Origin of the sequence: Chitiniphilus eburneus, assembly GCF_005048205.1 — a bacterium.
In the GTDB taxonomy this organism is placed as follows: domain Bacteria; phylum Pseudomonadota; class Gammaproteobacteria; order Burkholderiales; family Chitinibacteraceae; genus Chitiniphilus; species Chitiniphilus eburneus.
Genome location: NZ_SUMF01000024.1, coordinates 1 through 47,624 on the forward strand (window position 1 = coordinate 1; position 47,624 = coordinate 47,624).

The 47,624-nt window shown below is 64.6% G+C and carries 41 protein-coding genes and 1 pseudogene; 25 read left to right on the top strand and 17 right to left on the bottom strand.

The window, feature by feature from the left end; all coding sequences use genetic code 11:
* From cpaB to ppa, 4 genes are all read right to left on the bottom strand, one after another.
* Positions 1-820: Flp pilus assembly protein CpaB (gene cpaB / locus FAZ21_RS15615; RefSeq protein WP_136774379.1), on the bottom strand; the 820-nt coding region annotated here is incomplete at its 3' end.
* Between the two features lie 21 nt (positions 821-841).
* A complete protein-coding gene (locus FAZ21_RS15620; protein WP_136774380.1) occupies positions 842-1,342 on the bottom strand; it encodes a TadE/TadG family type IV pilus assembly protein in 501 nt (166 codons plus the stop codon).
* Positions 1,343-1,624: 282 nt separating this feature from the next.
* Positions 1,625-1,792, bottom strand: a complete 168-nt coding sequence (locus FAZ21_RS15625; RefSeq protein WP_136774381.1) for a Flp family type IVb pilin — start codon at positions 1,790-1,792, stop codon at positions 1,625-1,627.
* A gap of 434 nt (positions 1,793-2,226) precedes the next feature.
* Positions 2,227-2,757 (bottom strand): inorganic diphosphatase, encoded by a 531-nt coding sequence (gene ppa / locus FAZ21_RS15630; RefSeq protein WP_136774382.1) that lies wholly within the window; start codon positions 2,755-2,757, stop codon positions 2,227-2,229.
* A gap of 236 nt (positions 2,758-2,993) precedes the next feature.
* Between ppa and FAZ21_RS15635 the strand changes: the two genes are divergently transcribed.
* From FAZ21_RS15635 to FAZ21_RS15660, 6 genes are all read left to right on the top strand, one after another.
* Positions 2,994-4,298, top strand: coding sequence for an amino acid deaminase (locus FAZ21_RS15635; protein WP_246038704.1), 1,305 nt, complete (start codon positions 2,994-2,996; stop codon positions 4,296-4,298).
* 158 nt (positions 4,299-4,456) lie between these two features.
* Complete coding sequence (locus FAZ21_RS15640; RefSeq protein WP_136774383.1) at positions 4,457-5,329, top strand: MurR/RpiR family transcriptional regulator; 873 nt, start codon at positions 4,457-4,459, stop codon at positions 5,327-5,329.
* 205 nt (positions 5,330-5,534) lie between these two features.
* Positions 5,535-6,989, top strand: a complete 1,455-nt coding sequence (locus tag FAZ21_RS15645) for an N-acyl-D-amino-acid deacylase family protein (protein WP_136774384.1) — start codon at positions 5,535-5,537, stop codon at positions 6,987-6,989.
* A 160-nt stretch (positions 6,990-7,149) separates the two neighbouring features.
* On the top strand, positions 7,150-7,554 hold the full coding sequence (locus tag FAZ21_RS15650) for a RidA family protein (protein WP_136774385.1): 405 nt from the start codon (positions 7,150-7,152) through the stop codon (positions 7,552-7,554).
* Between the two features lie 165 nt (positions 7,555-7,719).
* The gene (locus FAZ21_RS15655) at positions 7,720-8,610 is read left to right on the top strand and encodes a sugar kinase (protein WP_136774386.1); all 891 of its coding nucleotides are present in this window, start codon (positions 7,720-7,722) and stop codon (positions 8,608-8,610) included.
* A gap of 183 nt (positions 8,611-8,793) precedes the next feature.
* Positions 8,794-9,966 carry a hypothetical protein gene (locus tag FAZ21_RS15660; RefSeq protein ID WP_136774387.1) on the top strand — a complete coding sequence of 391 codons (1,173 nt, stop codon included), beginning with the start codon at positions 8,794-8,796 and terminating at the stop codon, positions 9,964-9,966.
* A gap of 616 nt (positions 9,967-10,582) precedes the next feature.
* Here FAZ21_RS15660 and FAZ21_RS15665 read toward each other — a convergent pair.
* On the bottom strand, positions 10,583-13,144 hold the full coding sequence (locus FAZ21_RS15665; protein ID WP_211243487.1) for a pectate lyase-like domain-containing protein: 2,562 nt from the start codon (positions 13,142-13,144) through the stop codon (positions 10,583-10,585).
* A 670-nt stretch (positions 13,145-13,814) separates the two neighbouring features.
* On the opposite strand from FAZ21_RS15665, the gene FAZ21_RS15675 reads away from it, so the two are divergent.
* The gene (locus FAZ21_RS15675) at positions 13,815-14,342 is read left to right on the top strand and encodes a hypothetical protein (protein ID WP_136774388.1); all 528 of its coding nucleotides are present in this window, start codon (positions 13,815-13,817) and stop codon (positions 14,340-14,342) included.
* A 58-nt stretch (positions 14,343-14,400) separates the two neighbouring features.
* Here the strand turns inward: FAZ21_RS15675 and FAZ21_RS15680 are convergent, their stop codons facing one another.
* Together FAZ21_RS15680 and uvrA are read right to left on the bottom strand one after the other, a co-directional pair.
* Positions 14,401-14,691, bottom strand: coding sequence for a hypothetical protein (locus tag FAZ21_RS15680; RefSeq protein WP_136774389.1), 291 nt, complete (start codon positions 14,689-14,691; stop codon positions 14,401-14,403).
* 573 nt (positions 14,692-15,264) lie between these two features.
* Positions 15,265-18,123, bottom strand: a complete 2,859-nt coding sequence (uvrA, locus tag FAZ21_RS15685; protein WP_136774390.1) for an excinuclease ABC subunit UvrA — start codon at positions 18,121-18,123, stop codon at positions 15,265-15,267.
* 391 nt (positions 18,124-18,514) lie between these two features.
* On the opposite strand from uvrA, the gene FAZ21_RS15690 reads away from it, so the two are divergent.
* Together FAZ21_RS15690 and ssb are read left to right on the top strand one after the other, a co-directional pair.
* Complete coding sequence (locus FAZ21_RS15690) at positions 18,515-19,894, top strand: MFS transporter (protein ID WP_211243488.1); 1,380 nt, start codon at positions 18,515-18,517, stop codon at positions 19,892-19,894.
* A gap of 2 nt (positions 19,895-19,896) precedes the next feature.
* Positions 19,897-20,418, top strand: coding sequence for a single-stranded DNA-binding protein (gene ssb, locus FAZ21_RS15695; RefSeq protein WP_136774391.1), 522 nt, complete (start codon positions 19,897-19,899; stop codon positions 20,416-20,418).
* A 153-nt stretch (positions 20,419-20,571) separates the two neighbouring features.
* Here the strand turns inward: ssb and arsB are convergent, their stop codons facing one another.
* The 8 genes from arsB to FAZ21_RS15735 form a co-directional block, all read right to left on the bottom strand.
* Positions 20,572-21,645: an ACR3 family arsenite efflux transporter gene (gene arsB / locus FAZ21_RS15700; RefSeq protein WP_211243489.1), complete on the bottom strand. Its 1,074-nt coding sequence runs from the start codon at positions 21,643-21,645 to the stop codon at positions 20,572-20,574.
* Positions 21,646-21,656: 11 nt separating this feature from the next.
* Complete coding sequence (locus FAZ21_RS15705; RefSeq protein WP_136774392.1) at positions 21,657-22,070, bottom strand: arsenate reductase ArsC; 414 nt, start codon at positions 22,068-22,070, stop codon at positions 21,657-21,659.
* 132 nt (positions 22,071-22,202) lie between these two features.
* Positions 22,203-22,679, bottom strand: a complete 477-nt coding sequence (locus FAZ21_RS15710; protein ID WP_136774393.1) for an ArsI/CadI family heavy metal resistance metalloenzyme — start codon at positions 22,677-22,679, stop codon at positions 22,203-22,205.
* 18 nt (positions 22,680-22,697) lie between these two features.
* Entirely contained in the window at positions 22,698-23,069 is a 372-nt protein-coding gene (locus tag FAZ21_RS15715) for an ArsR/SmtB family transcription factor (RefSeq protein ID WP_444542052.1), read from the bottom strand.
* A gap of 632 nt (positions 23,070-23,701) precedes the next feature.
* Positions 23,702-24,481, bottom strand: a complete 780-nt coding sequence (locus tag FAZ21_RS15720) for a hypothetical protein (RefSeq protein WP_136774394.1) — start codon at positions 24,479-24,481, stop codon at positions 23,702-23,704.
* Positions 24,482-24,580: 99 nt separating this feature from the next.
* Positions 24,581-25,000, bottom strand: coding sequence for a hypothetical protein (locus FAZ21_RS15725; RefSeq protein WP_136774395.1), 420 nt, complete (start codon positions 24,998-25,000; stop codon positions 24,581-24,583).
* Positions 25,001-25,072: 72 nt separating this feature from the next.
* Positions 25,073-25,399, bottom strand: a complete 327-nt coding sequence (locus FAZ21_RS15730; RefSeq protein ID WP_211243490.1) for a DUF6881 domain-containing protein — start codon at positions 25,397-25,399, stop codon at positions 25,073-25,075.
* A gap of 66 nt (positions 25,400-25,465) precedes the next feature.
* On the bottom strand, positions 25,466-25,672 hold the full coding sequence (locus FAZ21_RS15735; RefSeq protein WP_136774396.1) for a YodC family protein: 207 nt from the start codon (positions 25,670-25,672) through the stop codon (positions 25,466-25,468).
* A 240-nt stretch (positions 25,673-25,912) separates the two neighbouring features.
* Here FAZ21_RS15735 and FAZ21_RS15740 point away from each other — a divergent pair.
* Positions 25,913-26,071: pseudogene (locus tag FAZ21_RS15740) on the top strand (site-specific integrase); the annotation flags it as partial.
* A 59-nt stretch (positions 26,072-26,130) separates the two neighbouring features.
* Here the strand turns inward: FAZ21_RS15740 and FAZ21_RS15745 are convergent.
* Complete coding sequence (locus FAZ21_RS15745) at positions 26,131-26,934, bottom strand: undecaprenyl-diphosphate phosphatase (RefSeq protein ID WP_211243493.1); 804 nt, start codon at positions 26,932-26,934, stop codon at positions 26,131-26,133.
* Entirely contained in the window at positions 26,934-28,517 is a 1,584-nt protein-coding gene (locus FAZ21_RS15750) for a TerC family protein (protein WP_506256257.1), read from the bottom strand. Before FAZ21_RS15750 ends, FAZ21_RS15745 begins: the two co-directional genes overlap by 1 nt.
* An 846-nt stretch (positions 28,518-29,363) precedes the next feature.
* Between FAZ21_RS15750 and FAZ21_RS15755 the strand changes: the two genes are divergently transcribed.
* The 15 genes from FAZ21_RS15755 to FAZ21_RS15820 all read left to right on the top strand — a co-directional run bounded on the left by FAZ21_RS15755 (position 29,364) and on the right by FAZ21_RS15820 (position 47,492).
* Positions 29,364-31,616, top strand: a complete 2,253-nt coding sequence (locus FAZ21_RS15755; RefSeq protein ID WP_136774399.1) for a type VI secretion system Vgr family protein — start codon at positions 29,364-29,366, stop codon at positions 31,614-31,616.
* Positions 31,617-31,790: 174 nt separating this feature from the next.
* Positions 31,791-32,357 carry a DUF6484 domain-containing protein gene (locus FAZ21_RS15760; protein ID WP_136774400.1) on the top strand — a complete coding sequence of 189 codons (567 nt, stop codon included), beginning with the start codon at positions 31,791-31,793 and terminating at the stop codon, positions 32,355-32,357.
* Positions 32,358-32,411: 54 nt separating this feature from the next.
* Positions 32,412-33,557: a DUF2169 family type VI secretion system accessory protein gene (locus FAZ21_RS15765; RefSeq protein ID WP_136774401.1), complete on the top strand. Its 1,146-nt coding sequence runs from the start codon at positions 32,412-32,414 to the stop codon at positions 33,555-33,557.
* Positions 33,554-34,657, top strand: coding sequence for a hypothetical protein (locus tag FAZ21_RS15770; protein WP_136774402.1), 1,104 nt, complete (start codon positions 33,554-33,556; stop codon positions 34,655-34,657). Before FAZ21_RS15765 ends, FAZ21_RS15770 begins: the two co-directional genes overlap by 4 nt.
* Positions 34,654-36,279, top strand: coding sequence for a PAAR-like domain-containing protein (locus FAZ21_RS20615; RefSeq protein ID WP_211243491.1), 1,626 nt, complete (start codon positions 34,654-34,656; stop codon positions 36,277-36,279). The genes FAZ21_RS15770 and FAZ21_RS20615 overlap by 4 nt, the downstream gene beginning before the upstream one ends.
* A gap of 22 nt (positions 36,280-36,301) precedes the next feature.
* A complete protein-coding gene (locus FAZ21_RS20620) occupies positions 36,302-37,648 on the top strand; it encodes a hypothetical protein (RefSeq protein ID WP_211243492.1) in 1,347 nt (448 codons plus the stop codon).
* A 40-nt stretch (positions 37,649-37,688) separates the two neighbouring features.
* A complete protein-coding gene (locus FAZ21_RS20375) occupies positions 37,689-39,203 on the top strand; it encodes a hypothetical protein (RefSeq protein ID WP_169307442.1) in 1,515 nt (504 codons plus the stop codon).
* Positions 39,204-39,479: 276 nt separating this feature from the next.
* Complete coding sequence (locus FAZ21_RS20380) at positions 39,480-39,899, top strand: thioredoxin domain-containing protein (RefSeq protein WP_169307443.1); 420 nt, start codon at positions 39,480-39,482, stop codon at positions 39,897-39,899.
* Positions 39,900-40,132: 233 nt separating this feature from the next.
* Positions 40,133-41,023, top strand: coding sequence for a DUF4124 domain-containing protein (locus FAZ21_RS20385; protein WP_169307444.1), 891 nt, complete (start codon positions 40,133-40,135; stop codon positions 41,021-41,023).
* Between the two features lie 20 nt (positions 41,024-41,043).
* On the top strand, positions 41,044-41,766 hold the full coding sequence (locus tag FAZ21_RS15795; RefSeq protein ID WP_169307445.1) for an ankyrin repeat domain-containing protein: 723 nt from the start codon (positions 41,044-41,046) through the stop codon (positions 41,764-41,766).
* Positions 41,767-41,869: 103 nt separating this feature from the next.
* Positions 41,870-42,607, top strand: coding sequence for an ankyrin repeat domain-containing protein (locus FAZ21_RS15800; RefSeq protein WP_169307446.1), 738 nt, complete (start codon positions 41,870-41,872; stop codon positions 42,605-42,607).
* A 54-nt stretch (positions 42,608-42,661) separates the two neighbouring features.
* Positions 42,662-43,381 (top strand): ankyrin repeat domain-containing protein, encoded by a 720-nt coding sequence (locus tag FAZ21_RS15805; RefSeq protein ID WP_136774406.1) that lies wholly within the window; start codon positions 42,662-42,664, stop codon positions 43,379-43,381.
* Positions 43,382-43,556: 175 nt separating this feature from the next.
* On the top strand, positions 43,557-45,455 hold the full coding sequence (locus FAZ21_RS15810; RefSeq protein WP_169307447.1) for a UvrD-helicase domain-containing protein: 1,899 nt from the start codon (positions 43,557-43,559) through the stop codon (positions 45,453-45,455).
* 145 nt (positions 45,456-45,600) lie between these two features.
* Entirely contained in the window at positions 45,601-46,674 is a 1,074-nt protein-coding gene (locus FAZ21_RS15815) for a phospholipase A (RefSeq protein ID WP_136774408.1), read from the top strand.
* Positions 46,671-47,492, top strand: a complete 822-nt coding sequence (locus FAZ21_RS15820; RefSeq protein WP_136774409.1) for an alpha/beta hydrolase — start codon at positions 46,671-46,673, stop codon at positions 47,490-47,492. The genes FAZ21_RS15815 and FAZ21_RS15820 overlap by 4 nt, the downstream gene beginning before the upstream one ends.
* Positions 47,493-47,624: the final 132 nt, after the last annotated feature.

Genomic DNA, 47,624 nt, shown 5'->3' on the forward strand with positions numbered 1-47,624 from the left:
GCATGTGGGCGATTTGTTCGACCAGCTCGGCATGAACCGGCATCCCGGGCCCCAGGGACAACGCAAGCAGCACGACGTCCGGCGTGGCGACGGGCACGGATTGCGCCGCCAGCGGCTGGGGCGGCGTACCGAGCAGCCCGGCCACTGTCTGTGGCGACGGTGCATCGTGCCCGGCATGGCGACCGCGCAGCCCCAGGGTCAGTTGTCCCGCCTGTTGCGCCAGCGTCAGTGTCGCCACGGTGTCCAGCGGCACCGCCAGCACCGCCGAGCGGGCACGTTCCTGTGCGGCGCCGCCGCGCGCTTCGGTCTGATCACGGTTGCCGAAGGCCAGCACGCGCAGGCCACTGGCGATGCGCAGGCTTTCGCTGCGCGCCACCTCGCGGTCGTTGCGTTCCACGGTGAGGAATACATCCACCATGTCGCCGCGTTGCAGGCGGTTGCCCACCGCCTTGATCTCGTCCACCGAGATGGCCAGCGCGCGCTCGCCCGGCGCCAGTTCATCGGCCAGTGCGCTGGCGGAGAAATCGGCCTCGGCGGGCAGGGCCCCGGCGGCGATGGCGCGGGTGGGCGTGCGGCCGATCAGCGGCTCCAGCGTATCGAAACCGTGTTCGTCGGGCCGTGCCGGGCGCCGGCGTAACTGGTCGGCGGCGATGGGCTGGCCGGCGGGCAATTCGCGTGCGGCCAGCACGATCTGGCGCACGGCGACGGGCTGCGCCGGAGGCTGGACCAGGTATCCCAGCCGCGTGCCGGCGACGAAGGTCACCAGCGCCAGCCCGACGGTGGCCAGTGCCCAGGCCGTGCGATGCAGTTTGTTGGACATGCGGGTGCTCTCCTCGCCGGTTCACAGCACGATGTCGTCCACCTGCACCGTCGCCGCGCTGCCCACGGTGGTGGGGTAGGGCAGCATCAGCGCCGGCACGAGGGGGTTGGCGGCATAGGGATAGCGCAGCGTCACACGCAGGCATTCGGCCTGGGTGGGGCAGTTGGCGGTGACCTGTTCCACCTCCACTTCCAGCACCGCCGCCTGGGCATCGGACAGCCAGCCCAGCGCCTGGCGGGCGGTGGTTTCGGCGGCGCTGGCGCGGGTGACGCTGGCGGGGTAACGCAATGCGGCGCGAGCGCCTTCGGTGGCGGCGTGGGTCAGTTGTTGCTGTAACGCGAACAACAGGCTGTAAGCAATGATGGCGTAGGTGGCGGTCAATAAAATAGGCAGCACCAATGCGAATTCCACCGCCATGGCGCCTTGCTGCCGATATACGGCAGTGGTTGGCGTGCCGACGATGGCACGGGCCCAGTCGCGGCAGATATACGGTTCATTTTCCAATGGCGATGCGGTACGCATTGTCATCCTCGCAATCGGCCCCATTGCGGGCCGCAATTGATGAGGTTGAATTGACCTGGCTTCCCGATTGAAAGCACTTTCAGCCCGGTCCTGCCCCATTTGCCGTGTTTAGCGCGCGCCAGTCCACCTGCCCGCGCCGTCTGCCGGTTCGCAGGGACGGCGCCGCAGCAGCGGGGAAATTCACGCAAAATACGGGTAATGGCTGGGCTTTGGCGCGATCTGTGGCGAACCGGGCCGGGGGCGTGCGCGATGTGACGCGTGGCCTCCCTGCCGGGCCCGCAATCAGGCGGAAAGCTCGGTCACGATATTGGTGAATATGGTGGCAATACCTTCGCGTAATTCGCCGAAGGAGGCAATCAATGCCACGGCAATCAGTGCCGCAATCAGTACGTATTCGATCACGCCGGCCCCGTTTTGCCTGGCGCGCGAAGGGAAGGATTTTGCAAACATTTCAATTCCTCCATTCAAGGTGGAATAAAGACGGTGGGTTACCGTTACTACTGCGTAGCATATGAAAAACCAAAGCAAACAACCCGGTCTGGACCTGGGTGGGGCTTTCCGATGGATGGACGATTTTTGTCAGTGAATAGGTAGGGATAGAGAAAGAAAAGATCAAATGATACGTGGATGGCGGTTTTTGCCGGGATAACCATGGATGAGCGGGGGCGCGGGTTACTGCCGTTCATCGCCATTGGCGGGGCAAGTTGGGGGGTGCAAGAAAAGTTGCCAACAGGGTGGGATAACGCGGGTGGGGGAGGCCCCAAATCGTCAGGCGCTGGTCGCGACAGTGGTTCAAGGAATATGAACGAGTTGTCGCGCCAAAAAACAACGCCCCATCCAGGGGATGGGGCGTGACCGGATCAGGTGGGCGTGCGCCCGGCCGATCAGGCTTTCTGGGCGCGCTCGTAGCTGCTGACGATCTCGGCCTCGGCGGCGGCCTTGTCGCCCCAGCCGGTGACCTTCACCCACTTGCCTTTTTCCAGATCCTTGTAGTGCTCGAAATAGTGCCGGACCTGGGCCAGCAGCAGTTCCGGCAGGTCTTCCAGCTTCTGGATGTGCGCGTACATGGCGCAGACCTTTTCCACCGGCAGCGCAATCACCTTGGCGTCCTGGCCGGCTTCGTCTTCCATGCCCAGCACGCCGATGGCGCGGCACTTGATGACCATGCCCGGGGCCAGCGGGAACGGGGTGTACACCAGCACGTCCACCGGATCGCCATCCAGCGACAGCGTGTGCGGCACGAAGCCGTAGTTCATCGGATAGGACATGGAGGTGCCGACGAAACGGTCGACCACGATGGCGCCGGATTCCTTGTCGAACTCGTACTTGATCGGCGGCGCATTGGCCGGGATTTCGATGATGACGTTGAAATCGCTGGGCAGGTTCTTGCCGGCGGGGATCTTGCTGATGTCCATGGGGCGTCCTCGGATTGACGTTCGTGAGTGGTTAGGCGGGCGCAATTATAAGCGCGAAGCGCGATGCGTAGAAAACGGGGGAAACCGGAGGTCGGGGCGGCCCGGAAACCCGATGCCCAGCGGGGCGAATCGGTGCGGGGCAGGGGGGCAATGGCGGCGGGTTCGTTGTATTCGCGGCTTGCATCCGCCGCCTTTGGGAAAATAATTTTCACAAAATGGTTTAGTGGAGATACGATTTGACGAATTTCTTCCATCGCCCGTTATCGCCAATGACCAGCCAGCATCTATTCCAGCAACCCCTCATCCCTCCTTGTGGCAAGGGCCTGGGCGGGTTCGCCGATGGCGCCACGCTGGGCGAGGTGCCAGCGCTGGGCTGGCGGGTGCTGGACGAAGACCTGAGCCTGCCGGTGGCGGTACTGGACGCGGCGCGCATCGCGCACAACCTGCGCTGGATGCAGGACTTCATCGACCGCTACGGCGTGAAGCTGGCGCCGCACGGCAAGACCACCATGAGCCCGGCGCTGTTCCAGCGCCAACTGGATGCCGGCGCCTGGGGCATCACCCTCGCCACCGCGCCGCAGGTACAGGCCGCTTATCGCCACGGCGTGCGCCGAATATTGATGGCGAACCAACTGGTGGGGCGCGGCAACATGGCCATCGTGTCGCGGTTGCTGCGCGACGCCGATTTCACTTTTTATTGCGTGGTCGATTCGGCCGCCAACGTGGAACAACTGGGCGCGTTCTTCGCCGCGCAGGGCCAGCGGCTGAATGTGCTGATCGAGCTGGGCGTGACCGGCGGGCGCACCGGCGTGCGCGACCTGCCGCAGGAAGAAGCCGTGTTGCAGGCGCTGCATCGCTGGCCGCAGTCGCTGGCGCTGTGCGGTATCGAAGTCTACGAAGGCGTGCTCAAGGAGGCCGATGCCATCCGCGCCTTCCTGCGCCGCGCGGTGGAGCGGCTGAAGGCGCTGGCGCGGGGGGATGCATTCGCGCCCGGCCCGCTGCTGCTGTCCGGCGCCGGCTCGGCCTGGTTCGACGTAGTGGCCGAGGAGTTTTCCGGCATCGACCTCGGCCGGCCGCTGGAGGTGGTACTGCGTCCCGGCTGCTATCTCAGCCATGACGTAGGCATCTACCGCGCCGCCGAAACGCGCATCCATGCCGGCAACCCGGTGGCGCGCGCGATGCAGACCAGCCTGCTGCCGGCCTTGCAGGTGTGGGCCTACGTGCAGTCGCTGCCCGAACCGGGGCTGGCCATCGTCGGCCTGGGCAAGCGCGACGCCGCATTCGACGCTGGCCTGCCGATGCCCGCCCTGCATTACCGCCCCGGGCGCGATACCGCCCCCCGCGCCGTGGTCGATTGGGCGCTGAGCGCAATGATGGACCAGCATGCCTTCATGCGGATCGACCCGGCCGACGACGTAGCGGTGGGCGACATGATCGCCTTCGATATCTCCCACCCTTGCCTGACCTTCGACAAATGGCGGCAACTGGCGGTGATCGACGCCGACTACCGGGTGGTGGAACTGGTGGAGACGTTTTTCTGAACGACAACCTGATGAACCTACCCCTGTAGACACGGCGCCCACGGAGAACACAGAGAAAGACCGAAGGAAGGATCGGGTTGAGGTTTTCTCTGTGCCCTCTGTGCCCTCTGTGTGCTCAGTGCGCTTTGTGTCTACAGATTTGTTTTTGCAGCCATCCCATGCCCCATCACATCGACATCGTTTATCACATCCGCGCCAGCCGGGAACGGTTGTCGGCCACCGAGCGCAAGGTGGCCGATGCCATCCTGGACGACCTTGCCTTCGCCGCGTCCGCATCGATCGACCAGCTTGCCGGCAAGGCCGGGGTGAGCATCGCGACCATTTCGCGCTTTGCCCGCGCGGTGCAGTGCGCCGACGTGCGCGATCTGAAACTGAAGCTGGCGCAGGCCAGCGCGGTGGGCACGCGCTTTCTTGCCGATGCGGCGCCGCCCGACGAAAGCTCGTTCTACGCACGCATCTGCGGCGAGATCGAAACCACGCTGCGGCGCAACCTGGCGCTGCTGCGCGAGGCGCAGTTCCAGCAGGCGGCCGCGCTGCTGGCGGATGCGCGGATGACCTACGTGTTCGGCATGGGCGGGGCATCCACCATGCTGGCGCAGGAACTGCAATTTCGCGTGGTGCGGCTGGGCTATCCGGTCAGCGCCTATCACGACGCCGTACTGATGAAGCTGGTGGCCGCCACGCTGGACGAGCGCGATGTGGTGGTGATGCTGTCGCTGTCCGGCGCCACGCCGGAAATGCTCGCCGTCGCCGCGCTGGTACGGCAATACGGCGTGCGGCTGGTGGCGTTGACCGACCCCGAATCGCCGCTGGCGGCGCAGGCCGACGTGGTGCTGCCGCTGAAGACCGACGAGACCGAGTTCATCTACAAACCATCCGCCGCGCGCTACGCGATGCTGATGGCGATGGATATCCTGGCCACGGAGCTGGCGCTGATCGACAAGGATCGCAGCAAGGAACTGCTGCGCCGCGCCAAGTTCGCCCTCGACGCACACCGCGACGGGCACGACCGCCTGCCGCTGGGGGATTGAGATGGGCAGACACCGGGCGGGAGGAGAACGCGGACGGGGGCTGAAAAGCAAATCTGTAGACACAGAGCGCGGGGAGAACACAGAGCACACAGAGAAAACCGCTTTTCCCCTCGTGGTTTCTCCGTGTTCTCTGTGCCCTCTATGAACTCTGTGTCTACAGGTTTTGTTTTCTAACCATGGTCTGAGCCACTAACCGGAGCACGCTTTGGATTACGACCTGTTGATTCGCGACGCGCGGTTGATCGATGGCGGTGGTGGGCCGTCGCGCAATGGCACGCTGGGCGTGCGCGGTGGGTTGATCGCCACGCTGGATGCACCGCCCGCCGCGCGCGCCGTCTGTGAGGTGGATGGGCGTGGTCTGGCGCTGGCGCCGGGGTTCATCGATGTGCATACCCACGACGACACGCAGGTGATCCGCGCGCCGCAGATGCTGCCCAAGCTGTCGCAGGGCGTGACCACGGTGATCGTCGGCAACTGCGGCATCAGCGCCAGCCCGGTGCGGCTGAAGGGCGATCCGCCCGACCCGATGAACCTGCTGGGCGACGCCGAGGCGTTTCGCTACCCGCGTTTCGCCGACTATCGCGCGGCGGTGGATGCGGCGCAGCCAGCGGTGAACGTGGCCGCGCTGGTAGGGCATACCGCCTTGCGCAACAACCATCTGGACCGGCTGGACCGGACGGCGGACGGCGCGGAGATCGCCGCCATGCGCGCCGAACTGCGCGATGCGCTGGAACATGGCGCGCTGGGGCTGTCGAGTGGGCTGGCCTATGCCTCGGCGCTGGCGGCCGGGACCGACGAGGTGAAGGCGCTGGCGCTGGAACTGCACGCGCACGGCGCGCTGTACGCCACGCACCTGCGCACCGAATTCGATGGCATCGTCGGCGCGCTGGACGAAGCGTTTGCCATTGGCCGCCACGCGCGTGCGCCGGTGGTGGTGTCGCACCTGAAATGCGCGGGCGCCGGCAACTGGGGGCGCAGCGGCGAAGTGCTGGCGCATCTGGAGCGCGCGGCGGCCCGGCAGCATGTGGGCTGCGACTGCTACCCCTACGCCGCCAGCTCCTCGACGCTGGACCTGAAGCAGGTGACGGCCGACTTCACCATCGTCGTCACCTGGTCCACCCCGCATCCCGAAATGGCGGGGCGCACGCTGGCCGAGATCGCCGGCCTGTGGAGCATGGACCTGCTGAGCACCGCGCGCCGCCTGCAACCGGCTGGCGCGGTCTACCACGGCATGGATGAAAAGGACGTGCGGCGCATCCTGGCGCACCCGCTGACCATGGTCGGCTCCGACGGCCTGCCGGAAGACCCGCTGCCACATCCCCGGCTGTGGGGCGCGTTCCCGCGCGTGCTGGGCCATTACAGCCGCGACGCCGGCCTGTTCCCGCTGGAAACCGCCGTGCACAAGATGACCGGCCTGTCGGCGCAACGCTTCGGCCTGCGTGGACGCGGCCTGCTGCGCGAAGGGCATCGGGCCGACCTGACCCTGTTCGACCCGGCCACCGTGCGCGACGTTGCCAGCTTCGAACGCCCGGCACAGCCCGCCGCGGGCATCCTCGGCGTGTGGGTGAACGGCGTGGCGAGCTATCGCAACGGCGCGGCGACCGGCGAGCGGGCGGGGCGCTTTCTGCCGCGCGAGGCACTGAGTTGGGAAAACGCATGACGAGGGAAGGGGAACGGCTGGGAAGAGAGAAGGAAGGAAGAGGGAAGGGTAAAGTCAAAAGCAACCTCGCCCCGCTGGCAGGTTCTGGGTTTCACCCTTCTTCCTTCCCCTTCTCAGCCGTTCCCCTTTCCTCATCTCATTAATTTAAAAGGAGAAAAACATGAGCAGTAGCAATCCAGACATCCAGCGTTACGGCGTTGCCGGCGGCACCGGTACCGGCGGGCAGCACCTGCCATTCGCCCGCGCGGTGCAGGCCGACGGCTGGCTGTTCGTCTCCGGCCAGGTGCCGATGGTGAACGGCGAAGTGATCGAAGGCGGTATCGTCGCGCAGTCGCACCAGGCCATCCGCAACCTGCTGGCGATCCTGACCGAAGCCGGCTACGGCCCGGAGCACGTGGTGCGCTGCGGCGTATGGCTGGACGATGCGCGCGACTTCATGTCGTTCAACCGCGTGTTCCAGGAATACTTCGGCGCCAATCCCCCGGCGCGTGCCTGCGTGGTATCGAGCATGGTGGTCGATTGCAAGGTGGAGATCGACTGCGTGGCGTATCGGAAGGGGGTTTGAAAGTCTGTAGACACAGAGAAGACATTGAGCACACAGAGCACAGCGGATATCACTTCGTGAAAAGCGGGGTGTTTTTCTCTGCCTTCTCTGCCTTCTCTGCGTGCTCTGTGTTCTCCCCGTTCTGTGTCTACAGGTTTCTTTTTTTTACCAATCGGATCAACAACCATGAATATCGGCTGCCTGGGCGAAGGCATGATCGAGATCGGCGGCACGCCGCTGCGGCGGGCGTGGGGTGGCGATACGCTCAACACCGCCGTTTACCTGGCCCGGCAGGCGGGCGCGGCGCATCGGGTGCATTACCTGAGCGCGCTGGGCGGCGACAGCCTGTCCGACGCGCTGCTCGCCGATTGGGCGGATGAGGGCATCGATACCACGCGCGTGGCGCGGCTGGCCGGGCGCATGCCCGGGCTGTACCTGGTCGAGACCGACCGCCACGGCGAGCGGCGTTTTCATTACTGGCGCAGCGACAGCGCGGCGCGGCATTACTTCGCCAGCGGGCTGGATTTCGCCGCCATCTTCGCCGGGCTGGATGCGATCTATCTCAGCGGCATTACCTTGGCGCTGTTTCCACCCGCCGAACGCACGCGGCTGATCGAAGCGCTGCGGCGGGCGCACGAAGCGGGCACGCGCATCTGGTTCGACAACAACTTCCGCCCGGCGCTGTGGTCGGCAGCCGAGGCCGCCGACGCCTATCGTGCGCTGCTGCCGCATACCGACATCGCGCTGCTGACCGAGGATGACGAGCACGCGGTGTTCGGTGACGCCACGCCCGAGCAGATCATCGCGCGCACGCTGGCTGCCGGCTGTGGCGAAGTGGTGCTCAAGCGTGGCGCGCAACCGGCACTGGCCGCCACCGCCGGTGAAACGGCCGACGTGGCGCCGGCGCCGGTCAAGCCCGTGGTCGATACCTGCGCCGCTGGCGATTCGTTCGCCGCCGCCTACCTGAACGCACGGCTGGCCGGGCACGACCTTGCCGCCGCGCTGGCTGCCGGGCACGCCCTGGCGGGCATGGTGATCGGTTATCCCGGCGCCATCGCGCCGAGCACGCGTCGATGAGTTCGCCGTGTGCCCGGCACTTGCCGCGCGCATGTCCGCGCGGCCGGTTCGATACTGTTTTTCATGCGCTCGCCCCCTTGCGAGTGCCCCCATGACGCGTCGGGCGCCGACGCCGGGCAGCCCGATCCCCTGCCCGGACGCCGCCAAGACCCGTGTATTCCCACTATCCACAAGAGATTGAACATGACCGCCAACCGCTCGCTGTATGTCTACCCCTGGGACCTCGCCGCTCGTGATATCGGCGCCTTCGTCGATGAAGTGCAGGCGCTGGGGCTGGACAGCCTGAAGCTGGCCGCCGCCTACCACGCCGGCAAGTTCCTGGTGCCGCCGCGCCCCGGCGTTGCCGGCCCGCGCGTCGTGTTTCCCGAGGACGGCGCGCTGTATTTCGAACCGCGCCCCGAACGCTACCCAACGCTGCCGGCCCTGGCGCACAGCGACCCGGCGCTGCGCCGCGTGCCATACCGGCTGGCCGAGGACGGCCGGCTGGCGCTGTCGGCCTGGACCGTGCTGTTCCATAACTCGCGCCTGGGGGCCGCGCACCCGGAACTCCAGGCGCGCAACGCCTGGGGCGACGGTTACGTCTACAGCCTGTGCCCGATGCAACCGGCCGTGTTCGACTACGGCGTGGCGCTGTGCGGCGACCTGGCCGGCACGCTGCCATGGCACAGCCTGACGCTGGAAAGCCCCGGCTGGGCGCCGTACGGCCACGGCTACCACCACGAGTTCGCGCAACTGCGCGGCAACGTGTGGCTGGAAACGATGCTGGGCCTGTGCTTCTGCGACGCCTGTACCGCCGCCGCCCGCGCCGAAGGGCTGGATGCCGTGGCGCTGGCCGGCCGCGTCCGCAGCCGGGTGGATGGCTACCTGGCCGCGCCGGTGGATGCCGCGCCGGACCAGGCCGGCGCGTGGCTGGCGGCCGACCTGTTCGAGGACGCCGACCTCGCGGCCTTCCTGCGCCTGCGCCAGCGCCGCGTCACGCAATTCGTCGCCACGGTGCGCGGCGAGCTGCCGGCCGGAATGAAGCTCTACGTGATCCCCACGGTGCAACGCCCGACAGCGCAGACCTGGCTGGAAGGCAGCGACCTCGCCGCGCTGGCGCAGGTGGCCGACGGCATCGAAGTGCCGTTCTACGAACCGGGTGCCGGCCGGGTACTGGCCGACGCGGTGGACACCCTGCGCCGCGTGGGCGACCCCAGCCGCATCCGCGCCATCCTGCGCCCCGGCCCGCCCGACCTGGGCGACGGCGCCGAACTCCACGCCGCATGGCGCGGGCTGGAAGCGCTGGGGATCAGCGAATTCTCGTTTTACAACTACGGCCTGCTGCGGCCGGCAGTGCTGGCGGGGTTGCGGCGCTAGGCGGCGTCAAGCCCCACATCTTGAAACATAGAGGGCACAGAGAACACAGAGGATCACAGAGAAATTCAAATACAAGGCAGAGGAAGGCGCTGCGAGTGCTTCACCCTCTGAATACCTTGGTTTTCTCGGCGTAATTCCGACGTCTCCCCAAATTTGGGGAGACGTCGGCAGGACAGATTCAAGCTTTACAGCCCGAGCCTGGAACATTCCGGCAACCGATTGCTGGCGCGGGTGTCTACTGAGCACCGTGCCGGTCGTGGCTGACTTCTTCCGCTGGTCTTGACCGTCACAGAGCGACCCTCTTCGGTCGCCTACCGTCCCGCCCAGCCTGTGGCAACTGTCGAAGTAGAGCTGGCACTGGACGCACGATCTGAGCGGTAACATGTCGGCCAACGCAGCCGTTGATGCGCCCGCCAGCTCAAGTTTGCTCTGCCCCGGAAAGCGGCCATTGACTGGCCATGAAAACCAGGGGGTTTCAGGATGATTGCGTCGGGCGAGTTGGGTAAAACAAAACCCCGCATCTTGCGATGCGGGGTTCATCATCAGCCTCAGTCCCATATGGCTATGGGCCAGAAGGGCCTGACTGTTACCCGGCCCTGGCTGATCCAATGCCAGATCAGGGGTAGTTCAGCACGTTCTGCGGTTGGGTCGACACGCCCTGCGCCACGTCGCCTACGTTGTTGACCACATGCGTAATGGTACCCACGCCGCCCAGCGACACCGTAAATACATCATGCAGCGATACACCGGGCACATTGGGCACATCAAAGGCGTGGTGTGCATTCACGTCAGGGTTCACGTTGAAGTAGCAGTAGCTACCCATGCCGTAACCCGTGTGTGACGTCACGTTGCTGGCCACATAATAGGCGGGGTAGCCATTATTGGTGGGTGTGCTCATCCATGCGGCCTGGTTGGGTACGTCATAGGGCAGTTCGTTCTGGAAGAAGATGGTCTTGCCGCCCTGACCGTTCCACACGACGTTGTACTTCTGGTAATGCTCAACAAACAGACCGGTCGCCAACACGTTATTCCCGTTCACGATCACGCCCGTATCGGCCGTGTTCACGGTCCACCCGGTTGGCGATATGCCATGATCGGCACGCCATGCCCAGATATGATCGAGGATCACATCGTTGCTGTTCACCGTCAGGCTGTTGGTGGCCTTTCCTGCCACTGCGCCACCAATACGGAAGTACACGTCCTGAATCGAGGTCGGATTAGAAACATGGTTTGCCGATGAGCCGGCCGGGCCCACGGTCAGCAACGATGCGCTGTTCACCGTGCCGGCATCAAACAACAGGCCGGCAATGCGCACGCCGTTGACGTCATCCACCTGCATGGCGGTCACACCGTTGCTGGGCACCAGGGTCGGGAAGCCAATACCCAGCACCACGGTGTCTGCCCGGGTGATGTGGAGTGGCGCCGACAACTGATACGTACCTGGCGTAAAGAACAGGTTCAGGCCTTGCGCCAGTGCCGCGTTGATTGTGGCCGATGTGTCCGTGGGCTTCGCAACGTAGAACTTGCTCATCGGAATGGCTGTACCCGCCGTTGAACCACTCACCCAACTTGCGCCGGACGCGTTGGTGCGCAATGACGGTACGAACACCAGGTATTTGCCCGATGCCGTGTCGAAATACAGATAGGGCTTGTCGCGAGATACCGGCGTCGTAGCCAGCGTCGTGTACGGACTGGCGGTACCATAAACCGCGGGGAACGATTGTGCAGGTGCGCCGGCTACGCCAGAGAACACCATATTCCACACGCCGTCATACCAACGGCCAATATTGCTGTCACGGGTGTACCACTGTTGTTGCGAACCCGAGGTGATATGGCCATCCACTTTGCTGTCCGCAAGATAGCCGCCACTGGCATAGCCCTGGCCATCGCCCTGGTTGGAAGGCCCGAGGTGCAGGTTACCCATGACATGAATACGCCGCATCGGTGCCGCTTGCGAGACGGCCCAACGATTCGTACCGCCGTCCGGAACAATGGCCATGTTTTCTGCCGACCGCCAGAAATTCTGCGTGGCATTGGACATGTCGCCGTAGTTCCAGCCGCTGTCGACATTCACGTTGCCGGTCAGGGTCACATCGTCAGGATGCTGGCCAAGACCCACCACCGACATGTAAAAGCCCAGATTGGCATAGACGCCGCGATAGGTGCCCGGCTTGAACATGAAGGCATAACGTTGCGGGCCAAACTGTGCATTGGGGTTATTCAGCTGCGGGTTGAACGCGTTGTTCAGTGCAGTCTGGATGGTTCCGATGGGCGTGCTGCTGTCAAAAATCTGCACATTGGGGCCAAAGTTTGGCGTGTCAGAAGTGGGGGACGACGGTACGTTGGTTGGTGTAGGAGCCGGGGTTGGTGCAGGCGTCGGCGCGGGTGTAGGGCCGGGAGTAGGAGCGGGTGTAGGGGCTGGTGTCGGCACCCGAGTTGGCGTCGGCGTTACGGCAGGTCCGGTGTAGGTGATGGTCTGTCGCGGTGTATCTACGGCGGAGCCGTTGGCCTGGCCGATGGTGTACCAATAGACGATGGTGGCGTTAGCCGGCACGCCAGTGATCTGGTATGCATTGTTGGTGCCGCTATTGATCATGCGCACATTGATCTGTCCGCCGCCATTCACCGTGTAATGAATATCCGCCCAGTTCCCGCCATTGGCATAGAAGGCGACAACACCACCACTCAACTGCGTTGCACCATAAGACGCTGATGGCGTCGGCGCGGGCGTTGGTGCCGGGGTCGGGGCTGGTGTGGGTGCAGGCGTTGGAGCCGGCGTTGGCGTCGTGGCGGCGCCGGTATAGGTAAAGCTGGACCATGCGGTATCGGTAGCGGAACCGTCGCTGGCGCCAATCGTGAAGGAATATGTGACCTTTGCGTTAGCGGGGATACCGCTCACGGTATAGGTGTTGTTGGTGCCGCTATTGGTCATGCGCACATTCAGCTGGCCACCACCTGCGACGGTGTAGTGGATATCCACCCATGCAGCACCATTCACATAAAACTGGACCTTGCCGCCCGCAAGCTGCGTGTAACCAGTGGTAGCCGCCGCGTGGGCTGCAGGAGCAATCGCCGCCAAACCCACTGCAACCAGCGGCGCCGGCATCGCGGTGATGGTCGCCAGTGTCAATGCCAGCAAGCGTTGCCGGCTAATTACATACTTATTATCGCCTTGCATTTAATTGTCTCTCCGGTTCTGGTCACACTTCCTGAAATCGCTTTCATGGTTATTTGAACCGCAAACTGACACAAGTAAATGCATTACCCTACAACATACCTTCGCCAAGACGAGTATTGGCTGGCGACGCGGGATACAGCCGTAGTCCGCTAAATTCAACTACACGTGCGCAACCGACGGACGTTAAATTTCAGTACATAAGCGGTGGAGAGATGTACCGCGCCAAAAAAATACAAACAATTATTCAGCAGCTTATGCATGACTTTACGCAAGCTGATCGTCCAGCAGGACAAGTTCATCGGCGCCGAGACGGAATAGCGCCCATCCAGACAGCCTGCTATTCAACGACGGCAAAGCTTTAACGAAATGGCTCGCTTGAACTGCACCCCAAAGGGTGGACAGTCAGAAGCTAAAGCCCGAAGGCCTGGGTCCGGTGTTGAGCTGGGCGCCACGTCAGATCGCGCGCCGCGCTACATGTGGCTGAAACACCCCTGGCAACCGCCCAGGTTGGCAGCGTAATGCCTTTGAAGCTTTACGGCCCGAGCCTGAAACGCCCCGCCACCGATTGCCATCCATCCATCCCTCATCAAGCTGCCACCATGGTCGAATAGCGCCGACCCAAGGTCGGCGCCATTAGAATGCAAGCCTTCGATAGCTATTCCCCGAGATCATGGATCGTTGGCGCCAGTATCTTTTCGAGAATCACCCGGAAGCCCAGTTGCAGGCATGGGCGCGCCGTTTGCAGATGTTTCGGTTCTGTCGGGCCTACGGCGGCCATGCCAATGATGGCGACTCACTGAAAGTGGTCTTTCCATACCGTGGCGCGGAGGATCTTGTTCGTTTCTGTGCCGAGCTTGGAGTCGAGCTGGTCCAGTACCACGAGCAGCCTCCCCAGCCGCAATCTGGCGTGCCCTATCCCGGGGACGAATACGCCCGGTTCCCGTCACTGGTTCCAGGCACACAGTGGTTTCGACAACCGGGGCACTGCCAAATTGCCGGTCAACCAGTCTTTGTCTGGTGCGATCGTGACGCGATTCGAATTTCAATCGGATCGGACTACATCGTCACCGAGGAAGACGTGCTGTCGGCGCTGCGCGTTGAGAAGGCGCTGGCACAGGCGCCGCTCCAGCATCGCGATCCGCCGGCTGACAACGAGCACTGTATCTGTCCAAAGTATTACCCCGCCTACTTTGGCTGACCACACCGTCACGTGAGGCCAGCGCACAGGGGCCGCCTGCGGCGCCCCGGCGCCTGTACTAGGTCGATTCGCCCTGGGTGCGCCGTTGCAGCTCCGCGCAGCACAGTTCGAGTTCTTCGCGCTCCACGTCGCACAGATTGGCCCATTCTCCGGCCAGTGCGTGGCCCAGGGTGGCCAGTTCGCTGGAGGGGGAATGCGCTTCGGACAAGCGTTCGATGGCGCGGAACAGTGCGCCCAGGTTGGCGAAGCATTGCTGGCTTTGCGTCGCCTGGTCGATGGCCTGGTTCAGTGATGCGATGCAGACAGGCAGGGGCGCCTGGGTGGCGGTGCCGGGAATGGGTAGGATCATGGAATGCCTCATTGGACGGTGGGTTCCGCGCACCCGCTGTCAAACGGGTGGGCGACCGAAACGAAGGTTGACAGACCGATGAGGCACCGGCGAGCCTTGCGGCTCCCCCCGCCCGGCCGCCCATTGCAGGCGTACCAGAGCGACGAAAAGCCGCAGAGCGGATCGCTGGTTGCGGCTTTTTGCCGCCTCATCAGGCTGTCAAACCCGGTCACGCTATTGAACGTGACGACACGAGCTTAGGTGGGGCCGTGCGTAGCGTCAAGCCGGCCGGCAACGGAACCGCCCCGCTGTCGGGAAGGGGCGGGCAGAGGCCCGGAATCGTGTCGCGCGGGCTGCGTCATGTCTTCGGCGAGTGCCACGGCGGGCGGTGCCGGCCGGTTTGCGGGGGGTGCGGGCAGGGCTGAGCCCCGCACCTGGAAACACAAAGGGCACAGAGCGCGCAGCGTTACACGGAGAAAACCAAGGGCTGCCGGATCAAACCGATCCATGCCTGCCGTTGAATTTCTCTGTGAGCCTCTGCGCGCTCTGTGCCCTCTGTGGTGCGGGATTCAGGGTTTCTCCAACCCCGCCAATCTACTCCGCCCGCGTTACCCCCAGCATCCGCGCCAGGTAGTGGCCGGTGTGGCTGGCCAGGTTGGCCGCTACCTGTTCGGGGGTGCCGGTGGCGATGATCTGGCCGCCACCGGCGCCGCCTTCGGGGCCCAGGTCGACGATCCAGTCGGCGGTCTTGATCACGTCCAGGTTGTGCTCGATCACCACCACGGTGTTGCCGTGGTCGGACAGGCGCTTGAGCACGCTGAGCAGCAGGTCGATGTCATGGAAGTGCAGGCCAGTGGTCGGTTCATCCAGGATGTACAGCGTGCGGCCGGTGTCGCGCTTGGATAGCTCCAGCGCCAGCTTCACCCGCTGCGCTTCGCCGCCGGACAATGTGGTGGCGCTCTGGCCCAGGCGGATGTAGCCCAGGCCGACATCCATCAGCGTTTGCAGCTTGCGCGCCACGGTGGGCACGGCGCTGAAGAATTCCAGCGCGGTTTCCACCGTCATTTCCAGCACTTCGGTGATGTTCTTGCCTTTGTACTGCACTTCCAGCGTTTCGCGGTTGTAGCGCAGGCCATGGCACACGTCGCACGGCACGTAGACATCCGGCAGGAAGTGCATTTCCACCTTGATCACGCCATCGCCCTGGCAGGCTTCGCAGCGGCCGCCCTTGACGTTGAACGAGAAGCGGCCGGGGCCGTAGCCGCGTTCGCGCGCGGCGGGCACGCCGGCGAACAGTTCGCGGATCGGGGTGAACAGGCCGGTATAGGTGGCGGGATTGGAGCGCGGCGTGCGGCCGATGGGGCTCTGATCGACGTTGATCACTTTGTCGAAGTGATCGAGGCCGTGCATTTCGTGGTACGGCGCCGGTTCGCTGGAGGCACCGTTCAGGTCGCGCGCGGCGACGGCGTACAGGGTGTCGTTGATCAGCGTGGATTTGCCCGAGCCCGATACGCCGGTGACGCAGACGAACAGGCCGGCCGGCAGCGCCAGATCGACGAATTTCAGGTTGTTGCCGTGCGCGCCTTTCAGCGAGAACCACTTTTCCGGATCGGGGCGGCGGCGCTGGGCGGGGATTTCGATGCGGCGCGTGCCGGACATGAATTGGCCGGTGACCGAGCGCGGGTCGTTGAACACATCTTCCGGCAGGCCGCAGGCGATGATTTCGCCGCCGTGCTCGCCGGCGCCGGGGCCCATGTCCACCAGCCAGTCGGCGGCGCGGATGGCGTCTTCGTCGTGCTCGACCACGATCACGGTGTTGTCCAGATCGCGCAGGCGCATCAGCGTGCCGATCAGGCGATCGTTGTCGCGCTGGTGCAGGCCGATGCTGGGCTCATCCAGTACGTACATCACGCCGGTCAGGCCGGAGCCGATCTGGCTGGCCAGGCGGATGCGCTGCGCTTCGCCGCCGGACAGGGTGTCGGCGCTGCGTTCCAGGCTGAGGTAATCCAGCCCGACGTTGACCAGGAAGCCCAGCCGCTCGCGGATTTCCTTGACGATCTTTTCGGCGATCTGCGCGCGGTTGCCTTCCAGTTGCAGGGTGTCGAAGTACGTGGCGCTGTCGCGCAGCGCCATTTGGCTGATGTGGTGCAGCGATTGCGTGCCCACTTTCACGTGGCGCGCCTCGCGGCGCAGGCGCGAGCCTTCACAGGTGGGGCAGGCGCGGTTGTTCTGGTACTTGGCGAGCTCTTCGCGCACCGTGGCGGAATCGGTTTCGCGGTAGCGGCGCTCCAGGTTGGGGATGATGCCTTCGAAGGCATGCGAGCGCTCGAAGCGGGTACCGCGCTCGTTCATGTAGTTGAAGCGCACTTCCTCGCGGCCGGAGCCGTACAGCACCACTTTCTGCACCGCTTCGGGCAGGTCTTCCCACGCGGTGTTGACGTCGAAGTCGTAATGGTCGGCCAGGCTGACCAGCATCTGGAAGTAGAACTGGTTGCGCTTGTCCCAGCCCTTGATCGCGCCGGCGGCCAGGCTCAGTTCCGGGTGCGCAACCACGCGCTTGGGGTCGAAGAAGGTGATCTGGCCCAGCCCGTCGCAACTGGGGCAGGCGCCCATCGGGTTGTTGAACGAGAACAGGCGCGGTTCCAGCTCGGGCAGGCTGTAGCTGCACACCGGGCAGGCGAACTTGGCGGAGAACCAGTGTTCCTTGCCGCTATCCATTTCCACCGCGATGGCGCGGCCGTCGGCGTGGCGCAGCGCGGTCTCGAACGATTCGGCCAGCCGCTGCTTCAGGTCGGGCCGGGTCTTCAGGCGGTCGATCACCACTTCGATGGTGTGCTTCTTGTTCTTGTCGAGCTTGGGCAGGGCATCCATCTCGAACACATCGCCATCCACCCGTACCCGCACGAAACCCTGAGCGCGCAGTTCGTCGAACAGATCCAGGTTCTCGCCCTTCTTGCCGACGATGACCGGCGCCAGCACCATCAGCCGGGTTTCCTCGGGCAGCGCCAGTACGTGATCGACCATCTGGCTGACGGTCTGCGTTTCCAGCGGCAGGTTGTGGTCGGGGCAGTAGGGCTGGCCCACGCGGGCGAACAGCAGCCGCAGGTAGTCGTGAATCTCGGTGACGGTGCCCACGGTGGAGCGCGGGTTGTGGCTGGTGGCCTTCTGCTCGATGGAAATCGCCGGCGACAGGCCCTCGATCAGGTCTACGTCGGGCTTTTCCATCAGTTGCAGGAACTGCCGCGCGTAGGCGGACAGGCTTTCCACGTAGCGGCGCTGGCCCTCGGCGTACAGGGTATCGAAGGCGAGCGACGATTTGCCGGAGCCAGATAGCCCGGTGATCACCACCAGTTTGCCGCGCGGCAAGTCGAGGCTGACGTTCTTCAGGTTGTGGGTACGGGCGCCACGGATGCGGATCAGCGGCTGTTCGGGCGAAAGGGGGCGATAGCTCATGGCGGGCTAGATGGTGCCGATCCGGCTGAAGTAAACCCCTGAATATACCGTAGTTCGCTTGCCCGGCGCCCCGGTGGAGCCGGGCTCCTGACAGCCTGCGGGGTGAATCGGGGCGCCAGCCCTTGCGCGGCGCGGGCTGGCACTACTGACATCCCGCCCATCCGCGTGCCGCTGCGGCGGCCTGGCGCGCGGCCGGTCGCCGGCCAGTATCCACGCGGGCCGGGGAGGGCTGGCGCGGCGGGTGGCAAGCCGGTTTCGCCGGGGGCGGGCGGCACCGTGCCCAAGGCGCGGGGGCGTGCCGTGCATGGCGGTGCGGGGTTCATCCTTTGCTTCCGTTCGCGGGGCGATTCGCCCTAACATCTCGTCTTTCCCCCAAGCCTGCGTCCCTCAGATGTCCTCCACCATCCGCCTGAGCGCGGTCGAATTGCGCGCTTCGCTGAGCCTGGCGGGGCTGTACGCCCTGCGCATGCTGGGCATGTTCCTGATCCTGCCCGTATTTGCCGTGTATGCCGGCCGCCTGCCCGGCGGTGATAACCATGTGTTGGTCGGCCTGGCCTTCGGCGCCTACGGCCTGACCCAGGCGTTGCTGCAACTGCCGTTCGGCATGTGGAGCGACCGTGTCGGGCGCAAGCGGGTGATCTACATCGGCCTGGCGCTGTTCGCCGTCGGCAGCGTGATCTGCGCCATGGCCGACCATATCGCGTGGATGATCGTCGGCCGCGCGGTGCAGGGCGCCGGGGCGATCTCGGCGGCGGTGACCGCGCTGCTGGCCGATCTGACCCGCGAAGAACACCGCACCAAGGCGATGGCGATGATCGGCGCCAGTATCGCCAGTACCTTTGCCGTATCGCTGGTGGCGGCGCCCAAGCTGGCGGAGTGGGTGGGCCTGACCGGCATCTTTGTGCTGACCGCCGTGCTGGCGCTGGCGGCCATCGTCGGCGTGGCGCGGGTGATTCCGAACCCGGCGCTGTCGCGCCATCATTCCGATGCCGAGGCCGATACCAGCCGGCTGCCGCAGGTGCTGCGGCACGGGCAGTTGCTGCGGCTGAACTACGGCGTGTTCGCGCTGCACGCGGGCCAGATGGCCATGTTCACGGTGATGCCGCTGCTGCTGTCGCGCGTCGGCGGGCTGGACGTGGCGCACCACTGGTGGGTCTATCTACCGGTGGTGCTGGTGAGTTTCGTGCTGATGGTGCCGGCGGTGATCGTCGGCGAAAAGCGGCACAAGCTGAAGCAGGTGTTCCTGTTTGCCATCGCGCTGATGTTCGTCGCGCAACTGGGCATGGCGCTGTGGCTGCCCAGCCTGGGCGCCATCGTGCTGTGGCTGGGCGTGTATTTCGTGGCGTTCAACATCCTGGAGGCCACCCAGCCCAGCCTGATCTCCAAGGTGGCGCCGGTCGAGGCGCGCGGCACGGCGATGGGCGTGTACAACACCTGCCAGTCGGCCGCGATGTTCATTGGCTCCGCCATGGCGGGCTGGCTGTACCAGCATGCGGGCGCGGAGCCGGTGTTCCTGGCGGGCGCGGTGCTGATGGCAATCTGGCTGGTGGTGGCCGCCGGCATGCGCGCGCCGCTGCCGGTCAGCACCCGCATGTTTCACATTGGCGAGCACTGGGGGGGCGATGCGGTGGGCCTCTCTGATAAACTCGGGCGGATTGACGGCGTGAAAGAAGCCGTCGTACTGATGGATGAACGTGTGGCGCTGCTGAAAGTCCTGCAAACCGGCTGGGACGAGGCCGCCGCGCAACAACTGATCGCGGAGACGAAATAAAGATGGCATCGCTGAACAAGGTCCTACTCATCGGCAACCTGGGGCGCGACCCCGAGGTGCGCTACCTGCCCAGCGGCGGTGCGGTCTGCAATTTCAGCATCGCCACCACCGAGCGCTTCAAGGACAAGCAGGGCCAGCAGCAGGAAAAGACCGAGTGGCACAACATCGTCATGTATAACCGCCTGGCCGAAATTGCCGGCGAATACCTGAAGAAGGGCAGCTCGGTGTATATCGAAGGCCGTATCCAGACCCGCAAGTGGCAGGACAAGCAGACCGGCGCCGACCGCTATACCACCGAAATCGTTGCCGACCAGATGCAGATGCTGTCCGGCCGTGGCGGCGCGGGCGGTGGTGCGGGTGGCGGCTTCCAGCAAGGTGGCGACGACTTCAACCAGGAATACAGCCAGGCCCCGGCGCCGGCCGCCCGCCCGCAGCAGCAGGCCCGCCCGCAACAGGCCGCCCCGGCCCCGCGCCCGGCCGCGCCGAAGAACTTCGACGATTTCGAGGACGATATCCCGTTCTGAACCAGACCTGATGCAGAGTTGTAACTAATTGGAGGGAGGCCATTGATTTGGCTTCCCTTTTTCTTTTGGGGGTTTGTTTCGACGGGGCTGCATCAACAAGGATCATTCAGATGCGCCTACGCAGCATGGCAATCACCCGTGCCGGGTTCGCCCTCATGCAGTGCGCTCGTACCAGCCCTTGCTTGCATTCACCACTTTCACCACCAGCAGCATGACCGGCACTTCGATCAGCACGCCCACAACGGTTGCCAGTGCCGCGCCCGACTCGAAGCCGAACAGGCTGATGGCCGCAGCCACGGCCAGTTCAAAGAAGTTCGAAGCGCCGATGAGCGCCGACGGGCAGGCGATGTTGTGTTTCTCGCCAACTACTTTGTTCAGCCAGTAGGCCAGCGCCGAATTGAAGAAGACCTGGATGAGGATGGGTACCGCCAGCAAGGCGATGATCAGCGGCTGCTTGAGGATGGCTTCACCCTGGAAGGCGAACAGCAGCACCAGGGTTGCCAACAGTGCCGAGATGGACCAGGGACCGATCCGGGCCATCGTGGCATCGAAGGCGGCTTGCCCTTTGGCCAGCAACGCCCGGCGCCAGAGCTGGGCCAGGATGACCGGAATCACGATGTAGAGGACAACCGAGGTCAGCAGCGTATCCCACGGCACCGTGATGGACGAGATGCCCAGCAGGAAGGCCACGATCGGCGCAAAGGCAAACACCATGATGCTGTCGTTCATGGCGACCTGGGAAAGCGTGAACAACGGGTCGCCAGTCGACAGCCGGCTCCAGACGAAGACCATGGCAGTGCAGGGCGCCGCAGCCAGGAGGATGAGCCCGGCGATATAGCTGTCCAATTGCTCGGCGGGTAGAAACGGTGCAAACAGGTTGCGCACGAAGAGCCAGCCCAGAAAGGCCATGGAGAACGGCTTGACCAGCCAGTTCACGAACAGCGTGACGCCAATGCCCCGGGCATGCTGTTTGACTTCATGAAGGGCACCGAAATCGACCTTGATCAGCATCGGGATGATCATCACCCAGATGAGCAGACCCACCGGCAGATTGACCTGGGCAACCTCCATGCGGCCGATGGCCTGGAATACGCCAGGTACGATCTGACCCACCACGATGCCAGCGACGATGCACAGAAACACCCACACCGTGAGGTAGCGTTCAAAGACACTCATCGGCACGCTGGCGGCGCGCTTGGCGGTTGCCTCGCATTGAGTAACGGACATGATGGCTCCTTTTACAGCCCCAGCGCTTCGCGGACGGCCGGCACCAGGCGGGCACGGATGTCGTCGCGCACCGCCAGGAAGCGCTCCAGCGGCTCGCCATGGGGGTCGTGGAAGCCAACATGGATACGCTTGGTCGGCCGCGGGAAGATGGGGCAGGTTTCCTTGGCGTTGTCGCAGACGCTGACGACCAGGTCGATGTGCTGATCCATGACCGCTTCGACCGTCTTGGGATGCAGCCCTTCGGTCGGCAGGCCGGCAAGCTTCAATGCCTCGATTGCACCATCCGCAACCTTGGGCTGCGGGCTGGTGCCGGCGGAGATGCCGCGTACGAGCCCCGCGAGGTCGTGGTTGAGAATGGCTTCGCCCATCTGGGAACGGCAGGAGTTGCCGGTGCAAAGGACAAGAACGGTTTGGGGGTGGCTCATCGTCGGTTCTACTGAGATTTGGTTGGAGGAAAAGAGGCCGTGGTTCAGCCCTGCGCGCAGCCGAGCCCTGCGGGTTGGGGGGCTCGCTGCGGCACGCGGGGTGGGGGGCGATACGTAAAGCGTCTCCGGGTACTAGCAGCAGCCGCTGCCTAGTGCGCAGCAGTTGGTTGCGTCCGTGGGAAGGGTTTGCAACTTCGGCGAGGGCGGAGCGCAGCAGGTGGCTTGGGCACCAGCCCGGTTATAGGTAGGCGCCGACCCCAAGGTCCGATAGCTCTCCCAGGCGATGCCGCTGGGATCGGTGGTCCAGTGTTTGTCCGATTCGGCATAGCAACAGGTGGTCTGGGGCTCGCTCACCACACTGAGATTGGCTGCTTCGAGCTGGGCCTGGAGCGCGGCGAGTTCGTTGTCGCTGTCCACTTGAATGCCCAGGTGATTGACGCCGGCGGAGGCGCCACGCTGAGAGATCGCAAAGTTGATGCGCGGGTCTTCCAGCATCCACTTGGCGTAGTCCGGTTTCTGGACGGTGGGCGCCGTATTGAACATGGCCGAGTAGAACCGGATGCTGTCTTCGATATCTTCAACGGAGACATGGACGTGGAAACGCTTCATGACAGACTCCTCACAAGGTCAATTGCACTGGCCATCGCAGTTGGTGAGTGCGGTGTCGACGCCGCAGGGCATGCCGCTACAGCAGTTTTCGGTCAGAAAACCCAACAGCTCATTCATCGCGGCATAGTTGGCCGAATAGAAAACGAAGCGGCTTTCCTGCCGGGCCGTGATGAGCTGGGCATGGGCCAGCTCCTTCAGGTGAAAGGAGAGCGTGGCCGGCGGAACCCCGAGGGCGTCACCGATCCGTCCCACCGCCATGCCTTCCGGGCCTGCGGTGACCAGCAGGCGGAAGATGGCGAGACGAGTGTCTTGGGCAAGCGCGGCGAGGCGCGTCACGGCGGCTTTGTTTTCCATAATTCCATTTTCATGGAAATATAGAATAAAGGTCAAGCGCGATACCGATGGCTGTTCGCTCGCCGTCGTGCCAACCCTCGTGCAGACATGAGTACTGATGTGAGCCTGCCGCAAGCGATGGTCAGATCAAAGCGGCTCTTGGTCGGGGGCTGGCATGGCGCAGACTGGCGGCTTGTATGTGTGGTTGTTGACCCAGAGCCTGGCGCATTGTCGATGGTGGCCAATTGTTTACGCCATGGATGGAAGTTGAGGGGGGGCAATTCAAAGTGGTGCACATTGTCTACATATTGTTTGGTATGCAGAACCATTCTGAACCAGACCTGATGCAGCGTTGTAACTAATTGGAGGGAGGCCATTGATTTGGCTTCCCTTTTTCTTTTGGGGGTTGATTCCGAGGCTGCATTGGCGACGACGGGTTTGGTTCGCGACGCCAAACATCGATCCGGGTCATCCATGCCTGCCCGGGGTGGCCTCAATCCACCCAAGTTAAGCGCGGAGTATGGTTGTTCTTGCCCCCCATTCTGGTGCTCGTGACCACTTCGCTGATTGAATGTGATTATCGCCATGCTTTCAAAGACAGCTCCTCGGCCAAAGCAGAAGTTCATATTCATTTGATTAATGTCGACTTATCGTTGCAATGCGGACTCCAACGTTGGAGTTAGAAGGCTTCACGAAAGGCAAAACCACTCTCGATTCAAACCATCTGCCAGAAGTGATTTGTCATCAATGATGGGCTTAAAAGGCAAGACTCCCTGCTTCGACAATAGCCCATACAGTTCGGACGCATAGCGATGCGCGTAGTCTTCCTTCACGGGCTTCGTCTTGGCATCCCATTCCTCGCTAGAGGACTGGCTATAGTCAATGTGGTGGCCAATCTCATGGAGAAAAGTTCGGTACAGAACCGTATTGCGCAACGAATTTGGAGTCGTATGAATTTGAATACCGCGTCGGACGTTGCGAATTTCATGCCCATCCTTACGCAAGCGTTCAAGCTCTCGGGTATACTCGGGAGTTATCGACTTATCCCAATCAATTGGCGCAAGGTCTTGCGCTTCTATGACAATCGCAGCGCCCCTATGCTTATCAATATCGAATGAAAATATGGCCCGTCCCCAGACCGGACACAAAATACGTTGTTTTCTCGTTGGCTGACGCATAACAACAAAGTCGAACGAGTTAAGAACATTGACGCTGCAATGAGAGAGGACAGCACAAATGTCGTCTACCGTACACGGATAAAACCAGTCTGATCGCGTTGGCTCAACGAAGAACTTGAGTTCACGTTCGCCAATCGATTTTGTGACGACAACGTAAGAGCTCAGCTTTTCGAAATAGCACTTAAGCTCATGCCACGACTCAGGGATGGTTAGCCTGTTGTTGGCGCCATGGCCATGGGCCTTGGTGCCAACATGCCTGTTTCGACGAGCGGGGTTCCAGCCGGGGCGCATATAGCCTTCTAACGTTTGACGTGAGGGGCCGCCGCAGCGGCGAAGCCGTGAAGGGAACCCACAGGCGTAGCTTGTGAGCGGTCCCTCTCGACGGAATTGTTAGCGAGAGGCGCGTGCAGCAATATCTTGGACATAAACAAAGTACTTCTCGTGCGACGTAGGAACATTGAGCCAGTTGTAGCGCGAGATGGTTAGCTCTGAACTGCCGCCATCAGAATGGATCAAGTAGCTTTCTTGCTCTTTGAACTCGTTCGGACAAATTGCATGCGCTTCTTCGTTTGGCCGATATCGAAGGGAAACTATACTCCCAACAGGTAATTGGCCGCCGAAAGATTGCTTGATTTCACTTTCGTACCCACTGGGTAGCTTTTTCAAAATACGGACCACGTAATACTTCGGAAGATCAGTCGATGAAATTTCAAGGTGATCAGGATATTTTACGAGTATCTTGCACGCTATTGCTTGAGTCGTCCCCAGAAGCATTGCCGAAACCGAAAGTATCTTAACAATGGCGCGCATATTCGATCTCGCTAACGTTTGACATGAGAGGCGCTGACCGGCTCGCCGGGCAGCGTTCTCTCGATGGAAAGGTTAGGCGTCTGGGCGTACATGCTGCTGCCAGAGTGCCTGAAAAGCTTCAGCTGTGATCGAGCAACCTTTGAACTGAGGATCTTCATTGATCTCTTCGAGCGTAGGTATTGGCTCGATGCTGAGACCAATATCCCCGCTTGATTGGTGCTCCGAAGCGTACAGCGCCTTTCCGTCGCGGAATATCTCTAGTTTGCGCAGCTCATTCCGTGCTTCGTTAAGCTCAGACACTAGGCGCACTGGTTCCTGCGGCTCGTTGTGCAGCCACGCCACATCGATGTATTGCCTCTGGGGACATGATTGCACTTCTGTGGCCTGAATGATTTGCACTGTGGACTTGAGACGCCTAACGTTGGAAATCAGCCGCCCCGGTACGGGGTCGGCTGCATTGACTTGTTAGAGGCGCAGAGGGCCAATGGCAGCAACACCCTGCTTATATGGCTCGAGAGTAGATGCTAAGTAGACCTCTCGATATGGCTTTTTCCCCTCATGCCATACGCAAGTTACGTATTGCCTGTCTTCTTCGTTAATGCTTTCGACTGTCATAGATGAGCCGCCAGATTTAAGTTTAACAACGTCACCAGATTTAAATTGATGTTCCATCAGCTATCTCCTTGCCTCTAACAGTTAATAGACTGACCGCTCTATCAGTACATTAATAATCATACGGACGCCAAAACTCCCGTCCAAGCAACTGATCTTCAAGACTTTTCTCCCTGCGCCGTCCGTATATGCACATCAATCATACGGACATGACGCACCTTACGCAGCATGTGCACACTGTCCGCTTTTTCATGTTGCTAAGGACTAACGTTATGGGGAGCACTTCCCGCCAAGCCACGCCTGCTTGATCAGGTCTCCACTGTGTGCCGGCGCAGGCATTTCAGTCCCAAAACTGAGCAGGCCTATCGGTACTGGATTCGGCAGTTCATCTTCTTCCATGGCAAGCAGCACCCCGCCACGCTCGGCACCAGCGAAGTCGAAGCGTTCTTGAACCACTTGGCGGTGACTCGGCCGGCCCCGCGCCCGGCCGCGCCGCGGTGCGCGCGGCCCATGCCCGATCACGCGCCGATGCCCAGTGCGATCAGCGAGCCCAGCGCAATGCGATACCAGGCGAACACGCGTAGCGAATGCCGGGCCACGAAGCGGACCATGGCGTTGACGACGAACAGCGCCGCGATGAACGCCGCGACAAAACCTGCGGCGATGGCGCCGAGGTCGTCCAGGTCGAGCAGGTGGTAATGGCGGGAGGCGTCGTAGACGGCCGCGCCCAGCATGGTCGGGATGGCCAGGAAGAAGGAAAACTCCGTGGCCGCCTGCCGGGAGACGCCGGAAAGCATGCCGCCGACGATGGTGGCCCCCGAGCGGGAGGTGCCGGGAATCATTGCCACGCACTGCGCCAGCCCGATGCCGGCGGCTTGTTTCCAGCCGATGTGCTCGCTGGCGTGTATCCGGGGAACGGTGTCGCGCCTCTCTACCCACAGGATGATGAGGCCGCCGACGATCAAGGCGGTGGCGACGACTGCCGGATTGAAGAACAGGTGCTTGATGGGGCCGATGAACAGCGCCCCGATCATTGCGGCCGGCAGGAAAGCCAGCAGGATCACGGCGGCAAAGCGCCGTGCGGCGGGGTCCCCGCGTAATGCCCCCTGGCCCAGACGCGCGATCTTGGGCCGGAAGAGCCAGCAGACGGCCAGAATGGCGCCCAACTGGATCACCACCTCGAACACGCGGGCCTGGTGGGAGGCGAAGCTGATCCAGTCGCCCACCAGAATCAGGTGGCCGGTGCTCGATACGGGCAGAAACTCTGTCAGGCCTTCGATGATGCCCAGGAAAAAGGCTTTGGCGAGGTGCATCCAGTCGATCATGCGGGGGGCTCGACGGCGGTGGAGGAAGGGGGCGCGATCGTGACTCTGGCAAGCTCCACACGTTGCCTGTCGAGCTTCACCACGGTGAAGGTGCAATCGCCCACCTGAATGGCTTCGCCGACCACGGGCAGGTGGCCCAGCTTTTCCATGAACAGCCCGCCGACGCTGACGAAATCCACCGCTTCAGGGGTGATCGACAGCCCTTCGATGGCTTGCTCCAGTTGATACAGATCGGTGGTTCCCTTCACCAGCCAGCCTTCCGCATCCTTGAGGATGTCCGGGGTTTCATCGGCATCGGGAAAGTCGCCTGCAATGGCTTCCAGCAGGTCATGCGGGGTGACCAGCCCCTGCACCGATCCGTATTCGTCGATCAGCAGGATCAGGCTGCCTTTCGCCTCGCGCAGCCGTGGCAGCAACTGCATGTTGTCGATCTGGTCGGGGACCAGCAGCGGCGGGTGCCGGCGCGCGAACGCTTCGACATCCGCGCCCTGGTCGATCACCACCAGCAGCTCTTTCGCTCGTACCACGCCGATCACCATGTCCAGCGAGCCATGGCAGAGGGGAAACAGGCTGTGGGGTGTTGCCAGCAGTTGTTTCTTGAGCATGGCGGAATCGGTCGTGCTGTCCAGCCACGAGATATCGCTGCGGGGCGTCATGATGCGCCGGACGGAGCGTTCCGCCAGCGTCAGCACCCCCGTGATCATCTGTCGCTCATCCCTGGCGAAAACATCGCGGGGCTCGGTGGCCGATACCGCTCCGTGGGCATTGTCCGCGTCGCTTTCTTCCGCTCTGCGCGCGCTGCCCATCAAGCGCAGGATGGCTTCGGCTGTCCGCTCTCTCAAGGGTTGCCGGGCTTCGTTCAGCCGCAGGTTCCGCTGCGAGACCTGGTTGAATGCTTCGATGAGGACGGAGAAGCCGATCGCCGCGTAGAGATATCCCTTGGGGATGTGGAAGCCAAAGCCGTCCGCGATCAGGCTGAAGCCGATCATGAGCAGGAAGCTCAGGCACAGGATGACCACCGTCGGGTGGGCGTTCACGAACAGGGTCAACGGCCTGGACGATACCATCATCACGATCATGGCGATGACCACCGCCGCCACCATCACCCCCAGGTAGTCGGCCATGCCTACGGCCGTGATCACCGAATCGATCGAGAACACGGCATCGAGCACCACGATCTGCGCGATGACGAGCCAGAAGTTCGCCTGGGCCTTGCCACCGGTGCCGGTGTGGACCGTGCCCTCGAGCCTTTCGTGCAGTTCGATCGTGGCCTTGAACGTGAGGAAGAGCCCCCCGGCAAGCAGCAGCAGATCCTTGCCGGAAAACTCGGCCGTTCCAATCGCAAAAAGCGGCCTGGTCAGTGTGATGAGCCACGACATGGTGCCGAGCATGGCTATCCGCATCAGCAGGGCCAGGGACAGGCCGATATAGCGTGCTTTGTCCCGCTGATGGTTGGGCAGCCGGTCCGCCAGGATGGCAATGAAGACCAGGTTGTCGATGCCGAGGACGATCTCCAGCAGCACCAGCGTCACCAGCGATATCCAGATGCCTGGATCGGACAGGATTTCCATGAGGGGCATCTTCAGGCACCACGGCCGCTAGCGGGTAGCGGCCTCCGGGTGGGTGAAAACGGGCAATGTCGACAATGAGGGCTGTCCATAATGCGCCGGGCGCAACCCGGCCGTTCCTTGCGTTACGGGGTCAGATGGCGGCCGGTGCGCGCCCGGTCCACCTGCATGGGCGACCCGGGGTGAATGCGTGTTTTGAAAAGCCTGCATCGGCCTTGGGGCGTGCCATCAAATGTATCGCGACAGCGTTCGGCGCAGTTCGGGATGCGGCGCAAGGCGCTGGACGCGTCGCGGTATGAATACCGCAAGCGGCCGGCGACACCGGGCCGCGCCCGAAATGCGCCGAACCCGTAGGACTGGGCCGAAAAAACACCCTCCACTGCGTTGCGCTCCTTGCCAATAACCGGTTATTGGCTGCGTCGCGCGCCTGATGGCTGGTGCTTTTTCGACCCAGCGCTGCCGCGATACATTTGATGACACGCCCCAGGCGGGGCAGTTTCGGCGAGAATCCGGCGCGGCGGTTTGAGCAAGCTCAGGTCGATCGGGCTTTGCACCGGGGGCGCCGCCCCCGGGCCGGCTGTCGCGACCCGGCCGTGTTGGCGGTTGCGCGGATGGGCGATTGCAGGGGCTCGATGCCCGGCACACCGGGCGATATGCGCCGCCATGCGCCGCATTGCGCGAGGTCGTTCCACTGGTCGGCTAAAACCTCCCGAACATGCCGTCAGTCTCATTACCGATGTGCTAGCAGTGCATGTTGCTGTTAGCATGCGTTCCGCTGACTATTCGTGTCATTTGCGCGCGTCTGCCCGCTTGTCTCCATGACCGCCGTTTTCCCATCGCCCACTTGCAGGTCGCCTCATGTTCGACGCCCTCAATGCCTCGCAACTGCTGCAAGGGCTGCTTGAAGCCCAGCACAATCGTCTGCTTGCGCTCAATTTCCCCAAGGATGACGGGCCGGCCGCCACGCTGATTCCCAACCGCCTCGACGCTTACGAAGGGCTCTCCCGCGATTTCCGCTATACGGTGGAAGTGCTGTCGGACGATCCCGGCATTCCGCTCAAGGACGTGATGGGCAAGATGGTCACGCTGGAGCTGGTGCGCGAAAACGGCTCCACGCGCTATTTCAACGGCTACGTGTTCGAATTCCGCTATGTGCGTAACGAAGGCGGCTATGCCTGTTACGACATGGTGCTGCTGCCGTGGCTGGCCTTCCTGCGGCTGCGTCACGACAACTACCTGTTCCACGGCAAGACGCTGCGCGAGCAGGCGGAGCAGATCTTCGGCGATTATCCGGCCCACGCGGATTGGGAAAGCCGGGTCAACGGCCCCGACGTGGCAATGACCGATGCCTACCAGTTCGACGAATCCGACTACAACTACCTGCACCGGCGCTGGGAAGTGCAGGGCTGGCATTACTGGTATGAGCACGCGGCGGACGGCCACCGGCTGATCCTGGCCGATGATTCCACGCTGGCGCCGCCCGTGGAGGGCGGCGACGGCATCCTGCGCTGGAGCGACGAGGCCCACGGGCTGGATCGCGACGGGATCGACCAGTTGGCGCAGGTGCGCCAGATCGTTTCCGGCAAGGTCGCCACCGTCAGCTTCGATTTCAAGAACCCCAAGCCGCAGCAGGCGCTCGACACCACGCTCAATCGCCAGGGCGAGGTGCCGGAGATCGAAGTCTACGAATATGCCGGCGGCTACGGCTTCAAGGACCCCGGCGATGGCGAGACGCTGGCGCGCCGCCGCATGGAAGAGATCGAATCCACCGGCAAGCATTTCGAAGGCGGCGGCAACCATCGCGACGTGACGGTGGCGCGCACCTTCCTGCTGGGCGGCAGCTACGATCCGACAGTGCTCGGCGGCGACCAGCAGGATCGCGAGTTCCTGGTCACCGAACTGCGCCATACCGTCGAAAACAACTACCTCATGGCCGGGGAGCACCCCGCGCTCTACCGCAACCGCTTTTCCTGCCAGCGCAAGGTGGTGCCGTGGCTGCCGGGGCGCGGTTTCAACAGCACCACGCCGCGCATCTACGGCTTGCAGACCGCCATCGTGGTCGGCCCGCCCGGCGAGGAAATCCATTGCGACGAATATGGCCGGGTGCGCGTGCAGTTCCACTGGGACCGCGAAGGCGCCTACGACGAAAAGTCGTCCGCCTGGGTGCGCGTGGCCACCAGTTGGAGCGGCCCCAACTTCGGCAGCGTGTCGGTGCCGCGCATCGGCAGCGAAGTGATCGTGCAGTTCCTGGATGGCAACCCGGATCGGCCGCTGATCACTGGCATGGTGCCCAATGCGGCGACCATGCCGCCGTGGGATCTGCCGGCCAACAAGACACAGAGCGGGCTGCTCAGCCGTTCCAGCCCCGGGGGCGCGTACGAGAACGCCAACGCCATCCGCTTCGAGGACAAAAAGGGCCAGGAAGAGGTCTGGCTGCATGCCGAGAAAGACCAGCGCATCGAAGTGGAGAACGACGAAAGCCACTGGGTCGGCCATAACCGCAGCAAGACGGTGGATAACGACGAAACGGTGCAGGTGAAGCACGACCGTACCGAAACGGTGGACAACAACGAAACCATCACCGTGCACAACTGCCGCAGCGAGCGGGTGGATGTGAACGAAACCATCAGCGTCGGCCAGAACCGCACCGAGGACGTCGGGCAGAACGAAACCATCACCATCGGGGTGAACCGCACCGAAACGGTGGGCGCCAATGAAACCGTCCAGATCGGCAGCAACCGTTCGGTGACCGTCGGCGGCAACAAGGTGGAGACGGTGGCCATGGCCAAGGCCGAGACCATCGGTCTCGCCAAGGCACTGACCATCGGCGGCGCCTACCAGACCTCGGTGGGCGCGGCGATGAACACCACCGTGGCGCTGGTCCAGGCGGAGGAAGTCGGGCTGAGCAAACACGTGGTGGTCGGCAAGAGCTTCACCATCAACGCCGGCGACGAATTCACCGTGAAGGTGGGCAAGTCGAGCTTCACCATGAAATCCGACGGCACCATCATCCTCAACGGTCATACCTTCACCCTGGGCACCAGCGACGATCAGATCCTGAAGGCAGACGGCAACATCACCCTCAAGGCCAAGAAGATCCTGGAGAACTGAGCACGGCTGACACTTTTGAGCTTGTTCAACGCCTTTTCGTGGCTGCGCCACAAAAAGGCCCGGCACAAGAGATGCGACGCCGGCAATGACCGGTTGTTTCCAAGGAGTACCACGCAATGAATGACCTTTTTGCGGCCCGGCGCTGCCATGAAAAGACGCTGAACAGGCTCTGAAATGAACGCGCCCTCCAGGATTTCCGTCGCGACTCAGCCGGACACGAACGCGGCGACGGACGCCGCGTCCGCCGACCTGCTCGACGCCGTGCTCGAACAGACCGCCACGTTGCCGGCCACGGCCGCCGGCATCGCGGTCGGCCAGTTGGCCGGCTTCGATGGCGGCGGGCTGCCGCTGGTCCACGTGCCCGCCCTGCGTCTGTCGGCAGTCGCCGCGCGCAGCATGGTTGCCCTCACGGGGGAACAGCTCGGTTGCGAACTGGCGCTGGGTTTCGAAGGCAACGATCCGCGCCGCCCCATCGTGCTGGGCCTGATGCTGGGGGCGCAGCCGGTGCCTGTCGCGGCGCCGGTGGCCCCGGCGGCGAACCCCGCAGCGGCGGATCGGCTCGATCTGTGGGTGGACGGCGAGCGTGTTGCGCTGCATGCCGCCCACGAAATCGAACTGCGCTGCGGCGATGCCGCCATCGTGATGACCGCCGATGGGCGGATCACCCTGCGCGGCACCTATATCACCAGCCACGCCAGCGCCACGCAGCGCATCCTGGGCGGCTCGGTCAACCTCAACTGAGCCAGTGCTGGCCGTGCGTTTTCCTATCGCCCACTTTCCCGCCGGATCGCCGCCATGGAATTGATCGTCGGTGCCCGGCATCTGCTGGCCAGTACCTTCACCGCGCTCGACGTCCAGGGGCGCGAGCATCTGGTGATCGTGGCCAAGGCCACCTGGCGTGTGCCGCTGCCCGGGCAGCGCCCGCAGCCGGTGGCGCCGTCGCTGCTGGTGCCGGCGGACCTGCATGTCGGCGAACCCGGCGTCAGCGCCATGCTGTACGGCAGCGATTTCGTCCGTCACAAGCCGCGCTGCGACGTGCTGTTCAACGCCAGCGCCCATAGCCCCGGCGGCGAGCCGGTGCGCGAGCTGCCGGTGGTGTGGCAGGTGGGGGCGGTGAAGAAGGGCCTGCGCGTGCTGGGCCCGCGCATCTGGCGCAAATGGCTGGGGCGGCTGGGCCTGAGCCGGCCCGAGCCGTTTACCCGTCAGCCGCTGCACTACGGCCTTGCCTACGGCGGGGCGCGCGAATACGAAACCGGCAAGGGCGATAAAAAGCAGGTGCTGACCGAGGCGCTGCTGACCAATCCGGTGGGGCTGGGCTGGGCCGGCAAGCACACACTGAAGCAACTGGACGGCGCCCCCGCACCCAGCCTGGAGTCGCTGGAACAGCCGATCCGCAAGCCGGGCGGTCCCTACGAGCCGGTCGCCTGCTCGGCCGTTGGCCGCCACTGGCTGCCGCGCCGGGATTACGCCGGCACCTACGACGCGCAGTGGCAGGAGGAAGTGTTCCCGCTGCTGCCGGCCGATTTCGACGAGCGTTTCAACCAGTGCGCGCCGCTCGACCAGCAGATGGATTACCCGTGCGGCGGCGAGCAGGTGGTGCTGCGCAATATGCTGCCCGATCGCGACGACGTGCGTTTCGCGCTGCCCCGGCTGGATGGCCTGAAGCTGCGCGTGCTGCGCACCGACTACAGCGTCGAAACGCCGTCGCCCGTGGTCGATACGCTGTACTTCGAACTGGACGACCCGGATGGGCCGCGCTTCAGCGCCATCTGGCGCGCCAGCGTGCCGATCCGCCGCCGCATCCAGGAATTCGACACTGTGGCCCTGGGGCCGGTGAACAGCCAATGGTGGCGCGACAAGGTGCTGGGCCTGGGTAGCGGCGGTTGCGCCGGATGCGGCCCCAGCCCCGCGCCGACCGAGCAGGAAGCATTGCCGACATGAACGGTTTCTGGAAGACCCTGACCCAGATGCGGCAGCCCGAGACCACGCCGGAGGCATCGGTCGCGTTCAAGCCGCTGCGCATCGTCGGGCGCGGCATCTGCTGCGCGGTGGGGCATACCGCGCCGGCGGCGACGGCGGCGATCAACGCCCGGATGAATCACTTCCGCGAAACGGATTTTCTGGCCGAGGGCCAGGAGCCCATCGTCGGCGCCGCGCTGCACGAGGTGGACATCTGGGGCGCGGCGCGCTGGCGCGACATGCTGCAACGGGTGCTGGGCGAATGCCTGGCGCCCCGGCAACCGCTGCCGCCCGAAGCGGCGCCGTTGATCGTGGTGCTGGCGCCCGAGGCCGGGCGGCCCGGCGCCGGCGCGCACTGGCTGCCAGAGGCGCTGGACGACGCACAGGTGGCGCTGGGCTTGCGCTGCCATGCCGATTCCACGGTGCTGCCGCTGGGCAAGGCGGGCCTGGCCGCCGCGCTGCGCCGGGTCAGCCAGCATCTGCAACAGGCGCGTTCCGACAGCGCCTTCGGCATCGTGGTCGCCGTGGACAGCTTTTTGTCCGCGCCAGTGATCAACCACTACCTTGCGGCGGAACGGATCAAGACCGCCGACAACAGCGACGGCTTCATCCCCGGCGAGGGCGCGGCCGCCATCGTGCTGACCCGCCATACCGACCCGCACGCTCGCGGCGTATGGATCGAGGGCGTGGGCGAGGCGGTCGAGCAGGCCCACTGGGGCAGTGATCGGCCCAACCGCGCGCAGGCGCTGGTGCAGGCGATGCGCCAGGCGGCGGCCCAGGCTGGCTGCAAGGTGGCGGACCAGGCGTTCCAGATCAGCGGCATGACCGGCGAGAGCGCCTATTTCAAGGAAGCCACGCTGGCGATCGGGCGTGCGCTGGAACACCGCGTGGAACAGTTTCCGCACGAACTGCTGGCGCGTAGCGTCGGCGAGATCGGCGCGGCCAACGGCGTGCTGACGCTGGCATGGCTGGCCGACGCCATGACCCGGCGCGCCGGGCCGGGCGAACGGGGCCTGCTGCATCTGGCCAACGACGACGGACTGCGCAGCGCACTGATCGTCCGCTACCGGGAAGCCTCATGAAGACCAACGTCTACGCCAACGATCTGGAGATCGCCTGCAAGGCGGCCAAGACCGACGGCAAATCGATCGCCGCCTTTCCCGATCCATGCTGGAGCCCACCCGCGCCCAGCGCCGGCCCCATCGTGATTCCCTATCCCAATACGGCCTACGCCAAGGACATCACCAAGGGCACCACCAGCGTGCTGATCGCGAAGAAGGAGGTGGCGGTCGAGGACCGCTCGTACTTTGCCACCAGTACCGGCAACGAGGCGGCCACCCAGGCTTTCCAGAAAGGGGCCAAGACCCGGGTGATCAAGGGCAAGGCGTATTTCACCAAATGGTCGCTGGACGTGATCTTCGAAGGGCTGGGCGTGGCGCGCCACACCGACATGACGTCCCACAACCACGGCTCGCAGCCCAGCAACACGCCGCCCACCTATTACATGGACGACGCGTCCACCAAGAAGGCCTGCAAGGAAGACAAGGAAAAGCTGGAGAAAAAATGCGCTGACGATGAGGAAAAGCGCAAGAAACGCAAGAAGAGCAAGACCTTGCCGTCCACCAAATCCGACAAGAATTCGGGCTCCTGGGTGTTGAACCACTGCGACGGGCTGTTCATCAAGCCTTCCAGCGTCAAGGAATTCCAGGATTGGGTCGATGACGTCGATGATTTCCCGGCCAAGGCCTGGGGTCAGATCGAGGACATCGCCAAGCAAAAGGTGGTCGAGAAGCTGGAAAAGGAAGCCGCCGAGTTCGCCGCCAAGAAAGCGGCCGCCTTCGCGGCGCGGCGCGGGCTGACTGGCTGGATTCCCATCATCGGCCAGGTGATCGCCGTGGCCGATGCGGTGTATACCGGCGTCCAGGCCTACCAGATGTACGACGAATTCAAGACCCAGGTCGCCGAGATCAAGGATACGGTGCAGCGGCTGAAGGATGCCGCGAGCAAGGTGCAGGACACCTTCAAGAAGTACGACATCAAGAAGCTCACCGACATCAACAGCGACCAGGCCCAGGCGCTGATGAGCGATGTGCAGACCGCGCTGGCCGCGGCCGACGCCTGCCTGCGCGCGCGCAAGTGCACGCTGGTGCCCTACAGCAAGTCGGGCACCAACATCGCCAACTGGGCGGGGCAGGGCTGCTGCCCGGGGCAGACCGGGCACCACCTGTTGCCCGATTCGATGTTCCGCGATCCCAGCCCGGCGGTGAAACAGAAGGCGTTCGATAGCTGGAAGAGCAGCTACACCGGCAAAAAGGACAAATCGCTGCTCAAGCTCAGCGATATGCCGCGCGACAAGCTACCCAAGGACAAATGCTGGGAGGGGTACTCCGAAGCCGGCGCGCCCACCATCTGCCTCGAGGGAACGACCAACAGCCACGGCTCGCACGGGGCGGCGCATGCCGCGACCAAGAAGGTGATGGAACTGCATCGGGCCAAGCCGACCATGGATTACGAAACGGCGCGCGACGAAATGGCCAATATGGTGAGCGTGGCCTTTGGCTGCGACAAAAAATGCATCAAGGCGCAACTGGACGAGTACTACAAGGATGCGCACAAGTGCGGCGGGCTGGACAAAGCCAAGGTGCGTCCGCATTCGGGGATGGCGGGCGGTGGCAGTGTATTGCCGAGTGGCGGGGACGCCTAAAAGCTGGTTCAAGGATAACGTGATGGAAATGATTTGCGACAAAGAGCGCTACGAGCGCTTTTTCAAAGGCTTTACCGTTTATGACTGTGCGGTTGGCTACGACAACACGCGCTACTGCTTCATCCTGGTCGAGGCCACCGATTCCCCGCACCGCGATCCGTTGCCCCGCACGCGTTTTCTGTTTGCGCGGATGGAACGCCCGATGGAACGGCGTTTCTATTTTCAGGAGGCGGACTATTTCGACTTCACGCGGGTGGCCTATGCCGAGCTGGATGGTCAGTCGGAGTTCGTGGCCGTGGATATGGAAAGGCATGTTTTCCGGTATGACGCGCCTGCGGCCAATGTAGAGCAGGACATTCCCCCTCAGATTCCCGATTCCGAATACTGGTGGTCGCCAACGAAGGTGACCCGGATTGCCGGACGGTCGGTGGTGGCCGGTACGGCGCGGCAGTTACGCATCCGGCATGGTGCCGATGACTGGCGGCCTTTCCCCGCCTCGCCGCCCGTCCCCGAAAGGCTGGCCAAGGAAGGCAAAGGCATACTGGAAACCGGCTTCGAGGATGTGGCCGGGTTTGCCGAGGACGATGTTTACGCCGTCGGCGGCGCCGGCGATGTCTGGCACTTCAACGGCAAGGCCTGGCGGCAGATCGATTTCCCCTCCAACGAACTGCTCTACACCGTGTGCTGCGCCGGCGACGGCAATGTCTATATCAGCGGCAATGGCGGCTCGCTGTGGGTGGGGCGCAACGACCGCTGGAAGCGCCTGCTGGAAGGCGGCTTCAGCCTGCCGTTCAAGGATTCGGCGTGGTTTGCCGGCCGCCTGTGGTGTGGTTCGGATAACGGCCTGTGGGTGTTGCAGGACGGCAAGCTGATCAACCCGCCCGACCAGCCGGCGGCGGTGCGCAACGCCAGCGGGGTGATCGATGTCAGCCCGGACGGCAAGGTCATGCTGACCGCCAGCCCGCACGGCGCGGCGATCTACGACGGCAAGACCTGGACCCTGTTGTTCTCCGCGTTCGCCTTTGCCGAAAAATCGCCGCGTGCCGAAGCGCGGCAGCAACTGGGGCGCGGCCAGGAACGGCTGACCGACAACGACGACATGCAGGCGCTGCTGGACGTGATCGGCAACGACGGCCCCGATGCCGCGCTGGCGGCGCTGGGGCAGCCCGAAACGCTGGATCTGGCCGCGCTGCGCGCGCATAGCTGGCTGCTGCTGGTGAACGCGATCAGCGCCCAGGGCGCCTGGGATGGCTACGACGCCGTGGCCCGACGATTGATCGAGCTGGGCGCCGACGCGGACGCGGCCGACCCCGAAACCGGCATGACCGCCCGCGCCATCGCGCAGGCGATGAACGTGTCGCTGGCATGAGGCGCACCGTGCTGCCATCGCGCCATGACGTGGGCGGTCAATGATGCAGGCTGCGATTCCCGCCCACATCGAGCCGTTGCTGATCCGCCACGCCGAGGACGCCGCGTTCTACTGGGCGCAACTGGATGGCGCGACGCGGGCGTTCAATCTCTACCCGGAGCGGCGCGCGCATTTCAACCGCCTGCTCGACGCGCACCTGGAAGGGCTGCTGATCGCCGAGGAACACGGCGTCGCGCCCGCGCTGAAGGCACTGGAACGCTGGGGCCAGCCGGGCGAAGCCTTTGTTGCCGCGTGGCTGGGATTGCAGTGGCGCCAGCGCGATGAGGCCGCCGTCGCGGCGGTGCTGGCACGGGTTGCCACCGCGCCGGAATCGCTGATGCGTGGCCTGATCAGCGCCGTGGCCTGGCTGCCGGCCGCGGCCCAGCCCGATGCACTCGCCTATCTGGCGCAGCGCGATGCGATCGGCCAGGTCGCCGCCTTGCGTGCCGCCGCGCTGATCGGCGCCGCGCCGGGCGGGTTCGATCCCTTCCCCGGCCTGGGGCCATTGCTCGACGACCCCGGCGCGCAGGCATCGCCATGGGTGCGCGCCGCGGCGTGCCGCGCGCTGGCCGCCATGGCGATCCGTGCCTGGGGCGATTCGCCGCCGCATGAGCAGGCCACCGGCCCCTTGAGCAACCTGGTCGCCGCGTGGGAATCGAAATGGGTCGATGGCTTGCAGCCAACGGTCGATCACTCGCCGCCCGCCTTGCTGCGGCGGCTGCTGGACGACAGCGAGGCGCCGGTTCGCGCCGAAGCCGCGATCGGGCTGGCACGGCTGTACGGGCGTGCGCCCACCCATGCCAACCTGCTCGATGCCCGGCGTACCTTGCGTGACGTACTGCCGCCGCAACTGGCCGAGGTGCAGCGAAGCAGCGGCGTGACGCGACAACTGGCGACGCGCCGGCTGCTGCGCTGGCTGGCCTGCCTGGCCTGGCTGACGCCGCCGGGCGACGCCGAGGCCGAAGCGATCCTGCGCGATCTGCCGCCACGCCTGGCGCTGACGTTCCTGTTGCATCACGGCGACCTTGCCCAGTTACCGCGCATCGTCGCCTGGATGCGAGACCCCTTGCTGGCGCGCCACGCCGGCTGGGTCTGGCAGACCTTGACCGGCATCGACCTGGAAGCGCACGGCCAGGTGATCGAATCGGATGACGTGGACGTGGACGTGGACGTGGACGTGGACGTGGCGAGCGGCGACCCGGCGGCCGGCGATGCGGCGGCCGATGGCGCCGATCCGGTCGCGATTCAGGAGGCCCGACGCGACGAAGCCAGCGGCCTGCCCTATCCGGATGTCGCGGGAATCGCGGCCCGGCCGGCCACGCTGGCCGCCACCGGCGAACGACACCTGCTCGGCCGCCCCGCCACCCGGGAATGGTTGCGCAACGTGGTCGATGGCGATCATCCCCACGCCGTGCGGGCCATCGCCGGGCAGGGCCTGATGCTGCTTGCGCCGACCGAGGCGAACCGCACCAGGGGTTCGTTGTTTGCCGATGGCCAACGCATGGCAGCGCCCTAGAGCGTGTCATCCAATGTTTCGCGGCAGCGCTGGGCCGAAAAAGCACCAGGCACCAGGCGCACGGCGCAGGCAACAACCGGTTATTGGCAAGGAGTGCAACGCGGTGGATGGTGTTTTTTCGGCCCAGCCCTACGGGTTCGGCGCATTTCGGGCGCCACGCGGCGTCGCAGGCCGCTTGGGGTATCCATACCGCCGCGCGTCCCGCGCCTTGCACGGCATCCCGAACTGCACCGAACGCTGTCGTGAAACATTGGATGACACGCACTAGGAACATAGATGCAACCTTCCCCAGAACCCATCGCGCTGCTGGACCCATGGACCGATGCCCGGCGCATCGCGGAACGACTGAACCAGGCCGACACCCGTGCCTGTCTGGTGCTGGGGGCGCAGGCGTGGTGCGAAAAGTGCCGCGCGCTGTACCCGGGCCTGGTCGAGGCGGCGCTGGCCGAGCAACAACGCCATCCGCTGCACCTCTGGCTGTGGCTGGACCTGGAAGACCACGCGGAATTCATCGGCGACTATCTGCCCGAGGACCTGCCCGAGCTGCTGTGTTTCGAGCGCGGCCAACTGATCCACCGCCGCGTGCTCGAACCCGGCGCCGATCTGGCCGGGTTGCCGCCGACGGGGGCGGGCAGCGCCAACGATCCCGCCGTCGCGATCCTGCAATCGCTCCGGCAGGCCAACTGGGGTGCCTAGGGCGTGTCGTCACATGTTTCGTGGCTCAGCCCTGCGGGTTCGGCGCATTGCGGGCGCCACGCGGTGTCGCTGGCCGCTTGCGGTATCCATACCGCCGCGCGTTCAGCGCCTGGCGCGGCATCCCGAACTGCACCGAACGCTGTCGCGAAACCATTGATGACACGCCCTGGCACCCGCGCCGCTTCGCCCGGGATGGCGAGGCCGGTTTCACTGATCTGACTGGACGAACTGCAATGGCCACCCTTTACAAGACTACCGATGCCTTCGGCAATGTGGAGTACTCGGATCGCCCCCCGATCGACCCTCGCGGCCGTACGGTGGAACTGGTGCCGGCGAACGGCGACCGCGCGCGCAACGCCCAGGCGGACTACCAGCAGGCCCAGGCGCTGATCGGCGAGGCGCGCAAGCGGATTCCCAAACTGCACGATTACCTGGGCTATCTGGAATACCTGCGCCACAACAACCCGAGCCGCATGGCGTCGGTCATGGCCGAGCTGAAGCGGACCGACCCGCAAGCCTGGATGGCCTTGCAGCGTTATCCCCAGTTCCGGCCGCTGGGGGAAACGATGATCGGCCTCAAGGCCGGCAGCAAGAACCTGGAAGCCGCAGCGGGCGGCGCGGCCGCGCTCCTGACCGGCAAATACGGCGGCACGCTGGAAAAATGGCTCGAGACCTCGATCCGCGACGCCATGAAGCGCGACCGCTGGGGCCCCTATGCCGACGTGCTGGGCGGCAAGGCATCCACCTTGCCGGCCAAGGAGCCCAGCTACTCCGCCTCGCGCCTGGGCGGCTACCTGAAAGCCGAGGACGCCCGGCAGGCCCAGGCCGCTCGCAAGACCGCCCAGCAACTGAGCGCCGCCGAGGCCTCGCTGCGCGCCGCCAAGGGCGCGGCGGTGACGCGAGCGATGGGGCCGCTGGTGGACCTGGGGATCGGGGCGTTGAATCCGGAGACAATGGCGGGAATTTCAGCGATTGAAGCGATGCGGATCGGCAAACGACTGGTCGATCGCGGCATTCTCGACCCGGAGGAGGCGCTGGAGCTGCGACAACTGATGGCGAGCCAGCGATATGGCGAAGCCAATACCCTGCTGCGCAATGCGGCGCAGCGCGCGGGGCTGAAATGAAGAGGGAGGTGGCTGGCAGGATGGTCTGTTTCAGGTTCGTCGTACTGCTGTGTTTGATTCCGCTCCATGGTTGTTGGGCGGGGGAAACGGTTCCGCGTGCGTGGCAGCCGCTGTGCAAGCAAGCCATCTCGCAACCCTTCAAGCCGCTGGCAGCGGGGGCTGCTGGCGACCCGTTGCTGGCCGCTGTCCGCACTGGTGCGGGCCCGGCACAGTTCAAGCCGTTGCTGGAAGCCGGGGAGCTGGATCGACCCCGCGGGGAACGTGGGTATACGGCGCTGGGCACGGCGGCGATGCTGGGCAACTGGCCCGCGGCGCAAATGCTGCTCAAGGCGGGGGCCCGCATCGATGCGCCGGGGCGCGATGGGAATACGCCGCTGCATTGGGCCCTGGTCGGCGGCCAGTTCGGCATGGCCTGCCAGTTGCTGAAATCCGGCGCGACCCTGCCAGACCCCGAACGCCATCCCACGCTGTTGCCGCTGGTGGCCTTGTCGGAATCGTTCGAGCCCGCCGCGCTGGTGGCGGACTATCTGATTGCTCATGGCTACGCGGTCGATGCCACGGCCACCGGCAATCGCGATACGGCCTTGATGATCGCTGCGGAGCTGGGCAATCAGGCTTTGGTTACGGTGCTGCTGAAGCATGGCGCCGACGTGGGCCTGCGCAACGCGCGCGGCGAAACCGCCGCACAGGTGGCACGCCGCGCCGGCTTCACCGAACTGGCCAGGACCATTGCCGCGCGTTGACGGGGCGTTGCCCCAACGCGCGCTCCGGAAGGGGCGGCCCTCCGCCGGGGGAATGTGGGGGGCGAAGCGGATGCGAGCCCTTGGGCGTTGCGGGCTCGCCCTGATGCTGTTCCCTGCGCTGGTCGCTGCCGGCACACCGTTGCCCTCCTTCCTGCAAGCGTGGTGTGCCCAGGATTCCGGCGTGCGGCATCTGCCTGTACCCGCTACCGCGAGCAAGTCCACTGGCGATCCGCTGCTGGACGCGATTCTTGCCGGTGGCCCGACGAACTCGCTGGCGGAACGCATCCAGCAAGCCCGTTCGACCCTGGATGCTCCACGAGGCCAGAGTGGTGCCACGCCACTGGTCGCTGCGGCGATGACCGATAACCGATCTGCCGCCCGATTGTTGTTGCAGGCGGGCGCAAAGGTCGATGCACCGGATCGCGATGGCGTTACGCCGCTTCACTGCTCCTTGATGTCTCATTCGCTCGGCGTGACCTGCCAATTGCTCAAGGCCGGCGCCAGCCTGCCCGACGCGCGAAGCAACCCCGATCTGCTGCCCATGGTGGCGCTGGCCGGGAATTTCGATGGCGCCGCCGCGATGATCCGCTGGTTGCTGGAACGTGGCTACGATATCGATGCAAGAACGCCCGATGACGAAACGGCGCTGATCGTTGCCGCTGGCATGGGTAATCGAACGCTGGTGGCATTGCTGATCGCGCATGGCGCGGATACCGCAATCCGCAATGCGGCGGGATATTCCGCCGCCGATGCGGCCCGGCTTGCCGGGCATGGGGAGTTGGCCAGGGAAATCCAGCGCCAGCAGGCAAAGCGACCGCGCCAGCCGCAGCGTGTGCAATAGGAAACCAGACGGTTGAAACCCGGTGTTCGGTTCTTGATCCATGGGGTATGCGCAGTGCTGTGGAGCATGGCGGCGCAGGCGGATGTTGCCGTTGGCGCGCGCTGTCCCGCATCGCCCGTGGCGGCATCGACGTTGATACGCTCGCTGGATGAAGCCAAGCCTGACCTCCCCGTGGAATTCGAATCCGCCCGGCCTTATCTCCGCGCGCTGGAATCTGTCGAGATGGAGGCGTTGTCGCACCTGTTGTGGCAGCGCGGCGACCCTGATGTCTGCCTGCCCGGCGCCAGCTTTCTTGCCTATGCTGCGGCGATTGGAACCACGGCACAGGTCGAGTTGCTGCTGAAACACGGCGCTCACCCCGATGCGCCGCTGGACAGCAACGGCGCCACGCCATTGATGACGGCTATCGGGGCGGGCCGCTGGCGCAACGCCGAGGCCTTGCTCGATGCCGGCGCCAACGCCGCGCAGGCCAGCGATGGCGGGATCACCGCCTTGCACGAAATGGCGCTCGCCCGCTGTGGCAAGGCGGTGACTTGTCCGGACAAGGAGCGCCTCGCCGCGCGCCTGTTGGGCATGAAGGTGTCGGTCGATGCAGTCACGACCCGGGGCGCGACGCCGCTGATGCTTGCCGCCTTGAGCGGCGATACGGCGCTGATGAAACGATTGCTGGCGCGCGGCGCGGACCCGACATGCAGGAATGGGCAAGGCAGGACCGCGCTGGACCTGGCGGAGCAGGCGAACCAGCGGGCCGCGGCGGCGCTGCTCGCCCGGTGATCCTGGGCCTGGAAGGCCAGGCCCCTTGAGGCAACGTCACCCGTGGTCGTCGCCCCGGGGCGGGCGTGGTATACATGCCCATCCGGCCAGACCGGATGCGGTCGAAACCCGGTGAGCGCGCTCCCCGGGTTTTTGCTTTACGCCCCTGCGGCGATTTGAAGGAATGGAATACCTCATGCACGGCGAATCACTGGAGATCACCCCGGAACTGTCCGCGATCCTGGACTGGGCGGTGCCGCCGCGCGGCAAGCGGATGCCGCTGTTGATCGAGGCCTCGGCCGGCACCGGCAAGACCACGGCGCTGGTGCTGCTGCACGAGGCGCTGGTGCGGCGCGGGCAGGCGGTGCTGACGCTCACCTATTCGCAAAAAGGACATGCGCGCTGGCTGGAGTTGTATCGCGGGCGGGCAGGCGGCGATCTCGCGCCGCAGCAGGCGGCGCTGCTCTGCAATACGCTGGATGAGTTCGCAGTGCGCTGTCTGCGCGATCATTCGCGCGAGAAGCGCTGGCAGGCCGGCTCGCTGGGGCATGCCATCGTCGATGACGACCGCCCGCTGCTGGCGATGCGGCAGGCGGTGGCGCGGGTGAACGCCTATCTGCCCGAGGCCGGGCTGGAGCCCTTGCGCGCGGACGATGAATCGCTGCTGCTGGCGCTGGACCTGATCGACAATCTGAAGGCGGGGCTGACCTTTGCCCAGCCGCCATTCGCCGGTTTCGATGCTGAGCTGGCGGACGATTACGAGCTGGAGAATCTCCAGTTCGCGCTGGAGCGGCTGGGGTTGCCGCCGTGGGCATTCAGCCTGTTCAACGAATACGAAAAGTGCCGCGAATCGCTGGATTTCCTTTGCCATGGGGATGCGGCCTACGATCTGGCGTACGAGCCGGACGCGGTGGCGGCGGGCTTGCGCGCGCGCGGCGTCGAGGTGGTGCTGCTCGATGAGTTCCACGATACCAAGGCCGTGCATTTCGAGATCGTGCGCGCGATGGCGCGCGCCGGGTGCGCCATCGCGGTGGTGGGCGACCGGGGGCAGGATATCTTCCAGTGGCGCGGCGTGACGCCGTTTTCCGCGTTTGACGAATTCATGCAGCGCTGGCCGCAGACGCGGCAGTTGCCATTGTCGCTGACCTATCGTTTCGGTAACCCGCTGGCCAAGGCGGTGGGTGGGCTGTTGCAGCGGGTGAATCCGGCGTGTGCCAGCCTGCGCTGCGCGTCGGGGCGGCGGACGGCGATGAAGCGCCTGGCGGTGCCCAGGGCGGCGCTGCCGGGGGAGGTGGTGCGGCTGATCGAAGGGGGGCTGGCGGCCGGCGCGGCCGGGCAGGATTTCGCGGTGATCGTGCCGCAGGGGCAGGCGGCGTTTCCGGTGATGCGCGCGTTGCAGGCAGCCGGGGTTCCATATCGGTGTGATCGCATTGCGCCGCTGCATGAATCGCGCGAGGCGCGCATCCTGCGCGCGGCGTTGCTGTTGCAAGGCTGGGCGAAGCCGGATTCGTTCGGGCATCTGGATTGCAAGGCGCTGCTGCAATACGCCGCCGGGCCGAGCACCGGGCTGGATGAGGATGAACGCGCGGCGCTGGGCACGCTGCTGGCGGAGCGGGTGCCCGGCGAGCGTGCGCCGCGCTATATCCCGGATCACGTGCCCATGGCGTTGCAGATGCTGGCCGAGCGCGATGGCGCCGAGGCGGTGCCGTGCGATGCCATAGCGCTGCACGATTGGTTGTCGCGCCACCGGGTGCGGCAGTGGTTCGCCGGCGCGGCGCCCACCGCGGCGGCGGCGCGGGCATCGAGCCAGGCGTTGAACGAACTGGTGGCGTGGATCGTCCGGGACGGCGCAACGGCGTTCCTGGCCGGGCTCGACACCCTGGCGACGCAGTTCGCGCGGGGCAATGTGGGGTTCGGCAGCAAGGTGGTACTGACCTCCATCCTGCATTGCAAAGGCAACGAGTGGCGCAATGTGATCCTGCCCGAGGCGCCGTCGGCGGCCCGGCTGGCGGATGCCGACCTCCAGGTCGTGCGCGAGCAGTACGTGGCCATGAGTCGCGCGCGCGAGGGGCTGTGGCTGCTGGAGGCCACCTGATACCGCACATCGTTTGACGACGATCAGCCCGGTGCCGACGACGGGACACCCCGTATGCCGGGCTGGCGGGTTTCGCTGGATAATCGCCGGCTTGCCCGTTCAATTCAAGCCCGGGGCGCAGGCTGCCGGGCCATGGGAGAAAAAGATGCGATATGCCCGGACCGTCGCCTGCCTGCTGGCGTGCGCCCCCGTGGGCGCCGGGCTGGCGGCGGAGACCGTGTTCCTGCCTGGCGGGGTGGGCGCCGCGACCGTGGATGTGCTGTATGTGAACCGTGGCACCGAGGTGAAGCAGGTGACGCCCATGGCGACGCTGACCTGCCCGGGCTCGCGCCCCTGCGAGCTGGTCGGCCCCGCCGTGCCGTTCGAGCTGGCGCCGGAAAGCGCGCGGCTGGTGCGGTACGCGTTCAGCAAGACCGAGGAGCCGCCCGTGCCCAAGGCCGCCGACCTGCCACAGGTGGCGGTGGCGACGCCGACGGAAACGCAGATCCAGAATACGTCGCTGCTCAATTACAGCGCCGCGCGCTTCGGTGCGCACGATCCGATGTATTTCCTGTTTTCGCCGAATGGCGACGATGCGCGCTTCCAGTTCGGGTTCCGCTACCAAGTGTTCGACCCGGACGGTGCGCTGGCCAAGCGCTATCCCTGGCTGGCCGGCCTGCGCTTTGCCTATTCCCAGACGTCGCTGTGGGATATCGGCGAGGAATCCACGCCGTTCTACGACACCAGCTACAAGCCGTCTTTCTACTACGAGCGCGCCAACATCGCGCAACTGCCGCACGTGGGGCGCTTCGACCTGGCCTATGGGTTCCGGCACGAATCGAACGGCAAGGGCGGCGACGAATCGCGCGATCTCAACCAGTTGTTCATCAACCCCACCTTCACCTGGGGCGACGTGGCGCAGTGGCACTTTGTGTTTTCGCCGATCCTGGGCGCCTACATCACCGAGATGGACGAAAACCCGGACATCGCGGGCTACCGCGGCTATGTGGACTGGCGCTTCAAGGGTGGCAACGGGCAGGGGCTGACGGTAGCGTCGCTGATCCGTTACGGCAACAAGGACAAGGGTGCGATCCAGGTGGACGTGTCCTATCCGTTACGACAATGGCTGGGCATCGATTTCTACGCCTACCTGCAATACTGGGACGGTTACGGCGAAAGCCTGCGTAGCTACGATGAGCGCACCAACAGCCTGCGGCTGGGCATAGGATTCGTTCGATGAGCAAACCCCATCATCTGGAAGTGCTGCACCGCGCTCCCGCTCCGGGCGCCGCGCGCAATGCGCCGCCGCTGCTGTTCGTGCACGGCGCCTATGTGGGCGCCTGGTGCTGGGAGGATACCTTCCTGCCGTATTTCTCCGGCCTGGGCTACGACTGCCACGCGCTGAGCCTGGTGGGGCACGCCGGCAGCGCGGGGCGCGAGCGGCTGGATCTGTGCTCGCTGGGCGACTACCAGCGCGACATCGCCGATGTCGCCGCGCAGCTGGCGGCGCCGCCGGTGCTGATCGGGCACTCGCTCGGCGGCTATCTCGCACAACGCCACGCGCGCAAGCATCCGGTGGCGGGGCTGGCACTGCTGGCGAGCGTGCCGCCCTATGGCCTGGCCGGGTCGCTGACCTATATGGGCCTGAGCGCGCCCCACCTGCTGGGCGGGCTGAACCGCTTCCAGTGGCACCTGGGGCCGGACGGGCTGGATTACGCGCTGCTGCGCGAACTGCTGTTCTCCGACAGCATGACGCGTGAGCGGCTGAACGCCTTTGCCGCGCGCGCGCAGCCCGAATCGACGCTGGCATTGACCGAATTGCTGATGCCGCAGCCCTGGCTGTTGATGGGCATGCCGCACGATGTGCCCTGCATGGTGCTGGGTGCCGAACACGACCGCATCATTCCCCGCATCGACGTCATGGCGACGGCGCGTGCCTGGCACGTGGAGCCGGAATTCGTGGCCATCGGCCATGCGCTGATGGTCGATAGCGGCTGGGAGGGGGTCGCGGCGCGCCTGGCCAACTGGCTGGGGGTCAGCTTCGGAGGCGCCCGGTGAGCTGGCAGGCGGATCGGGCGCTGGCGCAGGCTCGCGACGCCGAGGCGCGCGACCAGTGGGCGGCGGCGCAGGCGGCGTACGCCGAGGCGTTGACGCGTTGGCCCGAGGCGGCGGAACTGAAGCTGGCCTTCG

What these genes read in the sequence shown, in the direction of transcription:
- FAZ21_RS15620 (WP_136774380.1), bottom strand. Translation starts at nt 1,342, where the DNA reads ATGCGTACCGCATCGCCATTGGAAAATGAACCGTATATCTGCCGCGAC.
- FAZ21_RS15625 (WP_136774381.1), bottom strand. Translation starts at nt 1,792, where the DNA reads ATGTTTGCAAAATCCTTCCCTTCGCGCGCCAGGCAAAACGGGGCCGGC.
- ppa (WP_136774382.1), bottom strand. Translation starts at nt 2,757, where the DNA reads ATGGACATCAGCAAGATCCCCGCCGGCAAGAACCTGCCCAGCGATTTC.
- FAZ21_RS15640 (WP_136774383.1), top strand. Translation starts at nt 4,457, where the DNA reads ATGCCCCATCACATCGACATCGTTTATCACATCCGCGCCAGCCGGGAA.
- FAZ21_RS15650 (WP_136774385.1), top strand. Translation starts at nt 7,150, where the DNA reads ATGAGCAGTAGCAATCCAGACATCCAGCGTTACGGCGTTGCCGGCGGC.
- FAZ21_RS15655 (WP_136774386.1), top strand. Translation starts at nt 7,720, where the DNA reads ATGAATATCGGCTGCCTGGGCGAAGGCATGATCGAGATCGGCGGCACG.
- FAZ21_RS15660 (WP_136774387.1), top strand. Translation starts at nt 8,794, where the DNA reads ATGACCGCCAACCGCTCGCTGTATGTCTACCCCTGGGACCTCGCCGCT.
- FAZ21_RS15665 (WP_211243487.1), bottom strand. Translation starts at nt 13,144, where the DNA reads ATGCAAGGCGATAATAAGTATGTAATTAGCCGGCAACGCTTGCTGGCA.
- FAZ21_RS15675 (WP_136774388.1), top strand. Translation starts at nt 13,815, where the DNA reads ATGGATCGTTGGCGCCAGTATCTTTTCGAGAATCACCCGGAAGCCCAG.
- FAZ21_RS15680 (WP_136774389.1), bottom strand. Translation starts at nt 14,691, where the DNA reads ATGATCCTACCCATTCCCGGCACCGCCACCCAGGCGCCCCTGCCTGTC.
- uvrA (WP_136774390.1), bottom strand. Translation starts at nt 18,123, where the DNA reads ATGAGCTATCGCCCCCTTTCGCCCGAACAGCCGCTGATCCGCATCCGT.
- FAZ21_RS15690 (WP_211243488.1), top strand. Translation starts at nt 18,515, where the DNA reads ATGTCCTCCACCATCCGCCTGAGCGCGGTCGAATTGCGCGCTTCGCTG.
- ssb (WP_136774391.1), top strand. Translation starts at nt 19,897, where the DNA reads ATGGCATCGCTGAACAAGGTCCTACTCATCGGCAACCTGGGGCGCGAC.
- arsB (WP_211243489.1), bottom strand. Translation starts at nt 21,645, where the DNA reads ATGTCCGTTACTCAATGCGAGGCAACCGCCAAGCGCGCCGCCAGCGTG.
- FAZ21_RS15705 (WP_136774392.1), bottom strand. Translation starts at nt 22,070, where the DNA reads ATGAGCCACCCCCAAACCGTTCTTGTCCTTTGCACCGGCAACTCCTGC.
- FAZ21_RS15710 (WP_136774393.1), bottom strand. Translation starts at nt 22,679, where the DNA reads ATGAAGCGTTTCCACGTCCATGTCTCCGTTGAAGATATCGAAGACAGC.
- FAZ21_RS15720 (WP_136774394.1), bottom strand. Translation starts at nt 24,481, where the DNA reads ATGCGCCCCGGCTGGAACCCCGCTCGTCGAAACAGGCATGTTGGCACC.
- FAZ21_RS15725 (WP_136774395.1), bottom strand. Translation starts at nt 25,000, where the DNA reads ATGCGCGCCATTGTTAAGATACTTTCGGTTTCGGCAATGCTTCTGGGG.
- FAZ21_RS15735 (WP_136774396.1), bottom strand. Translation starts at nt 25,672, where the DNA reads ATGGAACATCAATTTAAATCTGGTGACGTTGTTAAACTTAAATCTGGC.
- FAZ21_RS15750 (WP_506256257.1), bottom strand. Translation starts at nt 28,517, where the DNA reads ATGCCCCTCATGGAAATCCTGTCCGATCCAGGCATCTGGATATCGCTG.
- FAZ21_RS15755 (WP_136774399.1), top strand. Translation starts at nt 29,364, where the DNA reads ATGTTCGACGCCCTCAATGCCTCGCAACTGCTGCAAGGGCTGCTTGAA.
- FAZ21_RS15760 (WP_136774400.1), top strand. Translation starts at nt 31,791, where the DNA reads ATGAACGCGCCCTCCAGGATTTCCGTCGCGACTCAGCCGGACACGAAC.
- FAZ21_RS15765 (WP_136774401.1), top strand. Translation starts at nt 32,412, where the DNA reads ATGGAATTGATCGTCGGTGCCCGGCATCTGCTGGCCAGTACCTTCACC.
- FAZ21_RS15770 (WP_136774402.1), top strand. Translation starts at nt 33,554, where the DNA reads ATGAACGGTTTCTGGAAGACCCTGACCCAGATGCGGCAGCCCGAGACC.
- FAZ21_RS20615 (WP_211243491.1), top strand. Translation starts at nt 34,654, where the DNA reads ATGAAGACCAACGTCTACGCCAACGATCTGGAGATCGCCTGCAAGGCG.
- FAZ21_RS20620 (WP_211243492.1), top strand. Translation starts at nt 36,302, where the DNA reads ATGGAAATGATTTGCGACAAAGAGCGCTACGAGCGCTTTTTCAAAGGC.
- FAZ21_RS20375 (WP_169307442.1), top strand. Translation starts at nt 37,689, where the DNA reads ATGATGCAGGCTGCGATTCCCGCCCACATCGAGCCGTTGCTGATCCGC.
- FAZ21_RS20380 (WP_169307443.1), top strand. Translation starts at nt 39,480, where the DNA reads ATGCAACCTTCCCCAGAACCCATCGCGCTGCTGGACCCATGGACCGAT.
- FAZ21_RS20385 (WP_169307444.1), top strand. Translation starts at nt 40,133, where the DNA reads ATGGCCACCCTTTACAAGACTACCGATGCCTTCGGCAATGTGGAGTAC.
- FAZ21_RS15795 (WP_169307445.1), top strand. Translation starts at nt 41,044, where the DNA reads ATGGTCTGTTTCAGGTTCGTCGTACTGCTGTGTTTGATTCCGCTCCAT.
- FAZ21_RS15800 (WP_169307446.1), top strand. Translation starts at nt 41,870, where the DNA reads ATGCTGTTCCCTGCGCTGGTCGCTGCCGGCACACCGTTGCCCTCCTTC.
- FAZ21_RS15810 (WP_169307447.1), top strand. Translation starts at nt 43,557, where the DNA reads ATGCACGGCGAATCACTGGAGATCACCCCGGAACTGTCCGCGATCCTG.
- FAZ21_RS15815 (WP_136774408.1), top strand. Translation starts at nt 45,601, where the DNA reads ATGCGATATGCCCGGACCGTCGCCTGCCTGCTGGCGTGCGCCCCCGTG.
- FAZ21_RS15820 (WP_136774409.1), top strand. Translation starts at nt 46,671, where the DNA reads ATGAGCAAACCCCATCATCTGGAAGTGCTGCACCGCGCTCCCGCTCCG.